52 protein-coding genes, 3 tRNA genes and 1 rRNA gene (1 of these 56 only partly in view) are annotated in these 55,518 nt (G+C 72.3%); 20 read left to right on the top strand and 36 right to left on the bottom strand.

All coding sequences use genetic code 11. The features are described 5' to 3' along the window. The 6 genes from GCL72_RS00280 to GCL72_RS00255 all read right to left on the bottom strand — a co-directional run. Positions 1-558 carry the 5' portion of a molybdopterin molybdotransferase MoeA gene (locus tag GCL72_RS00280; RefSeq protein WP_153142712.1) on the bottom strand. It extends 732 nt beyond the left edge of the window, so 558 of the gene's 1,290 nt are visible here — the first part of the coding sequence; it begins with the start codon at positions 556-558; the stop codon falls past the left edge of the window. Beyond that, positions 555-935, bottom strand: coding sequence for a DUF6457 domain-containing protein (locus tag GCL72_RS09730; protein ID WP_211364922.1), 381 nt, complete (start codon positions 933-935; stop codon positions 555-557). The genes GCL72_RS00280 and GCL72_RS09730 overlap by 4 nt, the downstream gene beginning before the upstream one ends. A gap of 45 nt (positions 936-980) precedes the next feature. After that, a complete protein-coding gene (locus tag GCL72_RS00270; protein WP_170289508.1) occupies positions 981-1,676 on the bottom strand; it encodes an NTP transferase domain-containing protein in 696 nt (231 codons plus the stop codon). Further along, on the bottom strand, positions 1,666-2,160 hold the full coding sequence (locus GCL72_RS00265; protein ID WP_153142710.1) for an HNH endonuclease: 495 nt from the start codon (positions 2,158-2,160) through the stop codon (positions 1,666-1,668). The genes GCL72_RS00270 and GCL72_RS00265 overlap by 11 nt, the downstream gene beginning before the upstream one ends. A gap of 271 nt (positions 2,161-2,431) precedes the next feature. Continuing rightward, entirely contained in the window at positions 2,432-3,847 is a 1,416-nt protein-coding gene (locus tag GCL72_RS09810; protein WP_246160939.1) for a C40 family peptidase, read from the bottom strand. A gap of 432 nt (positions 3,848-4,279) precedes the next feature. Beyond that, positions 4,280-5,026, bottom strand: coding sequence for an iron-dependent transcriptional repressor DtxR (locus GCL72_RS00255; protein ID WP_153142709.1), 747 nt, complete (start codon positions 5,024-5,026; stop codon positions 4,280-4,282). A gap of 226 nt (positions 5,027-5,252) precedes the next feature. On the opposite strand from GCL72_RS00255, the gene serC reads away from it, so the two are divergent. Further along, positions 5,253-6,389, top strand: coding sequence for a phosphoserine transaminase (gene serC, locus GCL72_RS00250; protein WP_153142708.1), 1,137 nt, complete (start codon positions 5,253-5,255; stop codon positions 6,387-6,389). Between the two features lie 116 nt (positions 6,390-6,505). Here the strand turns inward: serC and GCL72_RS00245 are convergent, their stop codons facing one another. The 3 genes from GCL72_RS00245 to GCL72_RS00235 all read right to left on the bottom strand — a co-directional run bounded on the left by GCL72_RS00245 (position 6,506) and on the right by GCL72_RS00235 (position 7,885). Then, positions 6,506-7,009, bottom strand: a complete 504-nt coding sequence (locus GCL72_RS00245) for an HD domain-containing protein (RefSeq protein ID WP_153142707.1) — start codon at positions 7,007-7,009, stop codon at positions 6,506-6,508. Positions 7,010-7,104: 95 nt separating this feature from the next. Further along, the gene (locus GCL72_RS00240; protein ID WP_153142706.1) at positions 7,105-7,500 is read right to left on the bottom strand and encodes a DUF3027 domain-containing protein; all 396 of its coding nucleotides are present in this window, start codon (positions 7,498-7,500) and stop codon (positions 7,105-7,107) included. A gap of 1 nt (position 7,501) precedes the next feature. Next, a complete protein-coding gene (locus tag GCL72_RS00235; RefSeq protein WP_153142705.1) occupies positions 7,502-7,885 on the bottom strand; it encodes a cold-shock protein in 384 nt (127 codons plus the stop codon). A 122-nt stretch (positions 7,886-8,007) separates the two neighbouring features. Between GCL72_RS00235 and GCL72_RS00230 the strand changes: the two genes are divergently transcribed. From GCL72_RS00230 to GCL72_RS00210, 5 genes are all read left to right on the top strand, one after another. Continuing rightward, entirely contained in the window at positions 8,008-8,280 is a 273-nt protein-coding gene (locus tag GCL72_RS00230) for a hypothetical protein (RefSeq protein WP_153142704.1), read from the top strand. A 2-nt stretch (positions 8,281-8,282) separates the two neighbouring features. After that, positions 8,283-10,547, top strand: a complete 2,265-nt coding sequence (locus GCL72_RS00225) for a helicase-associated domain-containing protein (protein WP_153142703.1) — start codon at positions 8,283-8,285, stop codon at positions 10,545-10,547. Next, positions 10,544-12,190 (top strand): DNA repair helicase XPB, encoded by a 1,647-nt coding sequence (locus GCL72_RS00220; protein ID WP_153142702.1) that lies wholly within the window; start codon positions 10,544-10,546, stop codon positions 12,188-12,190. The genes GCL72_RS00225 and GCL72_RS00220 overlap by 4 nt, the downstream gene beginning before the upstream one ends. 141 nt (positions 12,191-12,331) lie before the next feature. After that, positions 12,332-13,063 (top strand): response regulator transcription factor, encoded by a 732-nt coding sequence (locus tag GCL72_RS00215; RefSeq protein WP_153142701.1) that lies wholly within the window; start codon positions 12,332-12,334, stop codon positions 13,061-13,063. 43 nt (positions 13,064-13,106) lie between these two features. Next, on the top strand, positions 13,107-14,648 hold the full coding sequence (locus GCL72_RS00210; protein ID WP_153142700.1) for a sensor histidine kinase: 1,542 nt from the start codon (positions 13,107-13,109) through the stop codon (positions 14,646-14,648). A 140-nt stretch (positions 14,649-14,788) separates the two neighbouring features. Here GCL72_RS00210 and groL read toward each other — a convergent pair whose 3' ends face one another. The 3 genes from groL to GCL72_RS00195 all read right to left on the bottom strand — a co-directional run bounded on the left by groL (position 14,789) and on the right by GCL72_RS00195 (position 17,843). After that, positions 14,789-16,438 carry a chaperonin GroEL gene (gene groL / locus GCL72_RS00205; protein WP_153142699.1) on the bottom strand — a complete coding sequence of 550 codons (1,650 nt, stop codon included), beginning with the start codon at positions 16,436-16,438 and terminating at the stop codon, positions 14,789-14,791. 303 nt (positions 16,439-16,741) lie between these two features. Next, complete coding sequence (locus GCL72_RS00200; RefSeq protein WP_153142698.1) at positions 16,742-17,383, bottom strand: LytR C-terminal domain-containing protein; 642 nt, start codon at positions 17,381-17,383, stop codon at positions 16,742-16,744. A 112-nt stretch (positions 17,384-17,495) separates the two neighbouring features. Then, entirely contained in the window at positions 17,496-17,843 is a 348-nt protein-coding gene (locus GCL72_RS00195; protein ID WP_153142697.1) for a DUF3263 domain-containing protein, read from the bottom strand. A 143-nt stretch (positions 17,844-17,986) separates the two neighbouring features. Between GCL72_RS00195 and GCL72_RS00190 the strand changes: the two genes are divergently transcribed. Next, positions 17,987-18,673, top strand: coding sequence for a uracil-DNA glycosylase (locus GCL72_RS00190; protein ID WP_153142696.1), 687 nt, complete (start codon positions 17,987-17,989; stop codon positions 18,671-18,673). A 52-nt stretch (positions 18,674-18,725) separates the two neighbouring features. On the opposite strand, the gene GCL72_RS00185 is transcribed toward GCL72_RS00190, so the two are convergent. From GCL72_RS00185 to GCL72_RS00170, 4 genes are all read right to left on the bottom strand, one after another. Beyond that, positions 18,726-20,843: a threonine/serine exporter family protein gene (locus GCL72_RS00185; RefSeq protein ID WP_153142695.1), complete on the bottom strand. Its 2,118-nt coding sequence runs from the start codon at positions 20,841-20,843 to the stop codon at positions 18,726-18,728. A 184-nt stretch (positions 20,844-21,027) separates the two neighbouring features. After that, the gene (gene cutA / locus GCL72_RS00180; protein WP_153142694.1) at positions 21,028-21,417 is read right to left on the bottom strand and encodes a divalent-cation tolerance protein CutA; all 390 of its coding nucleotides are present in this window, start codon (positions 21,415-21,417) and stop codon (positions 21,028-21,030) included. A gap of 120 nt (positions 21,418-21,537) precedes the next feature. Further along, positions 21,538-21,611: transfer RNA gene (locus tag GCL72_RS00175), tRNA-Val, on the bottom strand. Positions 21,612-21,734: 123 nt separating this feature from the next. Next, positions 21,735-22,424, bottom strand: a complete 690-nt coding sequence (locus tag GCL72_RS00170; RefSeq protein WP_153142693.1) for an SDR family oxidoreductase — start codon at positions 22,422-22,424, stop codon at positions 21,735-21,737. Between the two features lie 171 nt (positions 22,425-22,595). Between GCL72_RS00170 and GCL72_RS00165 the strand changes: the two genes are divergently transcribed. Genes GCL72_RS00165 through GCL72_RS00155 form a run of 3 tightly spaced genes read left to right on the top strand, consistent with a single transcriptional unit; the run spans position 22,596 to position 24,267 of the window. Further along, a complete protein-coding gene (locus GCL72_RS00165; RefSeq protein WP_153142692.1) occupies positions 22,596-23,180 on the top strand; it encodes a helix-turn-helix domain-containing protein in 585 nt (194 codons plus the stop codon). Further along, the gene (locus tag GCL72_RS00160; protein ID WP_153142691.1) at positions 23,177-23,959 is read left to right on the top strand and encodes an AzlC family ABC transporter permease; all 783 of its coding nucleotides are present in this window, start codon (positions 23,177-23,179) and stop codon (positions 23,957-23,959) included. The genes GCL72_RS00165 and GCL72_RS00160 overlap by 4 nt, the downstream gene beginning before the upstream one ends. Then, positions 23,956-24,267, top strand: coding sequence for an AzlD domain-containing protein (locus GCL72_RS00155; RefSeq protein ID WP_153142690.1), 312 nt, complete (start codon positions 23,956-23,958; stop codon positions 24,265-24,267). Before GCL72_RS00160 ends, GCL72_RS00155 begins: the two co-directional genes overlap by 4 nt. Before the next feature lie 289 nt (positions 24,268-24,556). On the opposite strand, the gene GCL72_RS00150 is transcribed toward GCL72_RS00155, so the two are convergent. The 3 genes from GCL72_RS00150 to GCL72_RS00140 form a co-directional block, all read right to left on the bottom strand. Beyond that, complete coding sequence (locus GCL72_RS00150) at positions 24,557-26,131, bottom strand: DHA2 family efflux MFS transporter permease subunit (RefSeq protein WP_153142689.1); 1,575 nt, start codon at positions 26,129-26,131, stop codon at positions 24,557-24,559. Positions 26,132-26,370: 239 nt separating this feature from the next. Further along, a tRNA-Thr gene (locus GCL72_RS00145) sits at positions 26,371-26,443 on the bottom strand. A 70-nt stretch (positions 26,444-26,513) separates the two neighbouring features. Next, positions 26,514-27,419: a DsbA family protein gene (locus GCL72_RS00140; RefSeq protein ID WP_153142688.1), complete on the bottom strand. Its 906-nt coding sequence runs from the start codon at positions 27,417-27,419 to the stop codon at positions 26,514-26,516. Positions 27,420-27,720: 301 nt separating this feature from the next. Between GCL72_RS00140 and GCL72_RS00135 the strand changes: the two genes are divergently transcribed. The 6 genes from GCL72_RS00135 to GCL72_RS00110 all read left to right on the top strand — a co-directional run bounded on the left by GCL72_RS00135 (position 27,721) and on the right by GCL72_RS00110 (position 34,651). After that, positions 27,721-29,259 (top strand): alpha,alpha-trehalose-phosphate synthase (UDP-forming), encoded by a 1,539-nt coding sequence (locus tag GCL72_RS00135; RefSeq protein WP_153142687.1) that lies wholly within the window; start codon positions 27,721-27,723, stop codon positions 29,257-29,259. Beyond that, a complete protein-coding gene (gene otsB, locus GCL72_RS00130) occupies positions 29,256-30,119 on the top strand; it encodes a trehalose-phosphatase (protein WP_153142686.1) in 864 nt (287 codons plus the stop codon). The genes GCL72_RS00135 and otsB overlap by 4 nt, the downstream gene beginning before the upstream one ends. Before the next feature lie 10 nt (positions 30,120-30,129). After that, positions 30,130-31,440, top strand: a complete 1,311-nt coding sequence (locus tag GCL72_RS00125) for a DUF4032 domain-containing protein (protein ID WP_153142685.1) — start codon at positions 30,130-30,132, stop codon at positions 31,438-31,440. Between the two features lie 100 nt (positions 31,441-31,540). Beyond that, entirely contained in the window at positions 31,541-32,014 is a 474-nt protein-coding gene (locus GCL72_RS00120) for a peroxiredoxin (RefSeq protein WP_153142684.1), read from the top strand. Between the two features lie 202 nt (positions 32,015-32,216). Continuing rightward, positions 32,217-33,311, top strand: a complete 1,095-nt coding sequence (locus tag GCL72_RS00115; protein WP_246160938.1) for an MBL fold metallo-hydrolase — start codon at positions 32,217-32,219, stop codon at positions 33,309-33,311. Beyond that, complete coding sequence (locus GCL72_RS00110; protein WP_153142682.1) at positions 33,311-34,651, top strand: MFS transporter; 1,341 nt, start codon at positions 33,311-33,313, stop codon at positions 34,649-34,651. Before GCL72_RS00115 ends, GCL72_RS00110 begins: the two co-directional genes overlap by 1 nt. Positions 34,652-34,678: 27 nt before the next feature. Here the strand turns inward: GCL72_RS00110 and GCL72_RS00105 are convergent, their stop codons facing one another. From GCL72_RS00105 to GCL72_RS00080, 6 genes are all read right to left on the bottom strand, one after another. Next, on the bottom strand, positions 34,679-35,617 hold the full coding sequence (locus tag GCL72_RS00105) for a LysR substrate-binding domain-containing protein (RefSeq protein ID WP_153142681.1): 939 nt from the start codon (positions 35,615-35,617) through the stop codon (positions 34,679-34,681). A gap of 148 nt (positions 35,618-35,765) precedes the next feature. Further along, positions 35,766-36,416 carry a hypothetical protein gene (locus tag GCL72_RS00100; protein WP_153142680.1) on the bottom strand — a complete coding sequence of 217 codons (651 nt, stop codon included), beginning with the start codon at positions 36,414-36,416 and terminating at the stop codon, positions 35,766-35,768. A 119-nt stretch (positions 36,417-36,535) separates the two neighbouring features. Beyond that, entirely contained in the window at positions 36,536-37,915 is a 1,380-nt protein-coding gene (allB, locus tag GCL72_RS00095) for an allantoinase AllB (RefSeq protein WP_153142679.1), read from the bottom strand. 98 nt (positions 37,916-38,013) lie between these two features. Continuing rightward, a complete protein-coding gene (gene gcl / locus GCL72_RS00090) occupies positions 38,014-39,795 on the bottom strand; it encodes a glyoxylate carboligase (RefSeq protein WP_153142678.1) in 1,782 nt (593 codons plus the stop codon). Positions 39,796-39,974: 179 nt separating this feature from the next. Further along, positions 39,975-41,099, bottom strand: a complete 1,125-nt coding sequence (locus GCL72_RS00085) for a 2-hydroxy-3-oxopropionate reductase (protein ID WP_281347416.1) — start codon at positions 41,097-41,099, stop codon at positions 39,975-39,977. Then, a complete protein-coding gene (locus GCL72_RS00080) occupies positions 41,011-41,847 on the bottom strand; it encodes a hydroxypyruvate isomerase family protein (protein WP_153142676.1) in 837 nt (278 codons plus the stop codon). The genes GCL72_RS00085 and GCL72_RS00080 overlap by 89 nt, the downstream gene beginning before the upstream one ends. A gap of 338 nt (positions 41,848-42,185) precedes the next feature. Between GCL72_RS00080 and GCL72_RS00075 the strand changes: the two genes are divergently transcribed. Continuing rightward, complete coding sequence (locus tag GCL72_RS00075) at positions 42,186-43,874, top strand: nucleobase:cation symporter-2 family protein (RefSeq protein WP_153142675.1); 1,689 nt, start codon at positions 42,186-42,188, stop codon at positions 43,872-43,874. A gap of 163 nt (positions 43,875-44,037) precedes the next feature. Here the strand turns inward: GCL72_RS00075 and GCL72_RS00070 are convergent, their stop codons facing one another. From GCL72_RS00070 to GCL72_RS00055, 4 genes are all read right to left on the bottom strand, one after another. Beyond that, entirely contained in the window at positions 44,038-44,298 is a 261-nt protein-coding gene (locus GCL72_RS00070) for a hypothetical protein (protein ID WP_153142674.1), read from the bottom strand. 185 nt (positions 44,299-44,483) lie between these two features. Continuing rightward, positions 44,484-45,335, bottom strand: a complete 852-nt coding sequence (locus tag GCL72_RS00065) for a bifunctional allantoicase/(S)-ureidoglycine aminohydrolase (RefSeq protein ID WP_153142673.1) — start codon at positions 45,333-45,335, stop codon at positions 44,484-44,486. Positions 45,336-45,407: 72 nt separating this feature from the next. Next, positions 45,408-46,766, bottom strand: coding sequence for a DUF6986 family protein (locus tag GCL72_RS00060; protein ID WP_153142672.1), 1,359 nt, complete (start codon positions 46,764-46,766; stop codon positions 45,408-45,410). Beyond that, positions 46,763-48,220 (bottom strand): NAD-dependent malic enzyme, encoded by a 1,458-nt coding sequence (locus tag GCL72_RS00055; protein ID WP_153142671.1) that lies wholly within the window; start codon positions 48,218-48,220, stop codon positions 46,763-46,765. Before GCL72_RS00055 ends, GCL72_RS00060 begins: the two co-directional genes overlap by 4 nt. 239 nt (positions 48,221-48,459) lie before the next feature. Here GCL72_RS00055 and GCL72_RS00050 point away from each other — a divergent pair, with 239 nt between their 5' ends. Beyond that, positions 48,460-49,263: an IclR family transcriptional regulator gene (locus GCL72_RS00050; protein WP_153142670.1), complete on the top strand. Its 804-nt coding sequence runs from the start codon at positions 48,460-48,462 to the stop codon at positions 49,261-49,263. Positions 49,264-49,521: 258 nt separating this feature from the next. Continuing rightward, positions 49,522-49,704, top strand: coding sequence for a hypothetical protein (locus GCL72_RS00045; protein ID WP_153142669.1), 183 nt, complete (start codon positions 49,522-49,524; stop codon positions 49,702-49,704). Between the two features lie 143 nt (positions 49,705-49,847). On the opposite strand, the gene pucL is transcribed toward GCL72_RS00045, so the two are convergent. The 3 genes from pucL to uraD all read right to left on the bottom strand — a co-directional run bounded on the left by pucL (position 49,848) and on the right by uraD (position 51,659). After that, on the bottom strand, positions 49,848-50,732 hold the full coding sequence (gene pucL, locus GCL72_RS00040; protein WP_153142668.1) for a factor-independent urate hydroxylase: 885 nt from the start codon (positions 50,730-50,732) through the stop codon (positions 49,848-49,850). Positions 50,733-50,841: 109 nt separating this feature from the next. Further along, a complete protein-coding gene (gene uraH, locus GCL72_RS00035) occupies positions 50,842-51,168 on the bottom strand; it encodes a hydroxyisourate hydrolase (protein WP_153142667.1) in 327 nt (108 codons plus the stop codon). After that, positions 51,165-51,659, bottom strand: coding sequence for a 2-oxo-4-hydroxy-4-carboxy-5-ureidoimidazoline decarboxylase (gene uraD, locus GCL72_RS00030; protein WP_153142666.1), 495 nt, complete (start codon positions 51,657-51,659; stop codon positions 51,165-51,167). The genes uraH and uraD overlap by 4 nt, the downstream gene beginning before the upstream one ends. A gap of 224 nt (positions 51,660-51,883) precedes the next feature. Here uraD and aceB point away from each other — a divergent pair, with 224 nt between their 5' ends. Beyond that, entirely contained in the window at positions 51,884-53,488 is a 1,605-nt protein-coding gene (aceB, locus tag GCL72_RS00025; protein WP_153142665.1) for a malate synthase A, read from the top strand. A 46-nt stretch (positions 53,489-53,534) separates the two neighbouring features. Here aceB and GCL72_RS00020 read toward each other — a convergent pair whose 3' ends face one another. The 4 genes from GCL72_RS00020 to rrf all read right to left on the bottom strand — a co-directional run bounded on the left by GCL72_RS00020 (position 53,535) and on the right by rrf (position 55,353). After that, the gene (locus GCL72_RS00020) at positions 53,535-54,077 is read right to left on the bottom strand and encodes a TetR/AcrR family transcriptional regulator (protein WP_170289507.1); all 543 of its coding nucleotides are present in this window, start codon (positions 54,075-54,077) and stop codon (positions 53,535-53,537) included. An 11-nt stretch (positions 54,078-54,088) separates the two neighbouring features. Next, positions 54,089-54,673: a hypothetical protein gene (locus GCL72_RS00015; protein WP_153142663.1), complete on the bottom strand. Its 585-nt coding sequence runs from the start codon at positions 54,671-54,673 to the stop codon at positions 54,089-54,091. A 277-nt stretch (positions 54,674-54,950) separates the two neighbouring features. Further along, positions 54,951-55,024 (bottom strand) — tRNA-Pro (locus GCL72_RS00010). A gap of 212 nt (positions 55,025-55,236) precedes the next feature. Further along, positions 55,237-55,353: ribosomal RNA gene (gene rrf, locus GCL72_RS00005) — 5S ribosomal RNA — on the bottom strand. Positions 55,354-55,518: the final 165 nt, after the last annotated feature.

Here is a 55,518-nt window from a genome sequence, read left to right as displayed (position 1 = left end):
CGTGACCTGCGGCGCCGGGCGGACGGACAGCAGGTCGTGGCCGGCGACGGCGGCGACGGCGGCCGCGGCCGGGGTCACGACGCTGCCGGCGGCGAGCAGCATCTCGCCGGCGGCGGCCTCCGCACCGGCCGGGCGGATGTGCCGTCCGGCGGCCAGATCCCCGGTGGTCGGGTCGGCGTGCAGGCGGTCCACACCGTCCTCAGCGCGCACCGTCCCGTGCTCGGCCCGCAGCACCGAGTCGACGCCGGCGGGGATCGGCGAGCCGGTGACCACGGCGACCGCCTCGCCGGGCGCCGGGCTGCCGGGCGGATGAGCCGGGCTCGGCGCCGCCCCGGCCGGCCGCAGCCGCCAGGGGCCAGGACCGGCGACCGCCCAGCCGTCCATGGCCGAGGTCGCCGCATGCGGAATCTGTGTGCGGGCCAGGACCGGCTCGGCGAGCACGCGCCCCGCCGCGCTCCGCGGCGGCGTCGGGACGGCCGGGCCGCGCAGCGCGACGGCCGCGGCGGCCGCCCGGCGTCGGGCGTCGGCGAGCGTCGTCGCGGCGTGCTGGTCGGTCATGCGTCCTGCGCGCCCGCGGAGCCGCCGGAATCGCCGGAATCGCCGGCATCCTGGGCGTCGCGGCGGCGCGCGAGCAGCTCGGCGGCCACTCGCGAGGCGGCCCGCGATGCCGTGGGATGGTCCGCCTGACCGGTGGCCTCGGCCAGTCCCGAGACATAGCCGATCAGGTAGGTGGTCACCGGGGCGGCCGGCCGCACCACAGTGTGCGCCGCCTGGCCGGCCAGGCGGAGCACGGCGTCGACGTCGAGCTCGACATCGTCGATCTCCAGGTGGTGGGCCAGGTCGCGCACCCAGTCCTCGATCGCCGCGCGGGCGGGGTCCTGGCCGTCTCCCGCGGCCTGCGCGCCCGGGGCGTCCTCGGTCCGTCCATCGATCATCTGCTGCGCGCCTCCTGTCTGCTCCTGCTCCGGGTCTTCAGCTTCTCACAGCGGCGGGTCGCCCTCCGCCTCGGGGAGCTCGATCCCCAGGGCGGCCGCATCGGCGACGGTGTCCACGTCCCGGCCGAGGCCTGCGGGCAGTCGGGGATGGTCGACGGCGAGACCTTCCAGCAGACGACGCAGCGGCCATCCGACCTCCTCCCCGGGGGCCAGGGCGTCCACCGTGCGACGCAGGGCGGCGGCGTCGACCATGCTGGCCAGCCGCTGCTCCCGGCCCGCGGCGTCGACGGGGATCGCCCCGCGTCCGGGCCCCGGGGCGACGCCGTGCAGCGCATCGAGCAGCGCCCCCGGGTCGACGGTGTCGACGGCGAGCAGCAGCACATGCCCCTCGTGGGGCAGCAGATCGGCGGCGGCCAGCGCCCGGACCCCTGCCGCGACGCCGGCGGCGGGCCCGGAGAGCGGCGGGTCCTCGCGGGTCAGCAGCACCTCCGGGGCAGAACCGGCGGCCGGGCGGGAGCGCCCCGTGGCGTCGAGCTGCGGGCGCAGATGCGGCGGACCGACCACGACGACGGCGACCTGACGTGCGACGAGCGCCTCGAGCCAGTCCTGCAGCAGCGTGGAGCGGCCGCGCCGCAGCAGCGCCTTGTCCGCCCCGCCGAGGCGGGATCCGGTCCCGCCGGCCAGCAGCACGGCCGCACGCGGCGGGCCGTCCGCGGCGGCGCGGCCGCGCTCAGCGGGCATGCTCGAGGAAGGGCATCCAGAGCTCATGCGGAGTGTCGAGCTCCTGGGGCAGCCAGGCGTGGTGGCGCGGAGCCCGCGGCGTCACGCGCAGCGACCAGCCGAGTTCGCCGAGGGTGCGGTCGCCCTTGCGCAGATTGCAGGGCCCGCAGCAGGCGACGAGGTTCTCCCAGCTGGAATCGCCGCCGCGGGAGCGCGGGATGACGTGGTCGACCGTGTCGGCCGAGCGGCTGCAGTAGGCGCAGCTCTGCTGGTCACGCCGCAGGATGCCGCGCCGGGAGGGTGATCCGGGCCGGCGTCGCACCACGCGGACGTACTGGTGGAGCAGGATGACGGCCGGGCGCGGCCACAGCGTCGTCGGCGAGACGATCGGCCCGCCGTCCTCGGCCAGCACACTGGCCTTGCCGCGCATCACCAGCACGGCGGCGCGTCGGGAGGACACCACGCTCAGCGGCTCATAGCCGGCGTTGAGCACCAGGGTGCGCATGGCGGTCCCTCCGTCCCTCGTCGAATCGAGCACGGAGCAGCGCCGACGGCGCCGTTCCGCGCCTCACTTCCCCACAATATAGACGGTCGGCGGACAGAACGACATCCCATGACGTGGGTCACGGCCCGGGCCTGCTCGGAGGCGGCTTCAAGACGACGACGCGGCCGGATGCAGAGACGCCGCAGGCGCCGCCCCTTCTGGGACGGCGCCTGCGGCGTCATCGTGGTGGCCGTCGATCCCGGTCGACGTCCGTCGGCGGAGCCGACTCTGCTCAGCGCAGGGTCAGGTAGCCGACGTGGGTGTTGCCCGGACGGGAGTCGTAGCTGTACTGCAGCGTGCCCGTGCTGGAGTTCTGGGCGCCGATGAACTGGCCGTTGCCCACGTAGATCGCCACGTGACCGCCGCCGTTCTGGACGACGATGTCGCCCGGCTGCGGGTTGTCGGTCCAGCGCAGGTCGCCCGAGGCCTGGATCGCGCCGGTGCTCGACGGAATGTCGTGGCCGGCCTGGGCGTAGGCCCAGGCGACGAATCCGGAGCAGTCCCAGCCGCCCGGGCCCTTGCCGCCGTAGACGTAGGGCGTGCCGAGGCCTTCGTAGGCCGCGCCGACGGCACCGCTGGCGGAACCGGTTGAGGGGCTCGGCGCCGAGTCGGTGTCGTCGCCGGAGGAGTCGCCGCCCACGGAAGCGATCGCGGAGACGCCCGCACTGTCGTTGTTGACCTCGGCCTCGACGTCAGTCTCGGCCTGGACCTCGGCCTGGACCTCGGCCTGCTGCTGGCCGGCGTCGTCGTTCGAGCCGCTCAGCTCGGCCACACGGCTCTGCAGGGCCGCGTGGTCCAGGACCCCGCCGTCGGTGTAGGAGGAGTCGTTGACGAGCTCCTGGAACAGCGCCGAGGCGCTGGTGCCCTCGAGCTGGGCCAGCTCCTCGACCAGACCGCGGGTGCCCGGCAGGTAGGCGTCCAGCGAGGCGCTGGACTGCTGGGAGGAGTTCTCCTCGGCCGGGGCCTGCTCCGGCTGCGCCGGGGCCTGCTCCTGCTCGGCCGGAGCCTCCTGCTCGCTCTCCTGCTCGGCGGACTCGTTCTGGCCGCTGAGCTCGGCGACGCGGGACACCAGGGCCTGGTGGTCCAGCTCGCCGTTGTCCGCCACGTAGGCGTCGTTCGAGATCAGCGCCTCGAACTCGGCCTCGGGGGACTGGCCCTCCAGCTCGGCGAGCTCCTCGACGACGCCGCGGGTGCCCGGCAGATAGTCATCCAGGGTCTGGTCGGAGCCGGAGTTCTCCTCGGCGTCCGCATCCTGGGACTCGACCTGGTCGGCGATGGCGCCGTGGTCGAGCTCGCCGTTGTCGGCGACGAAGTCCTGGTCGGAGACGAGCTGCTGGAACAGCAGGGACTCGCCCACGCCCTTCTGGGCGGCCAGCTGCTCGATCGCGCCGCGGGTGCCCGGCAGGTAATCGGTGAGCTCCTGGCCCGGGATGGCGCCGCTCTCGGTGCGCTGAGCGGGGGCATCCTGGTCGTCCTGGGGAACGGCGTTCGCGGCGACGGCGCTGGAGGCCAGCATGCCCGAGGCGGCGGCGGCGATGGCCACGCCCCGGCCGAAGGAGCCGGCGTTGTTGGCGACGGCGCGAGCCAGCAGGGGCTGCGCCTGACGGCGACGCTCGCGACGCGAGCTGTTCGTCGTGTTCTCAGTCACGGGGTTGGTACCTCTCCTGTGTATGACGGGCATCCGGGGAGCGCGCCGAGGGCCGTGCCGTCGGCTCACGCCCGACCGTGCATCCCCGCCCCCTGCCATGCGGTAGTTGCAAAGTCCATATCCCGACGACGGCAGGGTGTACATCGTCGGAGGCTCGCGGGACCACGAACGTCACCGCCCCGCGTGCCGGACACGACGCTATAACAGAGCACCTCCGATGTCACGCTCAGATCACGGCGGGCGTCGCATCGATTCAGTCAACGTTCACCGAATATCGAGGGAATATTGCGTGAGCCAGGCCATCAATCCTGGTCAGCGCGCATTCGGGATGTTCTGCGGGGGCACCTTCGACGTCGCGACCCGTGACCGACCGCACGACACGCCGGCGCAGATGTCGTGATGATGTCGTGATCTCCCCAGAAGCCGGACTTCTCAGCCGCGGTCGACGAAGATGTGCTGGGCGACCTCGAGCGGGAGCTCCACCTCGACCTCCTCGCCCGTCCCTTCGGTCGCGACGACCAGTGAGACGTAGGCCTCGGACACCTCCCCGGGCGTGACCCGCACGCCGGGGCGGATGCCGGCTTCGAGGAGCTGCTCGAGCACCTCCGGCTCGACCTGGATGGACTCGGCCAGCCGCTGCACCCGCCACGCGCGACCGGCCCCGCCGGCGGACGCGGCCGCACCGCCGTCGACGTCGCCGCCCTCCTCCGCGACCCGACGCAGCGTGACCAGCTGCTCGGCGACCTGCTGAGCGCGCGAGACGCCGAGCTTCTCCAGCCCCGGGATGGGATTGCCGTAGGGCGAGACCACCGGATCCTCGAGCAGCTCGACCAGCCGGCGCTCCACCCGCTCGCTCATCACGTGCTCCCAGCGGCAGGCCTCCTCGTGGATGTGCGGCCAGTCCAGGCCGATGACGTCGGAGAGCAGCCGCTCGGCGAGCCGGTGCTTGCGCATCACCCGCACGGCCAGCTCGCGACCGTCCGCGGTCAGCTCGAGATGTCGCTCCGCAGTCAGCGAGAGCAGCCCGTCGCGCTCCAGCCGCGCCACTGTCTGGGACACCGTGGGCCCCGAGTGCTCGAGGCGTTCGGCGATGCGCGCGCGCAGCGGCACGATGCCCTCCTCCTCGAGATCGAGGATCGTGCGCACGTACATCTCGGTGGTGTCGATGAGATCTGTCAAAAGGGGATCACTTTCCTCAGCCGGGTCCCGCGTCCCGCCCCAGCCCCGGGCGTCGACGACGACGGCGATGTCGCCCGGCGACGGCGGCCCGTCCGGAGGCTCGCGGCACGAAGGCTCTTGATACCGTGAAGCACGGCGTCCTGCACCACTGACAGCATAGTGGCTGGGCCGGCGTTCCGGCCCGCCGACGCCTCCGGCCGGACCGACCACAGTCGAGGAGCACCCCATGTCAGCTGCGCCTGCAGCCCGCGTGACCATCCCCAGCGAACTGCTGCCCGCCGACGGCCGCTTCGGCGCCGGCCCCTCCAAAGTCCGCGACGAGCAGGTCGCCGCGCTGCAGACCGCCGCCCGCGGGCCGCTGGGCACCTCCCACCGCCAGGCCCCGGTGAAGAATCTGGTCGGTTCGATCCGCAGCGGACTCGCCGAGTTCCTCGCCCTGCCCGCGGGCTACGAGATCGTCCTCGGCGTCGGCGGCTCCACCGCCTTCTGGGACGCGGCGACCTTCGGCCTGGTCGAGACCCGCGCCCAGCACCTGTCCTTCGGCGAGTTCGGCGCGAAGTTCGCCGCGGCCACCTCCCGGGCGCCGTTCCTGGAGGACTCCGAGGTGCTCACGGCCGAGCCGGGTACCCGTCCGACGCCGCGGGCGAGCGCCGGCGTCGACGTCTACGCCTGGCCGCACAACGAGACCTCCACCGGCGTGGCCGCCGACGTCCGCCGCGTCGACGGCGCCGACGACGGCGCGCTGGTGCTGGTCGACGGCACCTCGGCCGCCGGCGGGCTCGCCGTCGACGTCGCGGCGACCGACGCCTACTACTTCGGCCCGCAGAAGAACTTCGGCTCCGACGGCGGGCTGTGGCTGGCGGCGATGTCCCCGGCGGCGATCGAGCGCGCCGAGCGGCTCGCGGCCGACCGCTGGATCCCGGACTTCCTGAGCCTGACCACCGCGATCGACAACTCGCGCAAGGAGCAGACCTACAACACCCCGGCGCTGGCGACGCTGATCACCCTCGACGAGCAGGTGCGCTGGCTCAACGCCTCGGGCGGGATGGAGTTCGCCGCGGCCCGGACCGCCGACTCGGCGTCCCGGGTGTACGCGTGGGCCGAGGCCCACGAGCTGGCGACGCCGTTCGTGCAGCGGACCGAGGACCGGTCGCACGTGATCGTCACGGTGGACTTCGACGAGTCGGTCGACGCCGCGGAGGTCGCGACGATCCTGCGCGCCCACGGCGTGGTCGACGTCGAGCCCTACCGCAAGCTGGGCCGCAACCAGCTGCGCATCGCGACCTTCGTGGGCATCGAGCCCGAGGACGTCTCGCGGCTGCTGCGGTGCATCGACATGGTTCTGGAGGGCCTGACCTCCTGAGCGGCTGAACGCGCCCCGTCCCCCCTGGCGATGACTCGGCGGAATGTGTGGGAATACGACGACATTCCCGCACATTCCGCCGAGTCATCGCCGTGTGGAGGCATCATCGGGCGGCGTCATCCGTGACGGGCGACCTCGTCGAGCACCTCGGCGGCGCGCCGGTACTTCTCGCGCAGCCGGGCGGCGAGCTCGGGATCCAGCGCCGCCAGCCGCTCGGGATCGGCGTTGTCGGCCAGATCGGCACGCTTGACCGCGAGCGCGGCGGCATCGGCGGCGGCGCGGCGGAGATAGTCCTCGTAGCCGTCGGCGTCGCCGCGGGTCAGCCGCTCGACGATCGCCGCCGTGCGCCCGTCGACGCCGGCGGCCCGCAGCGACGCCGGCGTCTCTCCGGTGTCCTCCACCGTGTCGTGGAGCCAGCCGGCGGCGACGACGGCGTCGTCCTCCCCCGCCGCCGCGAGCCGGCGGGCGACGCGGGCGGGATGCTGGATGTAGTCGACGCCGGCCTTGTCCGCCTGTCCGGAGTGGGCCTGCACGGCGATCTCGGCGGCCAGCCGCGAGGCGGGGCCGACGACGGCGGTCGGCTCGGGGATCTGCGGAGCGGCGGGGTGCTCGGCGGACATGGCGGGGACCTCCTGGCGGTCAGTCGGCGGGGACGGCTGCGGCGCCGACCGGCGCCGCCGTCGCGTCCATCCTCCCGCGGCGCACTGACATGCCCTCAGCCCTGCGGCGCCGCGCCCTGGCCCGCCTCCGCCTGCTCCGCCGCCTTCTCCGCGGCGATCTCGGCCTCCTGTTCGCGGGCCTGCGCCTTCTCCTCGGCGTCCATGCGCTCGGCCCAGGGGATCCACTTCGGCGACAGCAGCGCGTCGTCTCCGGGGAGCAGACCGAGTTCGCAGACGGTGACCTTCTTGCTCCGCGGGGCGCGGGCGACGGTCACGTACCACTCCCATCCCCGGTAGCCGGTCCGGTGCGCGGCGAAGCGATGGGTGTGCAGCCGGTCCTCCTCGGCCTTCACCGTCAGATGGTCGCCGATCTGCTCGGCGGGGGCGATCTCGGCGAGCGCCTCGCGGGCGAGGTCGGTCGCCGCGGTCAGCACAGCGTCTCTGCGGGCCATGTCATGCCTCGAAATCGTCGGCCACACGGCGCAGCAGTGCGGCGATCTTCTTGGACTGGGCCGGCTGCGGGTACGAGCCGCTCCGGAGCGTGCGGGTGGTGCCCTCGAGCACGTTGACCAGGTCCTGGACGACTGAGGCCATCTCCTCGGCGGGCTTCCGGGAGGCGCGGGCGACGGACGGACCGTCGTCGAGGATCCGCACGCTCAGCGCCTGCTTGCCCCGGCGACCGTCGGCGACGCCGTACTCCATCCGGGTGCCGGTCTTCACGTTGGAGACGCCGGCGGGCAGGGCCGAGGAATGCAGGAACACCTCCTGACCGTCGTCGGAGGTCACGAATCCGAAGCCCTTCTCGGCGTCGAACCACTTCACTTTCCCGGTCGGCACGTTCCTCCACCTCGTCGTCGTTCCCGTGCGGTCATCGTCGAGCACGCCGTCGGATGGTGATCATGACGGGCGTCGCCCGCTCTCCAGGATACCGATGCGCGGCGGAGAGATAGAATCGCCCCATGTCCTCCGCTCAGCCCTCCGCGACCGGCGCTCCCCCGACGCCGCTGCGCCTGACCCTGCGCCTGCTGCTCGCCCTGGGCGTGACGCTCTCCGTGGTCGGGGCGGTCTGCCTGGTGGTCATCCTCGGGGTGTACTTCACCGGCGGCGAGCCGGCCCCGGCGCTGTACGCCGTCGTCCTCGTCGGCATCCCGGCCGGGTTCCTGCTGATGGTCGCGCACATGGTGTCCCTGTCCGCGTGGAGCCGGCGCGCCCGCCGGCGCCGGCACGTCTGAGGATGTCCGCGCACCCGCTCGGCATGGCCCCGCTGGCCCGACTGCTCGCCCGTCGCGACGACGACGAGCTGGCCGCGCTGCTGACCTCCCGCCCCGATCTGCTCCGTCCCGCTCCCGCCGACTTCACCGGCCTGGCGGTGCGAGTGCAGTCGGACATGAGCCTGCGCCGCTGCCTGCAGCATCTCGACGCCGCGCAGCTGGCGGTGCTCGGCGAAGTCGCCGCGGCCGTCGAGCGCGACGCGGCCCCGGAGCTGCCCGCCGACGCGCGCACTGCGCGGATCCTCGCCGAGCTGCAAGCGCGCGGGCTGGTCTTCGACCGCGCCGAGGACGAGGCCGGTGCCACGGACGCCGACACCGACGCCGGCTCCGCCGATGCCGCGACCGCGGCCGACTCCGCGCGGCCGACTGTCGCGGCGAACCTGCTCGGCGTGCTGGCCGACCTGCCGCGGCCGCGGCGCGTCCCCGAGACTCCGCTCGATCCGCCGACCGCCGCCGCGGCGGCGACGGTGCCGCCGTCGCTGGTGCGCAACGGGGCCCTGGCCGCCGTCACCGAGCTGCTCAGCGCCGTCGAGGATCTGCTCGGCGTGCTCGCCGAGACCCCGGCGGCGACGCTGCGCACCGGCGGCGTCGGCATGCGCGAGCTGCGCCGGCTCACCGTCGCCCGCGGCGCGGCGGCCAAACCCGTCGACGCCGACGTCGGCGAGACCGGCTGGCTGCTGGAGCTCACCGCCGCGGCGGGGCTGATCGACCTCGACGTCGACTCCGACCGCTGGGCGGCCTCCCGTCTGGCCCGCCGCTGGCTGCAGGCGCCGCGCCATCGCCGCCACCAGCTGCTGGTCTCGGCCTGGCTGCTCGCGCCGCGCTCCCCGCTGCTGGTCCGCGGCCCGCATCCCACCGCGCGCCCGGCTCCGACGCTGACGGCGGAGCGCCAGCGCGGCGACGCGACGACGCTGCGGATGCGGCTGCTGGCAGCCGCCGGACAGCTCACCGAGGAGGCGTCCTCCGCATCCGCCTCCGACGAGGCCGCGGAGAAGCCGCCGCAGCTCTACACGCTGCGACTGCCCGACGACGCCGAGCCCGCCGCGGACGCGCTGACCGGCCCGCTGCTCGAGCGGCTGGCGTGGGAGGCGCCGGTGCCGACGGATCGGGTGTCCGGCGTGCTGCCGCCGATGGTCCGCGAGGCCGAGCGGCTGGGCCTGCTGTCCGCCGGGACGCTGAGCACGTTCGGCCGCACGCTGCTCGACGGCCTCGCCGCCGACTCCGCGGAGGAGCCCGACGATCCCGGGTCGCTGGCCCGCGGCGCCGCCGCGCTGGCCGACCGGCTGGCCGAGAGCCTGCCGCCGCTGGTCGAGCAGGTGCATCTGCAGTCGGACCTCACCGCCGTGCCGCTGGGCGCGCCGACTCCGGACCTCGCCGCGCGCCTGGACCAGCTGGCGGAGAAGGAGACCCGCGGAGGGGCTCCGACGTATCGCTTCACCGCCGCCTCGCTGCAGCGCGGCCTCTCCGCCGGTTGGACGGCCGACGGCATCCGCGCGTTCCTCGCCGCCCATGCGACGGCCGAGCCGCCGTCGTCGCTGGCCACGCTGATCGACGACGCCGCCCGCACCTGGCGCGGTGTGCGGATCGGCGGCGCCTCGGCCTGGCTGCTGGAGTCCGACCCCGAGGCCCGGCAGGCGCTGCTCGACCACCCGGAGCTGCGGCGGCTGGGCCTGCGCCCGCTGACTGAGCAGGTACTGGTCTGCGACGCCTCCCCCGCCGAGCTCTCCCGGGCGCTGAAGGGCGTCGGCGTGGCCGCCGTCGACGACGACGCGCCCGCGGCGCCGAGCGGAACCGCCGCGGGTGCCGCCGAGGCCCGTCCGGCCGAGGAGTCGGCCGCGGCGTGGAGCCTGATCGCCTCGCCGTGGCAGCGCACCCCGGTGCGCACCCTCGCCGCCGACGCCGACCCGGCCGCGGTCCGCCGCGCCGTCGCCGATCTGCGCGCCGGCCGCGGAGCCTCCGGCGCGGCGGCGGTGACCGAGGATTCCGACGTCGTCGCCCTGCTGCGCGCGGCGGTCCGCTCCGGCCAGCCGGTCCGCCTGCACCGAGTCGACACCCAGGGCCGCGAGCACCCCGCCCGCGGCGTGCCCACGGCGCTGAACGCCGGGCGCGTGCGACTGCGCACCGCCGGCGGCGAGGAGGCGGTGCTGCTGGTGCATCGGATCACCGCCGCCACCCTCGACGACGCCGCGAGCACGCCGGAGACCCACCACCGTCAGGAGGCGCGATGAGCGGAGCGCTGATCGTCCAGTCGGACAAGACCATCCTGCTGGAGGTCGACCACGCCGATGCCGACGCCGCCCGCCGGGCGGTCTCGGCCTTCGCCGACCTCGAGCGCGCGCCCGAGCACATGCATACCTACCGGATCACTCCGCTGGGCCTGTGGAACGCCCGGGCGGCGGGGATCGACGCCGAGTTCGTCATCGACACGCTGCTGAACCACTCGCGCTTCCCAGTCCCGCACGCGCTACTGGTCGACGTCGCCGAGACGATGAGCCGCTACGGCCGGCTGCGGCTGGAGCAGGATCCGGTCCACGGGCTCGTGATGCGCGGCGCCGACGCCGCCGACGTCGAGGAGGTCTCCTCCGCGACGGCGGTGGCCCCGCTGCTCGGCCCGCGGATCGACGAGACCACCGTCGCCGTCCACGGCCAGGCCCGCGGGGACCTGAAGCAGGCGCTGGTGCGGCTGGGCTGGCCGGCCGAGGACGAGGCCGGGTACGTCGACGGCACCGCGCATCCGATCACCCTGGAGCAGGACGGCTGGAACCTGCGCGGCTACCAGCAGGAGGCGATGGACAACTTCTGGGCCGCGGGCTCCGGGGTCGTGGTGCTGCCCTGCGGGGCGGGCAAGACGCTGGTCGGCGCCGGAGTGATGGCGGTGTCCTCGACCATCACGCTGATCCTGGTCAACTCCACGGTCTCGGCCCGGCAGTGGAAGGACGAGCTGCTGCGCCGGACCTCGCTGACCGAGGACGACATCGGCGAGTACTCCGGCGACCGCAAGGAAGTCCGACCGGTGACCATCGCGACGTACCAGGTGCTGGCGGTCAAGCGCGGCGAGCTGCACCCGCATCTGGAGCTGCTCGACCAGCATGACTGGGGGCTGATCATCTACGACGAGGTCCACCTGCTGCCGGCGCCGATCTTCCGCCGCACCGCGGATCTGCAGGCCCGCCGCCGGCTCGGGCTGACCGCCACGCTCATCCGCGAGGACGGCCGCGAGCGCGAGGTATTCTCGCTGATCGGGCCGAAGCGCTACGACGCCCCGTGGAAGCAGATGGAGGCCCAGGGCTGGATCGCCCCGGCCGACTGCACCGAGATCCGGGTGGATCTGCCGCGGGCCGTGCGGATGGAGTACGCCTCCGCTCCGGACCGGGAGAAGCATCGGCTGGCCGCGGCGACCGAGACCAAGGACGACGTCGTCGCCCGGCTGGTGAAACGGCACGGGCATCGGGGCGAGCAGATCCTGGTGATCGGCCAGTTCGTCGAGCAGCTGCAGGCCCTCGGCGAGCGGCTGGACGCGCCGGTGCTGACCGGCTCGACGTCGACCGCCCGGCGGCAGCGGGCCTTCCAGCAGTTCCGCGAGGGCGAGGTGGACGTGCTGGTGGTCTCGAAGATCGCGAACTTCTCGGTGGACCTGCCGCAGGCCTCAGTGGCGATCCAGGTCTCGGGGACGTTCGGCTCGCGGCAGGAGGAGGCCCAGCGGCTGGGCCGGCTGCTGCGCACCGACGCCGCCGACGAGGACAAGCGCGCCCACTTCTACACGCTGGTCGCCCGCGACACGGTGGACATGGAGTACGCGGCCAAGCGGCAGCGCTTCCTCTCCGAACAGGGCTACGGCTACACGATCCTCGACGGCGACGACATCGTCTGACCCGCTCCTCCCCTCCCGCCCCACGCTCCACAGGGTCATCACAGGGGACGCGGCACGCACCAGGGGGTGGGCACGCGGCCCATACCGGACATACAGTACTCGTACAGACAATGTCCAGAAATCGGAGGGACACTGGGCCCCGTGAGTGACAAGACGCCTGAAGCCAAGCTGCTCGTCGTCGACGACGAGCCGAACATCCGTGAACTCCTCGCCACGTCCCTGCGCTTCGCCGGGTTCGAGGTCGCGGCGGCGTCCACCGGTCGCGAGGCCCTGGACTCCGCGGAGCAGTTCCACCCGGACCTCGCAGTGCTCGACGTGATGCTGCCGGACATGGACGGGTTCACCGTCACCCGACGGCTGCGCGCGGTCGGCAAGCATTTCCCGGTGCTCTTCCTGACCGCCCGGGACGACACCGACGACAAGATCACCGGACTGACCGTCGGCGGCGACGACTACGTGACCAAGCCGTTCTCGCTGGACGAGGTCGTCGCCCGCATCCGCGCGGTGCTGCGCCGCACCGCCCCCTTCGAGGACGAGGACGCGGTGCTGACCATCGACAACCTCGAGCTCGACGACGACGCGCACGAGGTCCGCCGCGCCGGCGACATGATCGACCTCTCCCCCACGGAGTTCAAGCTGCTGCGCTACCTGATGATGAACCCCAACCGGGTGCTCTCCAAGCAGCAGATCCTCGACCACGTCTGGGAGTACAACTTCAACGGCGACGCCTCGATCGTCGAGTCCTACATCTCCTACCTGCGGAGGAAGATCGACTCGGGCGCCGAGGGCGCGCCGATGATCCAGACCAAGCGCGGCGTCGGCTACGTGCTCCAGACCTGGGAGCGCCGCCAGCGGGCCCAGGGCCTGGCCTGATGCCGAGACCGGCCCACGCCGCCGCCGTCGAGGCCGCGGCGGCATGATCGCCGCTCCCTGGCACGCCGCCGCCCGGACCTGGCGGCGCGCCAGCCTGCGCACGCAGCTGGTCGCCATCATCTCCGGGCTGCTGGTGCTGACCCTGGCGGTGACCACCTTCGTCTCGGCCTCGCTGTTCCGGCAGGAGCTGCTGCGCAATCTGGACGAGGACCTCTACGCCAACCGCAACAACATCTCAATGTACCTCACCCGGGTCTCCAACGCCGACAGCGCCGAGGAGCGGGCCGAGGAGCTCTCCATCCTGCGGTTCTACGGGGTGCTGCTGACCAACGACGGCGAACAGGTCCCCGGAGCGTCCACGCATCCGGCGGTGCCCGGGCGCGATCTGCCGGATCTGCCGACGATGACCGACGAGGAGGTCCTGGAGCTCGGCGGGGAGTCGATCAACGTCCCCGGCACCGAGCCCGACTCGCGCGGCTGGCGCGTGAAGTTCTACCGGCTGGAGTCCGGCGAGAACTCGATCGCGGTCGCGCTGAAGCTCGACACTGTCGAGACCTCGGTGGAGCGCGCCATCTTCCTGGTGGCCACCATCGGGCTGCTCGCCACCCTCGGCGCCTCGACGATCGCCTATGCCGTGGTGACCCGCGCCTTCAGACCGCTGATCCAGGTGGAGAAGACCGCCGCGGCCATCGCCGGCGGGGACTTCTCCGAGCGCGTGCGGACCACGGCGCCTCCGGACACCGAGATCGGCCGGCTCTCCCGCTCGCTGAACGCGATGCTCGAGCATATCGAGGCGGCGTTCCGGGCGAAGTCCGACTCCGAGGAGAAGATGCGCCGCTTCATCCAGGATGCCTCGCACGAGCTGCGCACTCCCCTGGTGACCATCAGCGGCTTCTCCGAGCTCTACCGGCACGGCGGGCTCGACGAGGAGGAGAAGGTCGAGGAGGCCATGGGACGCATCGAGTCCGAGGCCAAGCGGATGTCGCAGCTGGTCGAGGACATGCTCCACCTCGCCCGTCTGGACGAGCAGCGTCCGCTGCAGTCCACCCCGGCGGACCTGAACCTCATCGCCCACGACGCCGCCACCGACCTCGGCGTGAACAGTCCCGACCGCGAGGTCCGGGTGGTCGGCCTCGACGGCGGACCGCCGCGTCCGGCGCCGGTGTTCGGCGAAGAGGGCAAGATCCGCCAGATCGTGACCAACCTGATCACCAATGCGCTGCGCTACACCCCGGACGGCTCCCCGCTGGAGCTGGCCGTGGGCACCGAGAGTCTGATCCGGGGGCGCACCGACTCGGTGCTGCAGGTCCGCGACCACGGCGAGGGCATCTCCGACGAGGACGCCGCACGCATCTTCGAGCGCTTCTACCGGGTCGACACCTCCCGCGACCGCGGCACCGGCGGCACCGGCCTGGGGCTGGCCATCGTCGCGGCCATCGCCGCCCAGCACGACGGCACGATCCGGCACAGCGAGACCGAGGGCGGCGGAGCGACGATGACGCTGCGACTGCCGATGGTCGAGCCCGAGGACCAGAGCGACCACGAGTCGGACTACTCCGAGGCGGACGACGGCTCGCTGAGCTGACCTGACGGCCGTCGCACCGCGCGTCGCGCCAAGCGCCCCCGACCACACAGCAGAGGCCCCGCAGGATCGCTCCTGCGGGGCCTCTGTGCGGTGCGGGCTCAGCCGGCGGCCGGCTCAGCCCGCGCGGCGGGCGCCGATGATCACATCATGCCGCCCATGCCGCCCATGCCGCCCATCGGGTCCATGCCGCCCTCGGCGCCGGCACCCGCGGCGTTCTTCTCCGGCTTGTCGGCCACGACCGCCTCCGTGGTGAGGAACAGCGACGCGATCGACGCGGCGTTCTGCAGCGCCGAGCGGGTCACCTTCACCGGGTCGTTGACGCCGGCGTCGAGCAGGTCCTCGTACTCGCCGGTGGCGGCGTTCAGCCCGGTGCCGTCCGGCAGCGACTTGACCTTCTCCGCCACGACGCCCGGCTCCAGACCGGCGTTGATGGCGATCTGCTTCAGCGGGCCCTCGACGGCGAGCTTGACGATGTTCGCCCCGGTCGCCTCGTCGCCGGTCAGCGAGAGGTTCTCGAAGGCCCGGGCGCCGGCCTGCAGCAGCGCCGCACCGCCTCCGGCGACGATGCCCTCGTCGACGGCGGCCTTGGCGTTGCGCACTGCGTCCTCGATGCGGTGCTTGCGCTCGGAGAGCTCGACCTCGGTGGCCGCGCCGGCCTTGATGACGGCGACGCCGCCGGCCAGCTTGGCCAGCCGCTCCTGCAGCTTCTCCCGGTCGTAGTCGGAGTCGCTGTTGGCGATCTCCGCCTTGATCTGCGAGACGCGGCCGGCGATCTCGTCGGCGTCGCCGGCGCCCTCGACGATGGTGGCCTCATCCTTGGTGACGACCACCTTGCGGGCGGTGCCCAGCAGGTCGAGCGTGGCGCTCTCCAGCTTCAGGCCGACCTCCTCGGCGATGACCTGGCCGCCGGTCAGCACGGCGATGTCGGCCAGCATGGCCTTGCGGCGGTCGCCGAAGCCCGGAGCCTTGACGGCCACGGACTTGAAGGTGCCCTTGAGCTTGTTGACCACCAGCGCGGCCAGGGCCTCGCCCTCGACGTCCTCGGCGATGACCAGCAGCGGACGGTTCGACTGCATGACCTGCTCGAGGACTCCGATGAGGTCCTTCACGTTGGAGATCTTGGAGTTCACGATCAGGATGTACGGGTCGTCGAGGACCGCCTCCTGGCGCTCGGAGTCGGTGACGAAGTAGCCCGAGAGGTAGCCCTTGTCGAAGCGCATGCCCTCGGTGAGCTCCAGCTCCAGGCCGAAGGTGTTCGACTCCTCGACGGTGATGACGCCTTCCTTGCCGACCTTGTCCAGCGCCTCGGCGATCAGCTCGCCGATCTGCGGGTCGGCCGCGGAGATCGAGGCGGTGGCCGCGATCTGCTCCTTGGTCTCGACCTCCTTGGCGGACTTGAAGAGCTCCTCGGTGACCGCCTCGACGGCCTTGTCGATGCCGCGCTTCAGCCCCATCGGGTCAGTGCCGGCGGCCACGTTGCGCAGCCCCTCCTTGACCAGGGACTGGGCCAGCACCGTGGCGGTGGTGGTGCCGTCGCCGGCAACGTCGTCGGTCTTCTTGGCGACCTCCTTGACGAGCTCGGCGCCGATCTTCTCGTAGGCGTCCTCGAGCTCGATCTCCTTGGCGATGGAGACGCCGTCGTTGGTGATCGTGGGAGCGCCCCACGCCTTCTCCAGCACGACGTTGCGGCCGCGGGGGCCCAAGGTGACCTTGACGGCGTCGGCGAGGCTGTTCAGGCCTCGCTCGAGGCCCCGGCGGGCCTCCTCGTCGAATGCGATGGTCTTAGCCATGTCGGCACGTGTCCTTCCTGGACTGCGGATGGTGTGATTCGGACGTGTTCGCGTCAGAAGGGTCGAACCTCGCCAGATGCCCGCGACGGACGGCCGCGCCTCCGCGTCACCGGAGGCGCACTTCTCGGCCTCACCTGTTCAGGTTCATCCCACTCCTGCCTGAGGCCGCCGGGCGAGGACGACGCCGGGCAGTCGGCCCGACGCCGACGCGTCGCCTGGCAGTCTCATACAGTGAGTGCCAGCTCAATATTTAGCACTCTGCCCAGGAGAGTGCAAGCTCTCGCCGGGCCGCGGCCCGGCTCCTCACTCGGCCTGCTCGTCGCCGACCACCAGCGCCACGTGACTCCAGCTGGTGTTCTCCTCGACGGTCTCGACGCCGTACGCCTCCGCCAGGTCCTGGGCGTGCTCCTGCTGCCCGCTCGGGTAGTAGATCACCGGAGTCTCGACCTCGCCCCAGGAGTCCTCCCAGGAGGCGGTGCTGGTGACGTTGTACTGCATCTCGGCCAGCTGGGCCTCGACGTCGTCGAGCCCGCCCTCGGGGAGGCCGGCGTCGATGATCTGCACCGGAGTCTCGGTGTCGGCGGCGGTGGGCGTCTCCTCGGCGGACCCTTCCTCGGATCCCTCGCCGCCGGAGGAGCCCTCTCCGGACTCGCCGCCCGAGGACTCGCCGTCTGCGGCGCCCGAGGCCTCGCCGGCGGGCTCGGCCTGCTGCTCGGCGGCGTCGTCGCCGGCGATGGGCACCCAGCCCTCGGGCAGGCGGGGCAGCACGAAGTAGCTGAAGGCTCCGACCAGCAGCGCGAAGGCCGCCAGCAGCGTCACCCAGCGCAGCGCGGCGCCGCCGCGCCGCTGCTCCGCGCCCGGAGCTGCGGCCCGGTGTTTGCCGATCCGGCCGTCCGCATAGGGCGGCACCTCGTCGAACTGGTCCTGCGGATGATGCTGGGTCATCGTCGTCGCGTCCTCACCACGTGCGCGTCATCAGTGTCACTGGTTCCTCGCCGGTGCGATCCGGCGGCCGTCGGCGGCGTCCGCGACGCCGCCGGGCTCTTCGTCCACCCACTCATCGTCGCGAGGCCCGGCCCCGCTGGCGCGCGTCGCGCTGCCGGCGCAGCCGCTTGACGAGCATCGGGTCGTGGGCCTGGGCGGCCTCCGCGTCGATCAGTCGGTTCAGCACCTGGTGATAGGCCACCGCCGAGATCCCCAGCCGGTCGCTGATCGCCTGGTCCTTCGCGCCGGCGTACTTCCACCATTGGCGCTCCAGGTCCAGGATCTGCCGTTCCTGGTCCGTGAGCTGGTCGGCGCGCCGCGGGGCCGTCGACTCGGCCGGCGATTCTCCCGCCTCCGCGCGCGGCGGCCCGGCGTCCGGCGAGGTCTCCAGGATCGCGTCCGCGGATCCGGGTGCGCTCATCGGGGCCTCCTCCTGACTGGTCGGTGCACCGCCCATCCTACGGCGCGACGGCCGACGGGGGCGGCATCCCCGCGCTCTGTGTTCGCCCTCGGCCTCGCCGCGGCCTCGCGACCGCGCCCTCGAGGGGCCTAGGGTGGAGCGCGATGGACCTGCACACCGATCTGATCGCCCCGCTCGATCCCGGTTGGGAGCGTGCCCTGGCTCCGCAGCAGGAGGCCTTCGACCGCGTGCGCGCCGAGGTCGCGCGCCGGCGCGCCGCCGGCGAGCACGTGCTCCCCGAGCCGCCCGACGTGCTGCGCGCCTTCCGGCAGCCCTTCGACCAGGTCCGGGTGCTGATCATCGGGCAGGACCCCTACCCCACTCCCGGGCATCCGATCGGGATGTCCTTCGCCGTCGCCCCCGACGTCCGCCCGGTCCCGCGCAGCCTGCAGAACATCTACGCGGAGCGGCAGGCCGACCTGGGCCTGCCGCCGGCCGAGCACGGGGATCTGCGTCCCTGGGCCGGCCAGGGCGTGCTGATGCTCAACCGGGTGCTGACCGTCGCCGCCGGCTCGTCGGCCTCGCACCGCGGGATCGGCTGGGAGCAGATCACCGAGGCCGCCGTCCGCGCGCTGGTCGCGCGGGGCACGCCGCTGGTCTCCATCCTCTGGGGAGCCCAGGCGAAGTCGTTGCAGCCGCTGCTCGACGCCGGCGAGCACACGGCGGTGCTCACCAGCTCGCACCCCTCGCCGCTCTCGGCCCGCCGCGGGTTCTTCGGCTCGCGGCCGTTCTCCCGGGCGAACGCGGCGCTGCAGGCGATGGGCGCCGAACCGGTCGACTGGTCGCTCTAGCGACGCCGCAGGCGCCGACGCCCGCGCCCGAAGCCCGGGCGACGGAGCCGCGCTACCGCCGTCGGGCCCGTTCGCGCTCGTTGGACGGCAGCCCCGTGGTGAATCGGCGCATGATCACATCGCCGAGCACGATGCCCGCGGCGATCGACATGATGATGATCATGGCGTTGAACAGCTGAGTCAGGCCGCCCATCATGAACGTCGTCGTCGACCCCATCGCGATCTGGTACATGCCGCGGAAGATCATCAGCCCGGGCAGCATGAACATCATCGCCGGCACGGCGATCACCAGCTGCGGGGCCCCCATCCGCAGCGCGACCACGCGCCCCAGGGCCCCGACGACGGTGCCGCCGATGACCGGGATGATGCGTTCGCCCAGCCCGATCTGCTCGCCGGCGAAGTAGGCCAGGAAGCCCAGCGCGGAGATCGCCCCGGTGGGCAGCAGCATCGTCCAGCGGGTCTGCTCGACGACGGCGGCCGCCACCGCCGCGCAGAAGACCAGCCCCACCAGCACCGCCGGGTGATAGAGCCGGTGCATCGGCACCGCGACGTCGATCTCCGGGGCGCCGAACAGATCGGCGACGACGACGGCGGCCATGATGCCCGCGGTCATGCCGGCGAAGGCGATCATCGCCGAGACCAGGCGTCCGGCGGCGGTCAGCGGGAAGCCGTTGATCCCGTCCTGGATGGCCGAGACGATCCGCGCCGAGGGCAGCAGGATCATCAGCCCGCCGGAGACCACGATCGACGGCGCCACCGGCGCGCCGAGCCCGAAGGCCCCCATCGCGATGGAGGTGGCGACGAACCCGCCGGCGGCCAGGCCGTAGAACTCCGGCACGCGCCAGGCCGCCAGCCGCCGCGTGGTGCCCAGCACCAGCAGCGTCGCCGCGAAGCCCAGCGCGGCGTCGAGCACCGGGGCCCCGAGGTAGGCGGCGAAGAAGCTGGCGAAGATCGCACCGCAGACCGTGGCCATCCACCGCGGATACGGCTTGGGGTCGTGGGTGGCCTCGTGCAGCCGCGTCGCGGCCTCGGCGCGCGTCATGCGCCCGGCGCTGATGTCGCTGACCAGCCGGTGCACCGCCGCCAGCGACTTGAAGTTCCCCGACCAGGATCGGACCACCCGCACCCGCGAGTACGGGATCTTGCCCTCCGGGGCCCAGTTCAGGCTGATCGACTGGTTGGTGATGTCGACATCGGTGTTGGACATGCCGAACGCGGCGGTGACCGCGATGATCGAGGTCTCCACCTCCAGGGCGCCGGCGCCGTAGCGGAAGAGCGTCTCGCCCAGGTCCAGGACGAAGGAGATGGTGGCCAGCTCGTCGGAGTCCACCGGCTGCTCGGCCTGGCGGACGTTCTCGAAGGGTGTGCCGGCCAGATGCGCCACCAGCGGCACCGACGTCGTCGGCGGGCCCTGCGGGCGCATGATCCGCCGGAAGAACATCGGCGGCGAGACCTTCTGCTCGAAGACGCTGCGGTCGAACAGCGGCGCCTTCTTCAGCGGGTCGGGCAGCTTCTGCTTCAGCCGCGAGGGGCGCAGCACCGAGCCGCGCCGGATCGGCTGCGTCGCCGGCGCCTCCGCGGGGACCTCGGCGGCGGGTCCTGCGCCGTCGCCGGGCTCGCCGCCGTCGGGACGCTCGCCGCCCGCCGAGTCGAGACCGGGCACGACGCCGGGCGCGACGCCGGTCATGCCGCCGCCCCGAGCCTCGTGCCGAGCCTCCGACGGGGCCTCCGACTGGCTGTCGGTCCACCCCTGCACCAGCGAGGAGCTGCCGGTGGGGAAGGCCTCGGCGGCCGGGGCTTCGCCGCCGTCGGCGCCGGGCTGTTCGTAGAAGGCATCCGGGGCGAACTCGTGGCGGGCCGCCTCGGCCCCGTCCTGCTCCTGGAGCCGCTCCTCGGCGGCCTCGGCGTCGTACTCCTCCCACTCCAGGGCGGCCTCGGCCTCGCGGGAGGCCTGCCAGGAGGAGGCGATCGAGCCGGTGAGCGCGCGCACCAGCCCGGGGCCGTCCTCGTCGTCCTCAGGCGCCGAGGCCGGACGGACCACCGGGATGAGCGTGGTGTGCGGGTCAGGTCCGCTGATGACGGGGTCGATGGCCTCGGGCTCGTAGTCCTCGGCCGTCGTGCGCGGCTCCCGGTCCTCCGTCGTCTCCCGACGCTCCTCGTCAGCGGCCACCTGCCCCTCCTTTCCTCTGCTGGTCGCGGCGCGCCGGCGGCGCGCCGCTCGACACGGTCCCGTCCGCCGCCTCCGCGCGACGGGGCGCCCGAGCCTCCTCGGGCGCCGGTGTTCAATGTACTGCCCCGCGCGACTCCGCGGCGGACACGACGCCGTCGCTCCCGATGAACCGGCCGCCGACGCCTCAGCCGGGGGCGACGCTCTCCGTCACCCAGGCCAGATACGACGGCGAGCCGTCGACGATCGGCAGGACGACGAGCTCGGGCTCGTCGTAGGGGTGCTCGGCCTCCAGCAGCGTGCGCAGGCCGTCGACGGCGGCGGCGGTGGTCTTCATCGCCAGCAGCTGCTCAGGCTCCTGCTGCACGGCGCCGTCCCAGGCGAAGACGCTGCGCACCTCGCTGGTCTGCACGCAGGCGGCCAGCCCGGCTGCGACGACGCGTCGGGCCAGCTCGTCGGCCCGGGCGGCCGAGTCGACGGTGGTCTGGGCGACGACGTGCTTCACGGCGCTCTGCTGCACAGTGCGCTGCTGCGCGACGGCGGGGTCGTGGGGCGTCTCGTCCGGCACGGTGCTCATGGCCCCAGTGTGCCGCCTCCTCGCCGAAGGCGACCAGCAGGACCGACCGACGCGCGGGCGGCACGAGGCGTCGAGAGACGCGAAGAGCCCGCCGGGGACCGACGGGCTCTTCGAAGGGGGTGGATCCGAATGGACTTGAACCATCGACCTCTCGCGTGTGAGGCGAGCGCTCTGACCAACTGAGCTACGGATCCGTGCGCCGCTCGTCGCGGCGCGAGCCGCGGACGATTGCCAGAAAAGCCTAGCACCGTCGAGGCCGCGAGGGGAAACCGGAGGCCGCGGAGGCCCCCGGTCGTGACGAGGATCTCGGAGACGGGTCAGGACAAGGCGTCGGCCAGCGGGGTCTCGCCGTCGACGAAGTTCACCGTCTCGCGCCGCGCCGCCCTCGTGCGCAGCACGTGGACGATCGCCTCGGCGACGTTCTCCCGGGAGGCGCCGGGCAGCTCGGCCGGCGGCTCGGAGCCGTCCAGCGGACGCCCGGCGGAGTCCAGCGGCCACAGCGCCGACGTCGCCGGCTCCAGGGTCAGCCGTCCGGGGCCGAGGATCGTGTAGTCCAGCCCCGTGCCGCGCAGGTGCTCGTCGGCGTCGTGCTTGGCCTGCGCGTAGGGGAAGAAGGAGGACTCGCGGTCGAGGGTCTCGACGTCGGTCTCGCTGCGCGCGTAGGAGACCATCACGTACCGGGGGACGCCGGCCTGCTCGGCGGCGTCCATCGATCGCACCGCCGCGTCGTGGTCGACGGCACGGGTCCGCTCGGGGTTCCCGCCGCCGGCGCCGGCGGAGAAGACCACGGCCGCCGCACCGGCGAAGACCTCGGCGAGCGCGTCGACGTCGGCCTGCTCGATGTCCAGCAGCACCGGATTCGCGCCGGTCGCGGCGACCTCGTCGCGGTGCTCGGGATTGCGGATCAGCGAGTCCACCGCATAGCCGGCCTCGACCAGCTTCGGGGCCGCCAGCAGGGCGATCTTCCCGTGCCCGCCCAGGATCACCACACGCGTCTCGTCAGCCATCGTCTCCTCCTGCGAAGTCTGCTGCACCGTCGCGACCACGACGGCACCGGGCACAACAGCAGCACGGCGCCACTATTCCGGGCACGGACCGATCGAGGACCTGTTGTTCGATCCATCGAACGTATGGCAGGATCAGCGAACGATTCGTCATGCGGAACTGAGGGAGGGGCGATGACCGAGACGCCGGAGGAGCCGGGCGACGACGGCGGCGCGCCGCTGACCCGCATCGCCGCGGCCGTGCAGACCGAACGCCGACGGGCCGGCCTGTCGCTCAGCGAGCTGGCCCGGCGCGTCGGGCGGTCGAAGTCGACGCTGTCGCTGCTGGAGTCGGCTTCCGGCAACCCGAGCGTCGAGACGCTCTGGGCCATCGCCGCGGCGCTGGAGATCCCCTTCGCCCGACTCGTCGAGGCCCCCGCCCCCGAGCCGCGGATCGTCCGGGCCGGAGAACGGCCGGAGGTCCGCGCCGAGCATGCCGACTTCGCCGCCTCCCTGCTCAGCGGCGGGCGGCCGGAGGCGCGCCGCGACCTCTACGTGGTCACCCTCGAGCCCGGCGAGCTCCGCGACGCCGAGCCGCATCCGCGCGGGGCGCTGGAGCACGTCGTCGTCGGCGCCGGCCGGGTGCGCCTCGGCCGCACCGAGGAGCCGGTGGAGCTGGGGCCCGGCGACTATGCGATGTTCCCCGGCGACGCTCCGCATCGCTACGAGGCGCTGACCGCCGGAGCCTGGTTCGTGCTGGTCATGGAGCACCCGGCATGAGCGCGCCGGCCGACGCCGCGCACGCCGCCCGCGCCGGCCGGCGGATGCGGGCCCGCCTGACCCCGGCGACCCGGACCGGACTGTCCATCGCCGCGGCCGTCTCGCTCTATGGACTGTCCTTCGGCGCACTCTCCGCCGCGGCCGGCATGACCTTCTGGCAGACCGTCGCGCTGTCGGCGCTGCTGTTCTCCGGAGGCTCGCAGTTCGCCTTCATCGGGATCCTCTCCGGCGGCGGCGCCCCGGCGGCGGCCCTGGGGGCCTCGACGCTGCTCAGCGCGCGCAACACGCTCTACGGCGTGCAGATGAAGGCGCTGCTGGATCCGCGCGGAGCACGACGGCTGCTCGCCGCCCAGCTGACCATCGACGAGACCGCGGCGACGGCGATGAGCCAGTCGACCGACGCCGAGCGGCGCCGCGGCTTCTGGGTCACCGGCGTCGCCTGCTACACCGGGTGGAACCTGGCGACGGCGGCCGGGGCGCTGCTCGGCGACGTCGTCGGCGAGCCGGAGGCTCTGGGGCTCGACGGCGCCGTGGTCGCGGCCTTCCTCGCGCTGCTCTGGCCGCGGCTGCGCGGCGCCGAGCCCTGGGCGCTGGCCGTGGCCGCCGCACTGGTCACCGCGCTGACCATGCCGACGCTGCCCGCCGGCGCCCCGGTGCTGCTGGCCGCCGTCGTCGCGATCGGCTGGGGACTGGCCTCCCGGCGGCGCGGCGGCGCGGGACGAGAGGAGACGTCGAACGACTCTCCGGACGACGCCGCGACCGAGGAGGCCCGCCGATGACGCTCTGGCTGTGGGTGCTGGCCGCCAGCGCCGCCGTCTACGCGACCAAACTGGCCGGCCATCTGGTCCCCGGCGCTTGGCTGCGCCACCCGCTGGTGGGCCGCATCTCGGGCCTGATGACCGTCGCCCTGCTCGCCGCGCTGGTCACGATGAACACTGTCGACGGCGACGACGGCCTGGCCTTCGACGCTCGGCTCGGCGCCCTGGCCGCCGCGGCCGTCGCCCTGCTGCTGCGGGCGCCGTTCATCGTCGTGGTGCTCGTCGGCGCGGCCGCGGCGGCCGGGCTGCGCCTGCTCGGCCTGAGCTGAGATCAGCCGCGCGCCGAGATTTCGACACATAGGTATTGCGTAATCGAACCCCCCACCGCTAAGGTGGATCTCACTTGGGTGCGACGGGGCCCGCTCGGTGCGGGCGGGCCCCATTCCCACCCGGGATGCTCGACCTCAGCGACGGAGACGCCGGACCTCCGCGCATTCCTCAGTCGATCCGCCTCCCCGACGGGAGCCGGGCCGACGACATGGACAGGGCCCGGCAGGATGATCAGCACATCCTGCCGGGCCCTGTCTCTGCCCGGGCACCCCTCGGCCCGCGGGCCGGTCAGCGCACCTGCTCGGCGACGCCTCCTCCCGAGCCGGGCTCGCCCTCGACGGCCTGGTCCGCGCAGCCCTCCTCGGGCGCTTCCTCAGTCGACTCCTCAGGAGACTCCTCGGTCGCGCGCAGCGTCAGCCCCAGCAGCAGCGTGCCGATGCTCATGATCGACGCCGTGCGGAACGCGGTCTGGAAGCCGGCGATCTGCGCCTCGTCCGCGCCGGCCCCGCCGGAGGCCGCGGCCGCCGCGCCGATCCCCATCACTGCGACCAGCAGGGCGGTGCCGGTGGCCCCGGCGAGCTGCTGCAGCGTGTTCAGCAGCGCCGAGCCGTGCGAGTACAGCGGCTGCGGCAACGGGTTCATCGCCGTGGTGAAGGCCGGGGTGAAGAGGAAGGCCAGGCCGAGGCTGAGCATCAGATGCAGCCCGAGGACCAGCCAGATGCTGCTGTCCGCGCCGAGCAGGCTCAGCAGGAACATCGCGATGACCAGCAGCGCGGCGCCCGGGCCGACCAGCGGCTTCGGACCGACGCGGTCGTAGAGCCGGCCGACGGTCGGCGCCAGCAGCGCCATCAGCAGGCCGCCCGGCAGCATCAGCAGTCCGGTCTGCAGCGTGTCCATCCCGCGGGCGGTCTGCAGGTAGAGCGGCAGCATGATCAGCGCGCCGAAGAGCGCGATCATCATCAGCAGCATCATCAGCAGCGACCGGGTGAACATGCTGTAGCGGAAGGGCTGGAGGTTCAGCAGCGCGGTGCCCTGCGACTGCAGCCGGATCTGCAGCAGCGTGAAGGCCGCCAGGAAGAGCGCGCCGAGGATCAGCACGACGACGGCCACCGGGTCGACGGAGACGCCGTCGGCCGCGCCGGCGCCGTGGCCGCCGCCGCCCAGCTGGCTGATGCCGTAGACCAGCCCGCCGAAGCCGGGCACCGCCAGCAGCAGCGAGGGCACCGAGAGCTTCTCGGACCCGCCGCCGCCGTCATCGGACAGCCGCGGCCGGCCGAGCAGCAGCGCGGCCGCGGCGATCGGCAGGATGGTCAGGAAGAGGAAGCGCCAGTCGGCGAAGTGCAGGATCGTGCCCGACAGCGCCGGGCCGGTGGCCGGAGCCACGGAGATGACGATGGCGATGTTGCCCATCACCACGCCGCGGCGGTGCAGCGGCACCAGGGTGAGCACTGTGGTCATCATCAGCGGCAGCACGATCGCTGTGCCGGCGGCCTGGACCACGCGTCCGACCAGCAGCATCGGGAAGCCGACGGCGGCGCCGGCGACGGCGGTGCCGACGACGAAGAGGCTCATCGCCAGGGTGAATGTCGCCCGCAGGTTCAGCCGCTGCATCAGCCAGCCGGTCGTGGGGATGACCACCGACAGCGTCAGCATGAACGCGGTGGTCAGCCACTGCACCGTCGACTCGGCCACCTGGAACTCCTCCATCAGCGGCTGCAGCGCGACGTTCATGACGGTCTCGTTGAGGATCATCACGAAGGCCGACACCAGGAGCACGCCGATGGTCAGCTTGTTCCCGGCGGACAGCCGGTCCGGCGCGGCCTCGGCCGGCGGCGGGTCGGAGGGGCTGGTCTGTGCGCTCATTGGGCCTCCAGGCGAGAGTGGTCGCCGGCCGCGCGCGTCCTGCCCGGACGCGGGCGCAGCCGGGGTGCGGCGATGCGGTCGGAAGAGTCGACGGGGCCCGCTCCCGGGACGCGGCGGCGTCCGGCCGCGCGGGCGGCCTCCGTTCCACGCGGTATCAACTGGAACGCGCCGTTCCCTATTCCCGGGCCGGTCGACGTCGGTGAAACGGCCCGTCCGCGAGCGCGGACGGGCCGATGGAGAGCCCCCTGCCGGGTTCGAACCGACGACCTGCTGTTTACAAGACAGCTGCTCTACCTGCTGAGCTAAGGAGGCGCGGCGCATCGCCGGAGTCCGATACTACCGGCGACGCGCACGCGGGGACCAGTCCGGCCCCCAAGGCTGCTCACTCCTCGGAGGAGTCTCCGCCCGAACCGTCGCCCGAGCCGTCGCCGGTCTCCGAACGGTACTCCTCGACGATGCCGCCGGCCCACTCGCCGAAGGCCTGCTCGGAGTCCTGCCAGTTCTGGTCGCCGATGTAGACCGTCGGAGTGCCCTGCACTCCGACCTCGGAGGCCTGCTTCGTGGTGTAGGAGACGAAGGCCCGGTAGGTGTTGTTCTCCACCGGCTCCGAGAGGTCGACGCCGTAGTCGTCCTGCGCGATGCTGATCAGCTCATCGTCCGACAGCTCGCCGGAGGGCTGGTGGGTGACCACCTGCTCCAGGTAGGCCAGGTAGTCCTCCGGCGACTCGACCGCCATGGCGGTGATCGCGTTGGCCGCCCGCGAGGAGTAGTTGGTGGTGGAGTTGCCGTCCAGCATGCCCAGCATGCGGTACTCGACGGTGATGTCGCCCTGCTCCAGCCACTGCTTGATCTGCTGGCCCTGCGAGGACTCGAAGTTCGCGCAGTGCGGGCAGTTCGCGTCGACGTAGAGGATCAGGTGCGGCTTCTCGCCCTCCTCGCGCGGCTCGGCGCCGGGCACCGGAGCCTCGGAGTCGCCGGAGCCGGGGACGTCGGAGGCGTCGACGCTGCCCATGTCGGCGCCGTCGACGAGCTCGGCGGCCGAGGTCAGCGTGATGCCGCCCTGCTCGTTGGCGAACGCCGGCGCCTCGCCCTCGGAGGCGGAGAACTCCTCGCCGCCGCCCTGGCGGTTGAGCACGAAGAAGGCCAGCCCGGCGACGACGACGAGCGCCACCACCACGACGCCGACGCGCAGCAGCACTGAGGCGCCGCGCTGGCGGCGCTGTTGCTCCTGCTGGATCCTGCGGGCCTGTTCGCGGGCATTCTCGCCCGAGGACTGGTTGCGAGCCATGTTCTCTCCGATGGGTCTGGGACGATGCTCTGTCGTGCTGGATCGCACGCCCGTCCCGGCACGGACCGGGTCGGGACGGCCGACGCCGCCGGGGTCGCCGGCGGGACACGGGGCCAGGGTAGCGTCTCGACCTGCATGGCCGCCGCCGAGCCCCCGGAGAGAGTCTGGGCGCGGACCGGGCCGCGGAGCGGCACGACGGGCTCCTCCGGGTAGGCTGGGCCGCAGAGCCCGCGACGGACGTCACCGTGGTGGCGCGCCCGGCTCGGCCGGCGTCGCCCTGCGAGGAAAGGGGATCGGAACGATGACCACGACGCAGCAGGACCGATACGACCACGGCTACGACTTCGTGGTGGTGGCCAACCGACTCGCCGTCGACCGGGTGACCGACGAGGACGGCACCATCGGATGGCGCCGCTCCCCCGGCGGACTCGTCACCGCCCTGGCACCGGTGATGGCCGAGTCCGACGGCGCCTGGGTCGGCTGGCACGGAGCCGCCGACGAGCAGCTCGAGCCCTTCGACCACGCCGACATGCACCTGGTGCCGGTGCCGCTGAGCGGCCAGGAGGTCGAGGACTACTACGAGGGATTCTCCAACGCCACGCTGTGGCCGCTCTACCACGACGTCATCGCCCGCCCGGAGTTCCATCGCCACTGGTTCGAGGCCTATCGGCGGGTGAACCGCCGCTTCGCCGAGGCCGCCGCCGGCGTCGCCGCCGAGGCCGCGACCGTCTGGGTGCAGGACTACCAGCTGCAGCTGGTCCCGCAGATGCTGCGCGAACTGCGTCCCGACGTGACCATCGGTTTCTTCAACCACATCCCGTTCCCGCCCCCGGGCCTGTTCTCCCAGCTGCCCTGGCGGCACTCGGTGCTGCGCGGCGTGCTGGGGGCGGATCTGATCGGCTTCCAGCGCGAGTCCGACGCGCGCAACTTCCAGCGGGTGGTCCGCCACCGGCTGGGCCACTACATCAAGTCCGACCGCATCCATGTGCCGGCCGGCTCCCGCGCCACCGACGAGGGCTCGCCGCTGGTCGGCTTCGACGCCGACCCCTCCCGCGGCACCGCTGCGCGCCGGCTGTCCGCCCCGACCGCCGAGGACGGCGAGCATCGCGTCGCCGAGGCGCGGGCCTTCCCGATCTCCATCGACACGCAGAAGATCGTCGAGCTGGCCGAACGGCCCGACATCATCGCCCGCTCGCAGCAGATCCGCCGGGAGCTGGGCGACCCGGAGACGGTCTTCCTCGGCGTGGACCGGCTCGACTACACCAAGGGCATCCGGCACCGGATGAAGGGCTACGAGGAGCTGCTGCAGGACGGTGACCTCTCCGTCGGCCAGGCCTGCCTGGTCCAGGTGGCCAGCCCGTCGCGCGAAGGAGTCGAGTCCTACCGGGTGCTGCGCGAGGAGATCGAGGGCGCTGTCGGGCGGATCAACGGCGAGTTCGACACGCTGGCGCACACAGCCATCCGCTATCTGCACCACTCGTATCCCGTGGAGGAGATGGTCGCGCTCTATCTGGCCGCCGACGTCATGCTGGTCACCGCCCTGCGCGACGGGATGAATCTGGTGGCGAAGGAGTACGTGGCCGCGCGGAAGTCCGGCACCGGCGTGCTGGTGCTCTCCGAATTCACCGGAGCCGCCGACCAGATGCGCCAGGCGCTGCTGATCAACCCGCACGACGTCGACGAGCTCAAGGCCGCGATGGTCACCGCCGCGACGATGGACCCCGCCGAGGCCCGCCGCCGGATGCGCAGCCTGCGCCGGCAGGTGGTGTCGAACAACGTCCAGCGGTGGGCCCGGGACTTCCTGGGCCGGCTGGCCGAGCTGAAGGTCGCGGCACGATGAGCCCCGCCTCCGACGCGCCGCTCGAGCCGGCCGAACCGCCCGAGGCGCTCCGCGCCGCGGTCGAGGCGCTGGCCGCCCGCCGGCCGGTGCTGGTCTGCCTGGACTTCGACGGCTGCGTGGCCGAGCTCGCCGACGATCCCGCCGCCGTGGCCCCGGTGCCGGCCAACGCCGCGGCCGTCGAGCGGCTGGCCGCCCTCGATGACGTCGTCGTCGCCTATGTCTCCGGGCGGCCGCTGGAGCAGCTGCGCGCGCTGGCCGAGCCGCCGACCGGCGTGCTGCTGGTGGGCTCGCACGGCGCCGAGCAGGATCTCGGCGCCGACGCCGCGCCGCTGCAGCTCACCGTCGCGCAGCGGCGCACCCGCGAGCAGGTCCTCGAGCTGCTCGAGGAGCTGGCGAACCGGGTGGACGGCGCGCTGGTCGAGCGCAAGCCGGCCGGCGCGGCGCTGCACGTCCGCGCCGTCGCCGACGCCGCGGCCGCCGAGGCGCTGCTCGCCGAGGCCCGCGAGGCCGCGGGCGCCGTCGACGGCGCCCATCCGAAGGACGGCAAGATGGTCGTCGAGGTCCCCGTCGTGCACGCGACCAAGGGCGAGGCCATCCGGACGCTGCGTCGGCGCACCGGCGCCGCGGCGGTGTTCTTCGCCGGCGACGACGTCACCGACGAGCAGGGCTTCGCCGTGCTGGGCGACGACGACGTCGGCGTCAAGGTCGGCACCGGCGAGACCCGGGCCGGCCATCGGATCTCGGCCCCGAGCGACCTGGCCGGCGTGCTCGCCGCGATCGCCGCGCGGGCCGAGGCCCGCGGGGCGGACGCCCCTCCCCGCTCGACACCGACCCGCCCCGGCACCGCGCCGTACGCATGAGGAGCACCCTGTGACCACCGTCCCCGGCCTGAGCCTGACCGCCTCGGGCACCATCCCCCAGGAGCTGTTGGATCTGCCGTGGCAGCTGCCGCTGCAGGAGTGGCCCGAAGATGTCCTCGCCGCGCTGCCCCGCGGCATCTCGCGGCACATCGTCCGCTTCGCCTATCTGGGCGGCTCGGTGATCGCGATCAAGGAGACCTCCGAGCGGGCCGCGCGGCACGAGTACCGGATGCTGCGCCGCCTGGGGCGGCTGGGCGCACCCTGCGTGAAGCCGGTGGCCGAGGTCAACGGCCGCGCCGCCGAGGACGGCACGGAGCTGACGCCGGCGCTGGTGACCCGGCATCTGCGCTTCTCTCTGCCCTACCGCGCAGTGTTCAACCAGATGATGCGCAAGGAGACGCTGCACCGGCTCATCGACGCGCAGGCGCTGCTGATGGTCGAGCTGCACCTGATCGGCTTCTACTGGGGCGACGTCTCGCTGTCGAACACGCTCTTCCGCCGCGACGCCGGCAAGTTCGCCGCCTATCTGGTCGACGCCGAGACCGGCGAGCTGCACCCCGAGCTGTCCACCGGCCAGCGCGAGTACGACCTCGACGTCGCCCAGGTGAACATCGCCGGCGAACTGATGGACCTGATGGAGGGCGGCATGATCGACGAGGACGTCGATCCGGTGGCGACCTCGCATCAGTTCATCGACGCCTACCGCGGGCTCTGGCAGGAGCTCACCGGCGACACCGCCTTCGATCCGGACCAGCAGTGGCTGGTGGAGGAGCGGATCCGGCGGCTCAACGAACTGGGCTTCGACGTCGAGGAGTACGACATCCGCTCGGCCAGCGCCGACGGAAAGCTGCTGCTGCGCCCGAAGGTCGTCGACCCCGGCCACCACCAGCGCCGACTGATGAACCTGACCGGGCTGGATGTGCAGGAGAACCAGGCGCGCCGGCTGCTCGGCGCCATCGACGCCTATCGGGCCCAGCACGACCCGCACGGCGACGAGGCGGTCGCCGCGCATATGTGGACCCAGCAGGTCTTCCAGCCGGTCATCGCCCAGATCCCCCGCGAACTGCGCGACAAGCTGGAGCCGGCCGAGCTGATGCACCAGCTGATCGACCATCGGTGGAAGCTCTCCGAGCAGCAGGGCCACGACGTCGCGCTGACCGATGCGCTGCCCAGCTTCATCGACGAAGTGCTGCGCACCTACCGCGACGAGGCCACGCTGATGATCGACCCGCCGACTGACGTGATCGAGCAGATGGAGCGCGGCGCCCCCGAGTCGGGCCCGATCGACGTCGTCGGCGAGGACGACTCCGCCTGGTACTGAGCCGGACCGCTCCGGCGTCATAGCATCTCGCACAACGAGATAACTTTTCCGCATGACGATAGACTGACATGGCCCCTCACCCCACGACGAGGAGAGATCCATGACGACGCTGCAGACCGGCCAGCAGGCCCCCGCCTTCACCCTGCCGGACGCCTCCGGCCGCCCCGTCTCGCTGGCCGACGAGGCCGCGCAGGCCGAGCGCGGAGTGATCGTGTACTTCTACCCGAAGGCCGCGACGCCGGGCTGCACCACCGAGGCCTGCGACTTCCGCGACACCCTCGGCTCGCTGCAGGCCGCCGGCTACCGCGTGCTCGGCGTCTCCCCCGACGAGCCGGAGGCGCTGCGCTCCTTCGCCGAGGACCAGGCGCTGACCTTCCCGCTGCTCTCCGACGCCGACGGCGCCGTCGCCGAGGCCTACGGCACCCGTGGGGAGAAGACCATCGAAGGCACGCCCCGCACGATCACCCGGCGCTCGACGTTCGTCGTCGACCACCAGGGGTCGCTGACCCATGCGGAGTACGACGTCGACGCCCAGGGCCACGTCGCCGCTCTGCGCGAGACGCTGGGCGCCTGACCCGGAGTCAGGACCGACGCGCGGCCTGCGGGTCGGCGCAGTCTCCGGCGATCCGCACCGCCGCGGACCCGCTTTATAAGGATGGCCGATGATGACCATCGGATAAATCCGTTTCACTTCTGCTATGAGCCCCGTCACAGTGGTATGCATCACGCCGCAGCTCCGCGGCGCCGCTCCCCCGCCACCTGACGAAGGAGTTCATGTGCACACCTCCTCGCACACCAGCCTGCAGCCACGCGTCATCACGCTCGGCACCGCCGGCGGCCCGCGCTGGTGGCCGTCCGGCGCCGACGGCCGTGCAGGCCGCACCGGCCACCGCCACGGGATCGCCACCGCCGTCGTCGTCGGAGACGCCTTCTACCTGGTCGACGCCGGTCTCGGCGTCGGCCGCCAGCTGGAGAAGGCGGGCCTCGCCCTCCAGGACATGCGAGGGCTGTTCATCACCCATCTGCATTCCGACCACACCGTCGACCTCCCGAGCCTGCTGCTGATGGGCCTCTACGAGCGCGATCCGGCGATGCTGGATCCGATCCGGATCCTCGGCCCCGGCGAGCGCGGAGCCCTCCCGCCGGCCTCGCCCCGCGCCGAGGTCCCGCCCGCCCCGGTGTTCCCGGAGAACCCCACGCCGGGCATCACCGGCATGGTGCGCTCTCTCGTGCAGGCCTACGCGACCGACGTCAACGACCGCGTGCTCGACGCGCTGCGCCCCTCCCCGCTGGACTGCTTCTCGATCACCGACATCCCCATCCCCGAGGAGAGCGGGTACCACCCGAACACGAATCCCACCCCGGCCGGGATGGCCCCGTTCGTGATCCACCGCGACGAGCTGGTGACGGTGACCGCGATCCTCGTCGAGCACCCGCCGATCGCCCCGGCCTTCGCCTTCCGCTTCGACACGGCGGAGGGCTCGGTCACGATCTCCGGGGACACCACAGCCACCGACAACCTGGTCACGCTCGCCCGGGGCACCGATCTTCTGCTGCACGAGGCGATCGACTTCGACTGGGTGGAGTCCCGCTACGGGGCGCACCCCGACGAGACCGCCCGCGCGTCGATCGACCACCACCGCAAGTCCCACACCAGCCCCGAGCAGGCCGTGGACGTCGCCGAGCGCGCCGGCGCCGCGCACCTCGCCCTGCACCACCTCGTCCCGGGCCATACTCTCCGCGAACGCTGGCACGAGCTGGCTCGGACGTTCTCCGGACGCTTCCAGGTGCCCGATGATCTGACCACGATCGCCCTCTCCTCCGAGCAGACGGACCACGCTCCGGAGGCCCCGAAAGCAGGTGTTCGCTGATGTCCGTCGATTCCGCCCAGGCGCATGACCCCCGAACTCGAGAGATCTCCACGTCGCTCAACACCACGATGATGCGACGCATCCTCGCCTCCAGCTTCCTGGGGTCGATGATCGAGTTCTACGATTTCATCCTCTTCGCCACCGCCTCGTCCTTCGTCTTCAGCCAGGTCTTCTTCACCGATCTGCCGGCCACGCTGGGGACCTTCCTCTCCTTCACCATCCTCGCGGCGGGGTACGTCGCCCGCCCGCTCGGCGGAGCGGTCTTCGGACACTTCGGCGATCGGCTCGGCCGCAAGGGCGTGCTCGTCACCACGATGCTGCTGATGGGAGCGACGACCTTCGCGATCGGCCTGCTGCCGCCGACGGCGGCCATCGGCATCGCCGCGCCCATCCTGCTGACCGTGTTCCGCGTGATCCAGGGACTCGCCGTCGGCGGCGAATGGGGCGGGGCGATGCTGATCGCCCTGGAGCACGCCCCCTCGTCGCGCCGCGGATTCGCCGCCAGTTTCGCGAACATGGGCGGTCCGGCGGGGGCCATCTTCGCGACCATCATGGTCTCGCTGTTCACCATACTCCCCGACGAGCAGTTCATCGCCTGGGGCTGGCGCATCCCGTTCCTGTTCAGCGCGGTGCTGGTGCTCATCGGGCTCCTCGTGCGCCTCAAAGTGCACGAGTCGCCGCTGTTCGCCCGTCTCGAGGAGAAGGCCGAGGAGCGCAAGGCCCCGCTCCTCGAGATCGTCACTCGCCACCCGAAGGGCCTCGTCCTCGGCGTGATCGCCGGCATGAGCTCCTACACGGTGCAGGGGCTGATGACCGTCTGGGGCCTGTCCTACGTCCTCGACCAGGGCCTCGACTCCACCCACACGCTCTGGGTGAAGGCACTCGGCGCCGCCTGCACAGTGGTCGTCGTCTGGTTCGCCTCGCGGCTCTCCGACCGGATCGGCCGCCGCCCCATCATGATCGCCGGCATGCTCTGCGGCGCGGCCCTGGCCTTCCCCGTGATGACCCTGCTCGACCTCGGGGCGCTCTGGGCCTTCGCCCTCGCACTGATCCTGACCCAGGGCATCGTGCAGGGCTCCATCTTCGGCCCGTTCGGCGCCTTCTGCGCCGAGCTCTTCCCCACCCGCGTGCGGTACACCGGCTCCTCGCTCGTCTACCAGCTCTCGTCGACGGTGGGCGCGGGCTTCACCCCCATGCTCGCGACCGGGATCGTCGCCCTGGCCGGCGGCTCCCTGTGGCTGCTCGCCATCACCTGGATCGTGGTGTTCCTGATCGCCGTCGCGGCCATCCTCGGCACGCGGGAGGGACGCGAGCTGGATCTGGAGGGCGAGATGCGCTGAGGGCGGAGTCCCTCCGCGCAGACCACCTCACCCCTCGGGCGCGCGGCTCGGCGGATATTCTTCGTCGAGCCGCGCGCCCTCGGCGCGGCAGAGGTCGATGAGCTCCTGCAGCCGCCGGCTGCGACGCTCGCGCACATGGGCGAGGCAGATGTCGCTCGGCTCGAAGTCGCTCAGCGGCACGGGGACCACCGGCAGCCCGTCGTAGGAGACGTCCACCGGCGGTCGCTGCACCAGGACGCTCCAGCCGAGGCCCCGCCCGACGAGTCCGCGGACGGCCTCGAAGCTCGACGACCGCCACTGGATGTTCGGCTCCAGGCCCGCCGCCCGCAGCTTCGGGATCTGCGTCTCACGGACCGCCGGGACGTCCAGCAGCACGAAGGGATCGTCGCCGAACTCGGCGACCGCGACCGTCTCGCGGGACGCCAGGCGATGCGAGGGCGGCACCAGCGCATACCCGCGACCGCGACGGATCACGTCATGGTCGACCCCCTCCACGAGGTGCGCGGTATGGGTGATGACGGCGTCGAAGCGCCCGTCGAGCATCTCCTGCTGCAGCTCCTTGCCGTCCCCTTCGACGATGCGCACGGAGACGTCAGGATGGGGCTGGATGAACCGCTGGGCGATGAAGGGGACCCAGAACGGGGCGACCGCCGTGTAGCATCCGAGGTCGAGCGGACCGATGAGCCGTCCGGACCGGTCGGCCATCTCCTGCTGGACGTCGGCGGCGCGACCGACCATATCCCGCGCGTTCGAGAGGAACCGGCGCCCCGCGGAGGTCAGCTGGATCCCCTGCGAGCGGGTGCGGACCATGAGCTGCTGCCCCACCGCCCGCTCGAGCTCGCTCAACGACTGGGACATCGCGGCCTGCGAGATGCTGGCATCCGCGGCGGCCGCGGTCACCGTGCCCGCCTCCGCCGCAGCGATGAAGTGCTGCAGCTGGCGCAGGGTGAACCGAAAAGGCTCCATGCTCCGTCCCTCGCATCGTGAGCTCCGGCGCTCGGGCACCGAGAGGCCCGGCCCCGAGGGGGCCGGCTCCACGGCACCTGTTGCTGCCCAGCGTAGCCAGACCCGCCCCCGGGGACGAATCACCACCGACGCGACCGAGGCGGCGCCGTCACTCGGCGACGACGACCAGCGCCGTCCCGGCGGCCCCCTGCAGGCGCCCGGCCGGCACGCCGTCCAGCGTGGTCGTGGGCACTTCGACGGCGGAGAGCTCGACCTGCCGGCCGACCTCCAGCGTGCCGAGCCCGGGCGCCGTCACCGAGGGACGGTCGCCGCGCAGCGCGAACTCGGCGTCGTCGCCGAACACCAGCAGCTGCGGTTGATCCGCGGAGACCAGCGCGAGATGGCCGCCCGGTCCGACGATCAGCCGCCCGGAGACGTCGTCCATCGTGCCCGACGGCTGCTGCTCGGTGGTCAGCCCATACGGCTCCGAGCCGACCTGCTCGACGGACAGCGTGCTCTGTTCATCCCCTGCCGGAGCCTCGGACGACGCCTCGGCAGATCCGTACGCCGACGGACTCTCCGAAGCGCCGGACTCGGCCGCCGCGGTCTGCGCGGAGGCCGAGCCGTCCGCGGCGGGCGACTCGCCGGTCGCGCAGCCGGCGGAGAGCAGCGTCAGCAGCGCGGCCCCGGCCGCCGCCGCTCTGCGTCGCGTGCTCGCCGATGACGTGGCCTTCCCCTCCCGCGGCGGACGCCGCGCGTTCGACACGGTCTGCCGGGGCGTCGGATCCTGCGGGCGCTCCGCGCGCTGAGCCATGATCATCCCCCTTCTCCTCGCGTGGCCGCGGTGCCGATCGCGGATCGTTCGCCCATGCACATTACGCCGCGCCGGCACGTCATGCCACTCCGGCCCGACGCCCCGCACTCGGCGTCGATGAGCTGTCAGGACCGCTCGACGAGCCGTCCGCGGGGCCGTGCCCCGTCCACCTCCTCGCCGCGCAGGATCGTGCGGGTGACCGCACCCTGGACCGGCCACCCCTGGTAGGCGGTGAGGGGATGACGATGCCGCAGCTCGGCGGCCTCCACCGTCCACTCCCGTTCTGGAGCGAAGACCGCGAAGTCGGCGTCGCCGCCCTCGACGATCGAGCCTTTGCCGGAGACGCCGGCGACGGCGGCCGGGCCGGAGGACATCCAGCGCACCACCTGCTCCAGGCCGATGTCCCGCCGCCGGGCCGCCGTCCACAGCAGCGGCAGGCCCAGCTGCAGCGAGGAGATCCCGCCCCAGGCGGTGCCGAAGTCCCCGGTGTCCACCTCCTTCAGCTCCGGAGTGGAGGGCGAATGGTCGGAGACCACGCAGTCGATGGTGCCGTCGAGCAGGCCCTGCCACAGCGCATCCCGGTTGGCACCCTCGCGGACCGGCGGGCAGCACTTGTGGGTGGTCGCGCCGTCGGCGATCTCCTCGGCGGCCAGCACCAGATAGTGCGGGCAGGTCTCGACGGTCAGCCGCACGCCCTCGGCGCGGGCCGCGGCGATCTGCTCCAGCGCTCCGGCCGCGGAGAGATGAAGGATGTGCGCTCGGCAGCCGGTGCGTCGGGCGGCGTCGATCACCGCGGCGATCGCCACATGCTCGGCCTCCTCCGGCCGCGACTCGAGGAAGCTGCGATACCGCCGCCCGGAGGCGGTCGGCGCGTCGGCCAACGTGCGGCTGTCCTCGGCGTGGACGATCATCTGCGAGTCCCGCTCGGCGAGCACCGCCATGTCCCGCTCCATCTCCTCAGGCTCCAGATGCGGGAACTCGTCCACGCCGGAGTGCTCCAGGAAGCACTTGAAGCCGAACACTCCGGCCTCGTGCAGCGGCGCCAGCTGCGCCGTGCTCCCCGGGATCGCCCCGCCCCAGAAGCCGACGTCGACGTGCGCCGCCGGGGCGGCGACGGCACGCTTGGTCTCCAGCGCGTCGACGTCGACCGTCGGGGGCAGGCAGTTCAGCGGCATGTCGATCAGCGTGGTCACGCCCCCGGCGGCCGCGGCGCGGGTCGCGGTCGCGAAGCCCTCCCACTCGCTGCGGCCGGGATCGTTGACGTGGACATGGCTGTCGACGAGTCCGGGCAGCAGCACCTCGTCCGCGGCGAGCTCGATCCGCCGCTCCCCCGCCAGCCGGGCGCCGGCGGCGGCGACGGCGACGATCCGGCCCTCGGACACGCCGATCTCCACGGCGGCCCAGCCCTCGGGCAGCAGGGCCCGCTCGGCGCGGATCACCAGCTCATGGACGGCCCGCCCGCCGGAGACGGCACCGTCGACCGTGCCTCGGATGTTCTGTGTCATGGTCATTCCTCCTGTGCTCGCCGTGCTTCCGCCCGCCGGACCTCCGCCGCCCGTCCCCCGCACCGCGCAGCGGCCGCGACGGCCCGGCGGGGGCACGGTCATGACTGCAGCGCGACCAGCGCGGTCGGCGCGTCCTCGGGGCTCTCGGCCATGGGCTCGAACTCGTTGATCGCGTCCAGCGAGGCGCCCATCGAGATGTTGGTGATCCGCTCGAGGATGATCTCGACGACGACCGGCACCCGGTGCTCCTCGGCCAGCTCGCGAGCCTCGGCGAAGGCCGGGCCGATGCGCCCCGGCTCCTCGACGCGCAGCGCCTTGCAGCCCAGCCCTTCGGCGACGGCGACGTGATCGACACCATATCCGGCCGCGGGACCGGAGGCGTTGATGTTCTCGAAGGCCAGCGAGACCTCGAAGTCCATCTCGAACCCGCGCTGGGCCTGACGGATCAGCCCCAGGTACGAATTGTTCACGACCACGTGGACGTAGGGGATCCGGTGCTGAGCGCCGACGGCGAGCTCCTCGACCATGAACTGGAAGTCATAGTCGCCCGAGAGCGCGACGACCTGCCGTTCCGGCGTCGCCTTCGCGACGCCGAGGGCCGCCGGGCCCGTCCAGCCGAGCGGGCCGGCCTGGCCGGCGTTGATCCAGGAGCGCGGACGGTAGGCGTGCAGCATCTGCGCGCCGGCGATCTGCGAGAGGCCGATCGTGGTCACATACGTGGCCTCGCGCCCGAAGGCCGCGTTCATCTCCTGGTAGACACGCTGCGGCTTGATCGGGATGTCGTCGAAGTGCGTCCTGCGCTGCAGGGTGCCCTTGCGCTCGGCGCAGCGGCGGGCCCAGTCGCCGAACGACACTCCGGATCCGGCCTCGAGGCGCCGTCGCGCGGCGGTCAGCAGAGCCTCCAGCATCGCGCCGGCGTCCGAGACCACCGAGTAGTCCGGGGCGAAGACCCGGCCGATCTGGGTGGGCTCGATGTCGACGTGGATGAAGCGCCGGCCGGTCCGATAGGTCTCCAGGTCGCCGGTGTGACGGTTGGCCCACCGGTTGCCCAGCCCCAGGACGACGTCGGCCTCCAGGAAGCTGGCGTTGCCATAGAGGGTGTGCGTCTGGATGCCGACCATGCCGGCCATCAGCCGGTGGTCGTCGGGGATCGCGCCCCAGCCCATCAGCGTCGGCGAGACCGGGACGTCCAGCAGCTCGGCGAGCTCGACGAGCTGCTCGGCCGCGTCGGCGTTGAGCACGCCGCCGCCGGCGATGATCAGCGGGTGCTCGGCCTCGGCGAGCATGTCCAGGACCTTCTCGGCCTGGGCCGCGGTGGCCCGCGGCGTGGTCACCGGCAGCGGCTCGTAGGTGTCGATGTCGAAGTCGATCTCCGTCTGCTGGACGTCGAGCGGCAGGTCGATGAGCACCGGCCCCGGCCGCGAGGAGCGCATCAGCTGGAAGGCCTTCTGGAAGGTGCCGGGGACCTGGCCGGCCTCCAGCACCGTTGTGGCCATCTTGGTCAGCGGCTCGGCGATGGAGGCGATGTCCACCGCCTGGAAGTCCTCCTTGTCCAGCACCGCGACCGGTGCCTGGCCGGTGAGGCACAGGATCGGCTGGGAGTCGGCCTGGGCGGCGTAGAGGCCGGTGATCATGTCGGTGCCGGCCGGGCCCGAGGTGCCGATGCAGACGCCGATGTTTCCGGGGGCGGCCCGCGTGTAGCCGTCGGCCATGTGCGAGGCGCCCTCCACGTGGCGAGCCAGGGTGTGCCGGATCCCGCCGTGGGCCCTCATCGCCGAGTACAGCGGGTTGATCGCCGCGCCGGGGAGGCCGAAGGTCTCCACGGAGCCCTCCTTCTCCAGGATGAGGGCGATCGCATCAACTGCGCGCATCCGTGTCATCGCGCGCCTCCTTCTGTGTGGGTCGTCTGTGCTGACGTGGGTGGAACGTGAGTCGGACATGGCTGGAACGCGGCTGCGACGCCGCGGGGAGCTCCGCCGGATGGTGGACGAGCGGCGAGCCGGGCCCCCGCCGGCGCCGACGCAGAGACGCCGACGGGGCGACCGGAACCGCCGTCGGCTCAGGCCGCGGCCCCGCTGTCCCCCGCGGTCTCCGCGGGCACGGCGGAGAGCTGCTCGACGAGCGTGAACAGCCCCGAGTGATCGAGGTGCCCGTTGCCCTGCTGCACGGTGGCCGCGACCAGCTGGGCCACCGAGGCGGCCAGCGGCGTCGCGACTCCGGCCTCGCGGGCCGCGGAGGTGACGATGCCCATGTCCTTGTGGTGCAGCTGCAGGCGGAAGCCCGGGTCGAAGGAGCGGTCGAGCATCTTCCGCCCCTTCTGGTCGAGGACCTTGGAGCCGGCCAGCCCGCCGCCGAGGACCTGCAGGGCGGCGTCGGTGTCCACGCCGTAGGCCTCGAGGAAGCCCACCGCCTCGGCCAGCGCCTGGATGTTCACCGCGACGATGAGCTGGTTGGCGGCCTTGACGGTCTGGCCGGAGCCCGAGGGGCCCACGCGCACGATGGTCCTGCCGATCGCGTCGAGGACGTCCTGCACCGCGTCGACGTCGGCCTGCTCGCCGCCGACCATGATGGACAGCGCAGCGTCGATCGCGCCCTGCTCGCCACCGGAGACCGGGGCGTCCAGCGGCTTGAGCCCGGCCTCGCGGGCCTGCGCGGCCAGGGCGATCGCGGTGTCGGGCCGGATGGTCGAAGCGTCGATCCAGTGCGCGCCGGCCTCGGCGTGGGCGAGGATGCCGTCCTCGCCGGTGAGCACGGCCTCCACGTCCGGGGAGTCCGGGACCATGGTGATGATGACGTCGGCCCCGGCGACGGCCTGGGCGATCGAGTCCGCGGCGGTGCCGCCGGCCTCGGCCAGGGCCCGGGTCTTCTCCGGGGAGCGGTTGTAGCCGGTGACCGCGAAGCCGGCGCCGACCAGGTTGGTGGCCATCGGCAGGCCCATGATGCCGAGTCCGATGACGGCGATGTTCTTGCTCATGAGTTCGAGTCCTCTCGACGGGTCCCGCGCCGGATGTCGCCGGCGGCGGGCGGGGCGTTCAGGGGTGCGCAGCGCGTGGAGGCGGTGCGCGGGAGCGGGAGGCGGCCGCCGTCGGCGGGGTTCAGCCCTGCGGGGAGCCGGCCGGCTGGCGGAGCCAGTCGAAGGCGGTCTCCTGCTGCTGCTTGTACTCCAGGGCCACCGGGCCGGCATAGCCGCGGGCATAGGCCAGCTCGACCCATTCCTGCAGCGGCAGCTCGCCGGTGCCCGGCGCGCCGCGGCCCGGGGCGTCGGCAATCTGCACGTGGCCGAACTCCTGGGCATGCTGCTCGATGACCGCGGCGACGTCGTCGCCGTTGACCGCCATGTGGAAGAAGTCGGCCAGCAGCGCGACGTTGGTCGCACCGGCCCGGCGGACCTTCTCGACGACGGCGAGCGCGTCGGCGGCGGTCTTCAGCGGGTAGTCCTCCGCGCCGGAGACCGGCTCGACGAGCACAGTGCCGCCGATGGGGGCGACGGCCTCGGCGGCGGTGACCAGGTTCTCCACGGCCAGCTCGTCCTGGGCCTGCGGGTCCTGGCCGTCCTGCCGGAGGCCGTAGAGCGCGTTGAAGGCCGTGCATCCAGTGCGCCGGCCGATCTCGGCGACGATCGCGGCGTTGTCGGCGACCTCGTTGCGGCGGCCGATGACCGAGACCATGCCGCGGTCGCCCTGCGCCATGGCCCCGGCCCAGAAGTTCAGCCCTTCCAGCGAGACCCCGGCGGCCGCGAGCGAGTCGATGAAGCCGTCGACGTCGGCGTCGGCCGGGCGGGGCTCGCCGTCGAAGGGCCACCAGAACTCCACGCGGGAGAAGCCCGCGCGGGCGGCGGCGTCGGCCCGGTCGACGACGGGGTGCTCGGTCAGCAGGGTCGAGCAGTTGACGAGGTAGCTGTCGGGCGAGGTGAAGTCCATCCGCGTCGTCATGAGTCCTCCTGGGGCGATTCGTACACTTCCACTTTGCGGAACTTAAACTCCGCAACGTGAGAACAGGCTACGGGGCGGCGTGATCAAGGTCAACCACCCCGGATGCCGCATGCGCCGCTCGGCCCTGTTGACCCGCCGGATGTGACCTGGGATACACTTCGTCACTATACGAAACCTCAATATCGCATCGCGGAATTTCCAGTCTCGACGGCGGAGACCTCTCCCGCACGCCACGACGTCGCTCTCGACGACGAGTCCGCCGCCCGCTCCGAACCGTCCCCGGCCGGTGACGCGACGCGAGATCCCGCCCCGCAGACACCCCGGAAAGGTGCTCGACGATGAGTGAGAAGACCCCCCGATCCGCCCGAGGACGCCGGGCCATCCCCCGGTCCTCGGACCGCCCCGAGGACGAATGGCTGCCGGTGAGCCGCCTGGCGACGTTCGGCCTGCAGCACGTGCTGACCATGTACGGCGGCCTGATCGCCGTCCCGCTGATCATCGGCGGCGCCGCCGGACTGAGCCCGGAACGTTCCGCACTGCTGGTCACCGCCAGCCTGTTCGTCGGCGGCCTGGCCACTCTGCTGCAGAGCATCGGCGTGCCCTTCCTGGGCTCCCGGCTGCCGCTGGTGCAGGGCGTGTCCTTCGCCGCGGTCTCGACGATGCTGGCGATCCTCGCCGGCCCCGGCAACGACCTGACCACGGTGTTCGGCTCGATCATCGCCGCCAGCGCCATCGGCTTCGTGGTGGCCCCCTTCTTCGCGCGGATCATCCGCTTCTTCCCGCCGGTGGTCACCGGCGTGGTGATCACCTCGATCGGTCTGACCCTGGTGCCGGTGGCGGCGGACTGGGCCATGGGCGGCGACGCCGAGGCCGGAGACTACGGCTCGCCGGCCAACATCGCGCTGGCCTTCGGCACGCTCGCGATCATCCTGCTCTTCAGCAAAGTCGGCTCGGCCACGCTGTCCCGGCTGTCCATCCTGCTCGGCCTGATCGGAGGCACGGCCGTCGCAGCCGCGCTGGGGATGGCGGACTTCGGCGACATCGGCAGCGGCGCGCCCGTCGCCATGCCGGAGGTGCTGGCCTTCGGCGTGCCGACCTTCGACGTCGCCGCGATCGTCTCGATGACCATCGTGATCCTGGTGATCAAGACCGAGACCGCGGCGGACATCATCGCCGTCGGCGAGATCATCGGCACACCGGTAGACCGTCGGCGGATCGCCGACGGACTCCGGGCGGACATGCTCTCCTCCGCCGCCGCCCCGCTGTTCGGCTCCTTCACCCAGTCGGCCTTCGCCCAGAACGTCGGGCTGGTCGCACTGACCGGGGTGAAGTCCCGCTTCGTGGTCGCCGGCAGCGGCGCCATCATGGTGTCCCTGGGGCTGATGCCGATCCTGGGCCAGGTGATCTCCGCGATCCCGATGCCGGTGCTCGGCGGCGCCGGGATCGTGCTCTTCGGCACGGTGACCGGCTCCGGGATCCGCAACCTGCGCAGCGTCTCCTACGAGGGGAACATGAACCTGATCATCGTCTCCGCCTCGCTGGCCTTCGCGATGATCCCCGTGGTGAAGGAGGACTTCTACGACGCCTTCCCCGCCTGGTTCCAGACCATCTTCCACTCCGGGATCTCCTCGGCGGCGATCATGGCGGTGCTGCTAAACCTGCTGTTCAACGAGCTCAGCGCCGGGAACTCCCGCGACCCCTCGGTCTTCGCCGCGAAGCCGGTGCGCGTGCTCTCGCCCACCGATCTCCGGGACCTGCGCGAGGGCGATGTGTTCCGCGACGGACGGTTCGTCGACTGCGACGGCGAGGAGATCCCGCTGATCCCCGACGACAAGCTCGACGAGGTCCGCGAGAAGATCGAGTGCGGCGAGATCACCGACACCAGCCAGATCCCCACGGTGCTCGCCGACGGCGAGCAGCATCAGCAGGACCAGGAGACCCCGGCCTCGCCGCAACGGCCGGGGAGCCCCGAAACCGTCGCTGCGCCCGAGGGCGGGAACGTCGCAGGTCTCCGCCGCCGACGGTGATCGCCCCCGCCCCAGGACCACCGTCCGACGTCGGGGGCCGGATGATCTCCCGCCCTCCCCGATGCCGGCGCCTCAGGAGGCCTCCGCCCCCGTCGGGAGCGTCCGACGGAGGCCACGCCCGAGCGGGCCCGCGCTCTGGGAGACCGGCGGCATGGCACACCTCTCACGCGGACGACGAGCCGTGGCGGCCGCCTTCCTCCTCTCCGGCACGCTGCACATCGTGCGCCCGCAGATCGTCGAGCCGATCGTCCCTCGCGGCCTCGCGCACCGGCGAGCGCTGGTGCACCTCTCCGGGGTCGCGGAGCTGGCCTGCGCGGTCGGGATGTTGAACCCCGCGATGCGCCGCCTCGCGGAACGTGCCGCGGCTGCACTCCTCGTCGCCGTCTTCCCGGCGAACGTGCAGATGGCCGTCGACGCCCACCATGCGGTCGTCCGGCGCGCCCTCGCGCTGACCCGGCTCCCGCTGCCATTTCCGCTGATCATGTGGGTCCTCGTGGATGAGGACTCCGCCAGCGCATCCGGACACGCGACGAGGCCCGGGCCTCCGATCGTGGCGACCCGGACCTCATCTCGGCCGGCGATTGCCGCAGGACGACGGCAGGGCGCGCCTCAGAGCACCACCTGGCGGTTGACGTCCTTGTAGAGCAGATAGCGGAAGGGACCCGGCCCGCCGGCGTAGCAGGCCTGCGGGCAGAACGCCCGCAGCGAGAGGTAGTCGCCCTCCTGGACCTCCACCCAGTCCTCGTTGAGCCGGTAGACGGCCTTGCCCTGCAGCACGTAGAGGCCGTGCTCCATCTCATGGGTCTCGGCGAAGGGGATCGTCGCCCCCGGTTCGAAGGTGACGATGTTGACGTGCATGTCATAGGCCAGGTCCGCGGGATCCAGCAGCCGCGTGGTGCGCCAGCGGCCCTCCGTGCCCGGCATCGGACTCGGCTCGACGTCCTGCTCGTGGCCGACGACGGCGCGCGGCCGGCGGTCGGCCAGCGGCTGGTGCCGCTTGCGCAGCCAGTGCAGCCGCGCCGGCTGCGCGCCGGTCGCCTGCAGACGCCAGGCCGCCGCCGGCGGCACGAAGGCGTAGCCGCCGGGGCCGAGCTGATGCTCCTCGCCGTCGAGGGTCAGCGTCAGCTCCCCCTCCATGACGAAGAGCATGCCCTCGACCTCCGACTGCGGCTCCGGCGCGTCGGATCCGCCCCCGGGCGCGATCTCGAGGATCGTCTGCGAGAACGTCACCGCGCCTCCGGCCACCGGCCGATGGAGCACCCAGGCGCGGGTCTCCCGCCATTCGGGCAGCACTGTGGTCACGATGTCGCGGAGCACTCCGCGCGGGATCACCGTGTAGGCCTCGGTGACCCGGGCGCGATCGGTGAGCAGGTCGGTCTGCGGCGGGTGGCCGCCGTGCGGGGCGTAGTAGCCGGTCGCGGCGGCCGTCGCCGCCTCGGGGTCGTCTCGGTGGTCTGCCACGAGGGGACTTCCTTCCTCCGGTGAGGTGCAGTTCAGGGCTCGGCGGGTGACGGGGCGGACTCGGCGGGGAGCTCACACCGGCGTCGCCGCGTGCGGGCTCGTCCGCCCGGTGCGCACGAGGCGCTCCAGCTCGTCGACGTCGACGCCGACGCTGCGCTCGAGGTCGTCGAGGGCCAGCGCCCCGCAGTCCAGCCCGCGGCGGATGTGGTCGGCGAGCGCCTTCGCCGTCGCCGGCTCGTCGAGCACCGCGCCGTGCTCCCGGCGCACATAGGCGCGCAGCCGGGCGGCCGCCGGGCCGAAGCCGCGGCGGAAGAAGTGGAACGTGGCCAGGTGCCGAGTGGGCAGGTGATGGGGGTGCATGTCCCAACCCTGCCGGATGCCGTGCTGCAGCTGACGTCGCACCAGCCCGGCATGCAGATCCCAGGCGGCCTGCACTGCGGCGTCGTCGCCGACGGGCAGCACGTTCGTCGCGCCGTCGGAGATCTCCACGCCGGTCCCGGCGGCGGCCAGCAGCATGTGGTGCTTGGCGACGTCGGCCACTGGGTGGTCCGGCGCCTGCTGCTCGGCCGGGACGCCCAGCGCCGCGCTGTAGTCGAAGGTGCCGTAGTGCAGTCCGGTGATCCGCCCCTCTCCGGCGCGCACCGCCGGAGCCAGGGTGACCTCGCCGGTCGGGCCGAGGATCAGCCGCGGCGTCTCGACCTGCACTTCGAAGCCGATCACTCCGTCGCCGAGTCCGTGGGCCTGCTCCAGCGTGCGGCAGACCTCCACCATCGCGGAGACCTGCTCTACGGTGCTGACCTTGGGCAGGGTGATGACCAGACCGCGCGGCCAGGCCGCCGCAGTCTCGAGGACATGGCCGACGAAGAGGTCCAGGGTCCGCAGCGCGCGACGCCTCACCGGCACCTCGAGGCACTTCATCCGCAGGCCGATCCGGCGCGGGGCCGAATCGCCGAGCAGCGCCCGGCCCACCTGGCGGCCGGTCTCGGCGGCCCAGTGGTCCTCCTCCTCGTCGCTCCGCTCGCCGAAGCCGTCCTCGAAGTCCAATCGGAGGTCCTCGATCGGCTCAGTGCGCAGTTTGGCGACCACGGCGTCGGCCAGTCCGGCGGCCTCCTGCTCGTGGGCGGCCTCGCCGGCCGGCGGCGTCGGAACTCCTCGCACCGCTCCGGGCTCCTGCGCGGCGGCGCGGAGCACGCGTTCGGCCAGCGCCTGCATCCCGCCGTGCCGCTCGACGGCGGCCAGCGCGCGCTCGCCCCATTCGGCGGCGAGTCCGGGGTGCCAGGCGTCGGCGGGGACATAGACAGTGTGCACCGGCTGCGGCGCGGCGACGCCATCGTGCTGGGCGGCCAGCTCGGCGTCGACCGCCGCCAGCTCGGTGTCGAGGCGCCCGAGGAGGTCCTCCCCGAGCACCCGTCGGGGGCTGCCGGCGCTCATGCGATCACTCCCTCGGCGAGGGCGGGGACAGGGTCGGCGGCCTCCGCCGCGGCGCCCCGGCGATGGACGGCGTCGCCGCGAGCGGCCTCCGCCACGGCGGCGGCGACGTGCTCGGAGACGCCCTGCTCGAAGACCGAGGGGATGATGTGATGCGGGTTCAGCGCCTCGGCGGAGATGCACCCGGCGATGGCCTCCGCGGCGGCGACGAGCATGTCGTCGGTGATGTCGCAGGCCTCCGCGTCGAGCAGGCCGCGGAAGAAGCCGGGGAAGGCGAGCACGTTGTTGATCTGGTTCGGGAAGTCGCTGCGACCGGTGGCCACGACCGCGGCGGTGCGTCCGGCCACGCCCGGGTCGACCTCGGGGTCCGGATTGGACATCGCGAAGACCACCGCGTCGTCGGCCATGCCGGCGACGTCGTCGCCGTCGAGCAGGTTCGGCGCGGAGACGCCGATGAACACGTCGGCGCCGACGACGGCCTCCTTCAGCGTGCCCGTGACGCCGTCGGGATTGGTGTGCGTGGCCAGCCAGGCACGGTGCGGGTCCGCGTGGTCGGCCTCCGGGTCCAGCACGCCGTGGCGGCCGCAGACGACGATGTGCCGCGCCCCGGCGGCCTGCAGCAGCTGCACCACCGCGTGGCCGGCCGCGCCGGCGCCGGAGACGACGATGCGCACGTCCTGGATCTGCTTGGCCACGACGGTCAGCGCGTTGGTCAGCGCGGCCAGCGTGACGATCGCCGTGCCGTGCTGGTCGTCGTGGAAGACCGGGATGTCGAGCTCCTCGCGCAGCCGGGCCTCGATCTCGAAGCAGCGCGGCGCGGAGATGTCCTCGAGGTTGATCCCGCCGTAGGCCGGGGCCAGCGCCTTGCAGATGGAGATGATCTCCTCGGTGTCGCGGGCGTCCAGGGCGACCGGCCAGGCGTCGACGCCGGCGAACTCCTTGAAGAGCACCGCTTTGCCCTCCATGACGGGCATGGACGCCTCGGGGCCGATGTCGCCGAGTCCGAGGACCGCCGAGCCGTCGGTGACCACTGCGACGGTGTTGCGCTTGATGGTCAGCCGGCGGGCGTCGGCGGGGTCCTCCGCGATCGCCCGGCAGACGCGCGCGACACCGGGGGTGTAGGCGCGGGAGAGGTCGTCGCGGGTGCGGATCGGCGCCTTCGGCGTCGACTCGAGCTTGCCGCCGAGGTGGACCAGGAAGGTGCGGTCCGAGGACTTCTTCACCGTCACCCCCTCCAGGGCGGTGAGCGCGGAGGCGACCTCGGCGGCGTGCTCGGCGCCGAGGGTGTCGCAGGTGACGTCGACGAGCAGCTCGTTCTGGGCGGCTTCGACGACGTCGAAGGCGGTCAGCGCCGCACCGGTGCCGGCGACGGCCGCCACCAGGTCCGTGGCCGACGCCGGTCCGGCGGGTATGGACACCCGCAGCGTGATGGAGTGTCCGGGGCTCGGCTGTGTCATGAGAGGGGCCTTCCGATCGACGATGATCTAGATTCCACGATACGGATGCTACTGTCTGCAATACGAAAACTCTAGCATTCCCATGACTCAAGCCACATCTCGAGGTCCAGCCTGCCCCGCCGCATGCGGCCGGGGACAGCTCCGGGACACCGGATAGACTCGATCACGGAGACTCGACCAGGGAGCCGGTGCAGCACGCCGCGCCCCTCCACCCCGAACACCAGGAGGACGCCGACGCCATGGCCAGCAGCACCCCGGACGCCGTCCCCGCCGAGCCGAACAGCTCCGTCGACCGGCCGGCGCGCGGCGGAGTCCAGTCCGTCGAGCGCGCCTTCGACCTGCTGTCGGTGATCGCCGCCTCGGGCGGCCGCACCACGCTCAGCGAGCTGGCCGCCGTCGTCGACCTGCCGATGCCGACCATCCATCGTCTGCTGAAGACTCTGCTCGGCGTCGGCGTGGTCCGCCAGCTGCCCGACCGCGGCTATGCGCTGGGGCCTGAGCTCGTGCGCCTGGGCGAGCTGGCCGGCCGCCAGCTCGGCGCCATCGCCCGCCCGCATCTGCGGACGCTCGTCGAGCAGCTCGGCGAGAGTGCCAACGTCGCCACCCTCGACGGCGACATGGTCGTCTACGTGGACCAGGCGCCCTCGCCGCACCAGATGCGCATGTTCACCGAGGTCGGCCGCCGCGCCCACACCCACGACACCGGCGTGGGCAAGGCGATCCTCGCCCAGCTCCCCGCCGAGCAGGTCCGTCAGATCGTCTCCACCGCCGGGATGCCGCCGCACACCGAGCACAGCCTCCGGTCGCTCGAGGCGCTGGAGGACGAGCTCGCCCGCATCCGCGAGCGCGGCTATTCCGTCGACGAGCAGGAGCAGGAGCTCGGCGTGCGCTGCTTCGCCACCGCCGTGCCGGATGCACCGACGCCGCTGGCGATCTCCGTCTCCGGCCCGACGAGCCGCGTGGACGACGATTTCGCCCACCGCGCCGTCCCGCTGCTGCGGCGCTGCGCCGAGCAGATCTCCGAGGCGCTCGCCCAGGCCTGACCTCCGGGCACCGCCCCCGCCGGCGCCCGGCATCGCCGGCCCACCCCTCCGTCCGCCCCCTCCGTCCGCCCCCTCCGTCCAACCCCTCCGTCCGACCCCGCCCTGCCCAATCCCGCCCTGCCCGCGGGGAGGCGTCCCGAGTCGCCACGACCCCTTGACCGCCGACCCTGCGGGACGGATACTGGAACCACCATACGGAATTATCATTCCGTATTGCGAAACTAGGCGGGCAGTCCCGCCGGGGCCGGAGGACGTTCCATGACACCCACGCCAGCACACGACCCGCAGCCGCACGACGTCGGAGAGGTCCCTGCCGAGGGCGGCGACGACCCGGACTTCTTCCTGCATCCGGCCGTCACGCCGGCCGCACCGACGCCCGCGGCACCCCCGCTGATCTGCCGCATCCCGGGACTGCGATCGCACCTGCCGCAGTGCCGCTGACCAGGGGCGACCGATGGACCCAGGGCCCCGCCGCCGACCGCACAGCACAGAGGGCTCCGTCCCGAGACCACTCTCGGGACGGAGCCCTCTGTGCTTTCACGTCCGGCCGGCGCCGGAGCGCCGGCCGGACGACCTGCGACGACTCAGCAGAACCCGGCCACGCCGGCCCAGACGTCCGGACGCTCCGCGACCCCCTCGCGGGCGATGCTCGCCTCGATCAGCCCGTACGGCCGATCTGCGGCGTGGAAGACCTCGTTCGGGTTCTCCAGGCCGAAGGGCGAGAGGTCCGAGGCGAAGTGATGCTTATTGGGGCAGGAGAAGCGGATCTCGTCGATCTCGTCGACGGCGTCGATCACGTTCTCGCCCATCTGGTACAGCGTGTGCTGCAGCGCCTTGGAGTAGTGGTCGGTGAAGGTCGAGAGGATGATCCCGCGCACCTTCCGGTAGACCGCGTCGAAGTCCACGTCGGTGGTGCTGACGCGCCACCGGGTGGAGATGTCGGTGGCGAGGATCCGATCCTCGGTCTCCGGCAGGGTCGTGTACGCATCCTTCGGATAGCCCACGAAGCCGGACTCGGTGGTCTTGAGCACTGTCAGCCCGTAGAAGCCCGAGACCAGCTCGCTGGCCGCGCCGTCGCGCACCAGAGCCGCCGTGCGCACCTCCGGCTCGGAGCGGTAGAAGGAGTGATCATGCCCCTCGATCCGCGACCAGCCGTATTCCTCGGCGGACCAGCGGCCGCCGGTGACCCAGCCGAAGGAGGAGGTGAAGTGGTCGGCGAGCGTCAGCAGGAACTGCTCCGGAGACCGGATCCCCTCCTCCTTCGCCTTGGCGAAGACGGTGTTCTTCTGCGTGTCGGTGGGCACCACATGCGCGTTGTCCCCGTCGGTGTGCGCTGCCTGGAAGTCCCCGTGCAGCTGCGAGGAGACGTTCAGGTCCCGCAGCTCGTGACGTGCGGCGCCCCGGTACACCCGGACCACGCGGTTCTCCGCCTTGCCGTACTGGTTGCTCATGAGCTTCACTGCGCTCATCGTCTGCTCCTGTTCTCGAAGAAGGCCGCGCGGCGGCCGCCGTCGGCTCGACGCACGCCCGGGCGGCTGTCCTCGCCCGGAGCGCGCCGTCGACCCGTCGACTCCTGGGTCAGCTGCCGCGATAGGTGGAATAGGCGAACGGACTCAGCAGCAGCGGGATGTGATAGTGCTCCTCCCCCGGCTGCACGGTGAAGTCCACGGTCACCGACGGGTGGAAGTGCTCCTGCCCCCGTGCGGCGAAGTAGGCTCCCGTTCGGAAGATGATCCGGTAGTCGCCGGGTTCCAGGGTCTGTGGGCCGAGCTCGGGGACGCGACCATCCTGATTCGTCCGCGCCTCGGCCAGGAGCGCGCCGTCGGCGGCGCGCAGCTCGACGTCGACGCCTGCGGCGGGAGCGCCGCTGGTGGAGTCGAGCACGTGGGCGGTGATGAAGCTCATCGGAGAAGTCCTTCCAGCCGCAGCGCGGCGATCTGCTCGAGCTGCTCGCCGACTTCGGCGAGCTCGTCCTCAGGGTCCTGGCGCAGCCGCCGTTCGAGCTCGGCGAGGATCTCGCGATGGTCACGGCCGGCCGCACGGATGAGGAAGACCCGGCCGAAGCGCTCTTCGTAGGCGTCGTTGCCGACGGCCAGGCGCTCCTCGACGGCGGCGTCGACGTCGCCGAGGCCGGCCTGCTCGCGACGCGAGTGGCGCGCCTCGGCCGAGGAGCCCTCCCGGCGCTCCCCGATCCTGGGATGCTGGGCCAGCGCGGCCTCGATCTCCTCGGGACGCAGCGGATGCGCCGCCTGCCGCGCCGCGACGGTGCATGCCTCGACGTCGCGGTAAGGACGCGCCTCGACCACAGCCCGGACCCAGCGGTCGACGTCGAGGCACGGGCGGATCATCGCGCCGGCCCCCTCGGCCTCGAGTCGGTTGAACTCCTCGAGTGTCATCGACCCCTCGACTTTCGAATCGCGGACAATCACTTTCATTTTACGCAACCTTGGCGCTGACCACCCGGCCATGTCAACCACATCACATCATGCAATCCGTGATCTGGACGCGAACTTCCGCATAGTGGATACTGGGCGCGGGGTGGAGTCGAGCGTCGCCGGCGACGCCGGCAGGACCGTCCGCCCCGCCCGTCCCGAGGACCCGAGACACGAAGGAACAGCTCATGACGATCACCGCTCGACAGCCCCAGAACGACGCCGCCGCGGCGGCGATCCTCACGGACGAGGCGCTGGCCTTCGTCGAGGACCTCCATCGCCGCTTCGCCGGCACCCGCGACGAGCTGCTGGACGCCCGGGTCCCGCTGCGGCAGGAGGCCGCACGCACCGGGCGGCTCGACTTCCTGCCGGAGACGCGTGCCATCCGCGAGGGCGATTGGCAGGTGGCCGAGCATCCTCCGGCGCTGCAGGATCGGCGGGCGGAGATCACCGGGCCGGCCGCGCCGGCGAAGATGGCGATCAATGCGCTGAACTCCGGCGCGCGCGTCTGGCTGGCCTGCCTGGAGGACGCGCTCTCCCCGACGTGGGAGAACCTCGTCGAGGCCCAGCACAACCTGTACCGCGCCACTCGCGGTGACCTCGAGCACGTCTCGCCGGAGGGCAAGGAATACCGAGTCCGCGACGACGTCGACGCGCCCACGGTGATCATGCGCCCGCGCGGCTGGCATCTGCCGGAGAAGCACATCGAGGTCGACGGCCGCCCCGCCGTCGGAGCTCTGGTGGACTTCGGGCTGCATTTCTTCCACAACGCCCAGCGGCTGCATGACCAGGGCGTCGGGCCCTTCTACTACCTGCCGAAGATCGAGCATCACCGCGAGGCCGCCCTCTGGGACGAGATCTTCAGTCACGCCGAGCAGACGCTCGGGCTGCCGCACGGCACAGTGCGCGCCACAGTGCTGATCGAGACGATCCCCGCGGCGTTCCAGATGGACGAGATTCTCCACGCGCTGCGCGACCATGCGTCGGGGCTCAACGCCGGCCGATGGGACTACCTGTTCTCCTTGATCAAACAGTTCCGCACCGCCGGTGAGCAGTACGTGCTGCCGGACCGCGCCCAGGTCGGCATGACCCAGCCGTTCATGCGCGCCTACACCGAGCTGCTGGTGGCCACCTGCCACCGGCGCGGGGCCATGGCGATGGGCGGTATGGCCGCGGTCATCCCGAATCGGCGACAGCCCGAGGTCACCGCCCGGGCCATCGAGAAGGTCCGCGAGGACAAGCGGCGCGAGGCCGCCGACGGCTTCGACGGATCCTGGCTGGCCCACCCCGATCTGGTCGAGCACTGCTTCGCCGAGTTCGACGCGGTCCTCGACGGCAGCCCGAATCAGATCGACCGCACGCGTGAGGACGTCGCCGTCGGCGCCGACGACCTGCTGGCCGTCGGTGCCGCCGAAGGAGACGTCACCGAGCAGGGGGTGCGCACCAACCTCTACGTGGCCGTCTACTACACGGCCATCTGGCTCTCGGGCAACGGAGCGGTCGCCATCCATGACCTGATGGAGGACGCCGCCACGGCCGAGATCTCCCGGTCGCAGGTGTGGCAGCAGATCCACAACGGCACCGTCGCCGCCGACACCGGCCGGACCATCACCGCTGAGCTGGTCGCCGAGCTGCTCGACGAGGAGGTCGCACGCCTGCGCGAGGAGCTCGACGACGCCGCGGCGTTCCGTCGGCACGTGCTGCCGGCCGCCGACGTCGTCCGGCAGCTGGTGCTGGACGCCGAACAGTTCGCGGAGTTCCTCACGCTGCCGGCCTACGACCTCCTCGACTGAGCCGGACGAGACGCGGAGGCAGCGTGCCCGGGAGGCCGTCTCCGCGTCAGCCCAGAAGCAGGTCGATGCCGCGGACGTGCAGCCCGTCCTCGGCGGCGCGGCGGGCGGTCTCCCGGGCCGCGTCGCCGGCCGACTGCGGGTCGGCGGCCCGCAGCAGCGCGGCGTTCTGCTCCACGGCCACCGCCCCGAGGCTCAGCCGCACGGCGGCCGCGGCCCGCCGCTCGGCCTCGTCCTCGCCGAACCCGCGAGTGGTCAGCTGTCCGAGAAGGCCGGGGATGGGCGGCAGCCGCGGGTCGAGTCCGAAGGCGACCAGCATGAGGTCCCCACCGTCGCGCAGCGGCAGCACCAGACGGCGGAATCGCTCCATCAGCTCACGCGGGTCCTCATCCGGCGCCGGCGTCTGGAGCGGGCGCAGCACGCGGGCGGCGATCCGGGCGAGCAGCTGCTGCTTGCTGTCGACGTGGTAGTAGAGCGCCCCGGGCCGGACGTCGAGCTCGGCGGCGATGCGCCGCATGGTCAGATCCGGCAGCCCGCGGTCGACCAGCAGGGCATGCGCGGTCGCGACGATACGCTCTTCAGTCAGCGCCACGCGGACTCGCCTCAGAGCCCGTTCTCGCGGAAGAGGGTCTCGTCGGGGTCGCCCAGCGACTCCTCGAGCAGCCACCGATTGGTCTGCAGCGCCTGGAGGTTCTTCGCGACGACGGTGTCGCGCGTCTTCGCGACCGCTTCGGCGAGCAGGCCGACCTGTGCCTTGAACTCCTGCGCGTGGCGCGGCTTGTCCTCGTCCGGCAGCGCGAGGAAGAGCTCGATGGTCCGCGGCAGATGGGACTCCACCGTTCGGCGCACCCCCTCCTGCTGCTCAGGCAGACGCTCCAGATCCTCCCAACGTTCGACGATCTCATCCAGGCCGACGGTCATCATGCGCAGCTGGCCCTGAGTCGAGGGCGGCAGTCGTCCCGACCGGGTGCGCAGCATCTCGTCCACCTCTGCCAGACCGTCGCGCAGCCGCTGCTGCTCGCTGCGGCGGCGCAGCGCCCGACGACGATCGGAATGTTCGACGGTGCTCAGGATCCCGAAGGCGGCCGCGCCGCCGGCCAGACCGAAGACGGCTCCTGCGGCCCAGGCCCACGGATCGGGCAGCATCAGCACGGTGAGCAGCGTGCCCAGCACCAGGAAGACACCCACGGCCGTCAGGATCTGGACTCGCCGCGGGCGCCGCTGCTCAGGACCGGAGTCCTGGGATCTGCTCAGATCGGAGCTGATGACGTCTCCTCGATTCGGGGGGGGGTGAAGCCTGCAGGCCTCCAGGATATCTGTCGGCGAGCGACACGCTCACCCGGCTCGAGCCCGGGCGTCGGACGGCTCGACGCCCCCGACTCGGACCCGGCCGGCGTCGAGCGCAGCGACACGGGCCCGGACACGACGAAGGGGCTCGGTCCACAGACCGAGCCCCTTCTCTCTGTCGGGGTGACAGGATTTGAACCTGCGACCTCCTCGTCCCGAACGAGGCGCGCTACCAAGCTGCGCTACACCCCGGAGGTGCTCCGCGCTCCGGACCTCGGCCCTCACGCGAGAACTCATATTACCGGTTCGCCGACGCTGTCGCCAAAACGGCAGGCCCGACGATCGGGCCTGATGCAGATGACGCCCGCGCTCGACTCCGAACTGAAGTGGGCTCGTCGGTGCAGCATCCTCGCTGCACCACCCACCCAGCTCCGGAGGAGCACGGGCGTCACCCTTCAAAGGGTGTCCGGCGGTGACCTACTCTCCCACACGCTTCCGCATGCAGTACCATCGGCGCAATGGGTCTTAGCTTCCGGGTTCGGTATGGGACCGGGCGTTTCCCCCACGCTATGACCGCCGTAACTCTAACCACCACACACCCCCACCAAAAAAAAGGGGGGCAGGGCGAGTCACACGAACAACCACCACACACAGTGGCTGCCAAAAATCATCGCTCTATACCATTATCCAACACACCACCCACACCCCACGAACAGTGAGGAACGGGGTTTGTTGAAAGACAACCG

It is taken from the genome of Nesterenkonia halophila (assembly GCF_009467795.1).
In the GTDB taxonomy this organism is placed as follows: Bacteria; Actinomycetota; Actinomycetes; order Actinomycetales; family Micrococcaceae; genus Nesterenkonia; species Nesterenkonia halobia.
Note: the sequence above shows the minus strand (reverse complement) of the source record. Positions and strands in the feature narration are given on the sequence as shown.

Coding starts and splice junctions, on each gene's coding strand:
- GCL72_RS09730 (WP_211364922.1), bottom strand. CDS start 935: ATGATCGATGGACGGACCGAGGACGCCCCGGGCGCGCAGGCCGCGGGA.
- GCL72_RS00270 (WP_170289508.1), bottom strand. CDS start 1,676: ATGCCCGCTGAGCGCGGCCGCGCCGCCGCGGACGGCCCGCCGCGTGCG.
- GCL72_RS00265 (WP_153142710.1), bottom strand. CDS start 2,160: ATGCGCACCCTGGTGCTCAACGCCGGCTATGAGCCGCTGAGCGTGGTG.
- serC (WP_153142708.1), top strand. CDS start 5,253: ATGTCAGCTGCGCCTGCAGCCCGCGTGACCATCCCCAGCGAACTGCTG.
- GCL72_RS00245 (WP_153142707.1), bottom strand. CDS start 7,009: ATGTCCGCCGAGCACCCCGCCGCTCCGCAGATCCCCGAGCCGACCGCC.
- GCL72_RS00240 (WP_153142706.1), bottom strand. CDS start 7,500: ATGGCCCGCAGAGACGCTGTGCTGACCGCGGCGACCGACCTCGCCCGC.
- GCL72_RS00230 (WP_153142704.1), top strand. CDS start 8,008: ATGTCCTCCGCTCAGCCCTCCGCGACCGGCGCTCCCCCGACGCCGCTG.
- GCL72_RS00225 (WP_153142703.1), top strand. CDS start 8,283: ATGTCCGCGCACCCGCTCGGCATGGCCCCGCTGGCCCGACTGCTCGCC.
- GCL72_RS00220 (WP_153142702.1), top strand. CDS start 10,544: ATGAGCGGAGCGCTGATCGTCCAGTCGGACAAGACCATCCTGCTGGAG.
- GCL72_RS00210 (WP_153142700.1), top strand. CDS start 13,107: ATGATCGCCGCTCCCTGGCACGCCGCCGCCCGGACCTGGCGGCGCGCC.
- groL (WP_153142699.1), bottom strand. CDS start 16,438: ATGGCTAAGACCATCGCATTCGACGAGGAGGCCCGCCGGGGCCTCGAG.
- GCL72_RS00200 (WP_153142698.1), bottom strand. CDS start 17,383: ATGACCCAGCATCATCCGCAGGACCAGTTCGACGAGGTGCCGCCCTAT.
- GCL72_RS00195 (WP_153142697.1), bottom strand. CDS start 17,843: ATGAGCGCACCCGGATCCGCGGACGCGATCCTGGAGACCTCGCCGGAC.
- GCL72_RS00190 (WP_153142696.1), top strand. CDS start 17,987: ATGGACCTGCACACCGATCTGATCGCCCCGCTCGATCCCGGTTGGGAG.
- cutA (WP_153142694.1), bottom strand. CDS start 21,417: ATGAGCACCGTGCCGGACGAGACGCCCCACGACCCCGCCGTCGCGCAG.
- GCL72_RS00170 (WP_153142693.1), bottom strand. CDS start 22,424: ATGGCTGACGAGACGCGTGTGGTGATCCTGGGCGGGCACGGGAAGATC.
- GCL72_RS00165 (WP_153142692.1), top strand. CDS start 22,596: ATGACCGAGACGCCGGAGGAGCCGGGCGACGACGGCGGCGCGCCGCTG.
- GCL72_RS00160 (WP_153142691.1), top strand. CDS start 23,177: ATGAGCGCGCCGGCCGACGCCGCGCACGCCGCCCGCGCCGGCCGGCGG.
- GCL72_RS00155 (WP_153142690.1), top strand. CDS start 23,956: ATGACGCTCTGGCTGTGGGTGCTGGCCGCCAGCGCCGCCGTCTACGCG.
- GCL72_RS00150 (WP_153142689.1), bottom strand. CDS start 26,131: ATGAGCGCACAGACCAGCCCCTCCGACCCGCCGCCGGCCGAGGCCGCG.
- GCL72_RS00140 (WP_153142688.1), bottom strand. CDS start 27,419: ATGGCTCGCAACCAGTCCTCGGGCGAGAATGCCCGCGAACAGGCCCGC.
- GCL72_RS00135 (WP_153142687.1), top strand. CDS start 27,721: ATGACCACGACGCAGCAGGACCGATACGACCACGGCTACGACTTCGTG.
- otsB (WP_153142686.1), top strand. CDS start 29,256: ATGAGCCCCGCCTCCGACGCGCCGCTCGAGCCGGCCGAACCGCCCGAG.
- GCL72_RS00120 (WP_153142684.1), top strand. CDS start 31,541: ATGACGACGCTGCAGACCGGCCAGCAGGCCCCCGCCTTCACCCTGCCG.
- GCL72_RS00110 (WP_153142682.1), top strand. CDS start 33,311: ATGTCCGTCGATTCCGCCCAGGCGCATGACCCCCGAACTCGAGAGATC.
- GCL72_RS00105 (WP_153142681.1), bottom strand. CDS start 35,617: ATGGAGCCTTTTCGGTTCACCCTGCGCCAGCTGCAGCACTTCATCGCT.
- GCL72_RS00100 (WP_153142680.1), bottom strand. CDS start 36,416: ATGATCATGGCTCAGCGCGCGGAGCGCCCGCAGGATCCGACGCCCCGG.
- allB (WP_153142679.1), bottom strand. CDS start 37,915: ATGACACAGAACATCCGAGGCACGGTCGACGGTGCCGTCTCCGGCGGG.
- gcl (WP_153142678.1), bottom strand. CDS start 39,795: ATGACACGGATGCGCGCAGTTGATGCGATCGCCCTCATCCTGGAGAAG.
- GCL72_RS00085 (WP_281347416.1), bottom strand. CDS start 41,099: ATGCCGGCCCGGTGGCCCTGGAGTACAAGCAGCAGCAGGAGACCGCCT.
- GCL72_RS00080 (WP_153142676.1), bottom strand. CDS start 41,847: ATGACGACGCGGATGGACTTCACCTCGCCCGACAGCTACCTCGTCAAC.
- GCL72_RS00075 (WP_153142675.1), top strand. CDS start 42,186: ATGAGTGAGAAGACCCCCCGATCCGCCCGAGGACGCCGGGCCATCCCC.
- GCL72_RS00070 (WP_153142674.1), bottom strand. CDS start 44,298: ATGGTGGGCGTCGACGGCCATCTGCACGTTCGCCGGGAAGACGGCGAC.
- GCL72_RS00060 (WP_153142672.1), bottom strand. CDS start 46,766: ATGAGCGCCGGCAGCCCCCGACGGGTGCTCGGGGAGGACCTCCTCGGG.
- GCL72_RS00055 (WP_153142671.1), bottom strand. CDS start 48,220: ATGACACAGCCGAGCCCCGGACACTCCATCACGCTGCGGGTGTCCATA.
- GCL72_RS00050 (WP_153142670.1), top strand. CDS start 48,460: ATGGCCAGCAGCACCCCGGACGCCGTCCCCGCCGAGCCGAACAGCTCC.
- GCL72_RS00045 (WP_153142669.1), top strand. CDS start 49,522: ATGACACCCACGCCAGCACACGACCCGCAGCCGCACGACGTCGGAGAG.
- pucL (WP_153142668.1), bottom strand. CDS start 50,732: ATGAGCGCAGTGAAGCTCATGAGCAACCAGTACGGCAAGGCGGAGAAC.
- uraH (WP_153142667.1), bottom strand. CDS start 51,168: ATGAGCTTCATCACCGCCCACGTGCTCGACTCCACCAGCGGCGCTCCC.
- uraD (WP_153142666.1), bottom strand. CDS start 51,659: ATGACACTCGAGGAGTTCAACCGACTCGAGGCCGAGGGGGCCGGCGCG.
- aceB (WP_153142665.1), top strand. CDS start 51,884: ATGACGATCACCGCTCGACAGCCCCAGAACGACGCCGCCGCGGCGGCG.